Raw genomic sequence first — 57671 nt, 5'->3', positions numbered from 1 at the left:
GTCGGGGTTGTAATGAAATATGTTATATATTAAAATATCTATAAAATGAATGAAAGAACACGGCTGAAAGCACAGCCGGACATAAGGTGGTCAAGAAAATGGAGAAATATTATATAGTAAAATCGATAGACGGAGATTACGCAAATCTTGCTGATGAGAATGATCTTGGCGGTGAGACAAAGCTCGTTGCAAGGGCGCTGCTTCCGGAAAGTATAGCGGAAGGAACAAGGCTGCACTATGCATTTTTGCAGTATGAAATTGCGGATTAATTTCCTCTTTACAAAACCAGACACATATGTTATCCTACACAAGGTCAACTGACACTTAGTTTGAGGACACCTCTATGCCTTTTGCCCGGTGTCAGTCATGTATATTATTTTATAGGAGGATTGTTATTATGATAACAAAAGAGCAGAAGCAGGAAATCGTAGCTAAGTACGGCAAGGATGCAAACGACACAGGTTCAACAGAGGTTCAGATCGCACTTCTTACAGCAAGAATCAACGATCTCAACGGACATTTCAAGGCTAATCCAAAGGATCATCACTCAAACCGTGGTCTTCTTAAGATGGTTGGTCAGAGAAGAAACCTTCTTGCATACCTCAAGAGCAAGGATATCGAGGCATACAGAAAGCTCATCGAGAGCCTTGGACTTAGAAAGTAATTTCTATTCGAGCCTTAATACAATAACAATTATGGGAATCATGTGTACACGCATGATTCCTTTTTATTTGCCCGGACACATTTTTATGGTATCAAATAGTGTAAACAGAGGTGTTTGGATATTGTATTTTTTATATTCGTATGATAAAATTTAAAAGATTGTGGAATGACATATCGAGACTTCTATAAAGAATATCATGGCTCATCGCTGAAAGATGGCAAAAAGGTTATAAGACATGGTGTTTTTTATAGTTGTTTCGACGTCTTCCACAATACAAATAAATATTAAATCAAGGAGATTTTGAGATGAGTAAGGAATTCAAGAGATACCAGAAAGAGATCGCTGGCAGAATGCTCACTGTTGATATCAACAGAGTAGCTGCACAGGCAAATGGTGCTGCATTTATCAAGTACGGTGACACAACAGTGCTTTCAACATGTACAGCTTCAGAGAAGCCAAGAGACGGAATCGATTTCTTCCCACTTTCAGTAGAGTATGAGGAGAAGTTATATTCAGTAGGAAAGATACCTGGAGGATTCAATAAGAGAGAGGGTAAGGCATCAGAGAACGCTGTCCTCACATCACGAGTAATCGACAGACCTATGAGACCTCTTTTCCCTAAGGATTATAGAAATGACGTAACACTCAACAACCTTGTTATGTCAGTAGATCCAGAGTGCAGACCGGAGCTGGTTGCAATGCTCGGATCATCTATCGCAACATGTATATCAGACGTTCCATTTGACGGACCATGTGCCATGACACAGGTAGGTCTCATCGACGGAGAGTTCATCATCAACCCAACACAGAAGCAGTGGGATGAGGGTGATCTGAAGCTCACAGTTGCATCTACATCACAGAAGGTTATCATGATCGAGGCCGGTGCAAATATTGTACCTGAGGCTAAGATGATCGAAGCTATCTACATGGCTCATGATATCAACCAGGACATCATCGCATTTATCAATGAGATAGTAGCTGAGGTTGGAAAGCCAAAGCATTCATATGTAAGCTGTGCAGTTCCAGAGGAGCTCTTTGCAGCGATCAAGGAGATCGTTCCTCCAGAGGCTATGGAGGAGGCTGTATTCTCAGACGAGAAGCAGGTTCGTGAGGAGAACATCAGACAGATCACAGAGAAGCTTGAGGAGGCATTTGCAGACAACGAGGAGTGGCTTGCAGTCCTTCCAGACGCTATATACCAGTATCAGAAGAAGACAGTAAGAAAGATGATCCTCAAGGATCACAAGAGACCTGATGGACGAGCTATCAACCAGATCAGACCACTTGCTGCTGAGGTTGACATCATTCCTAGAGTCCACGGCTCAGCTATGTTTACAAGAGGACAGACACAGATCTGTAACGTATGTACACTTGCTCCACTTTCTGAGATCCAGAGAGTTGACGGACTTGACGAGAACGTTACATCCAAGAGATATATGCACCACTACAACTTCCCTTCATACTCAGTAGGAGAGACAAAGGTTTCAAGAGGACCTGGACGTAGAGAGATTGGACACGGTGCACTTGCTGAGAGAGCACTTCTTCCTGTACTTCCAAGTGAGGAAGAGTTCCCATATGCGATCAGAACCGTATCAGAGACATTTGAGTCAAATGGTTCAACATCAATGGCATCAACATGTTCATCATGTATGTCACTCATGGCTGCCGGTGTTCCTATCAAGGCTATGGTTGCCGGAATCTCATGCGGACTTGTAACAGGTGATACAGACGACGATTACATCGTACTCACAGATATCCAGGGACTTGAGGACTTCTTCGGAGATATGGACTTCAAGGTAACAGGTACAACAGAGGGTATCACAGCTATCCAGATGGATATCAAGATTCACGGACTTACAAGACCTATCGTTGAGGAGGCTATCGCAAGAACACGTGAGGCAAGACTCTTCATCATGGAGACATGTATGAAGCCGGCCATCGCAGCTCCAAGACCAACGGTCAATGAGTTCGCACCAAAGATCAAGCAGATCAAGATAGATCCAGAGAAGATCGGTGAGGTTATCGGACAGAGAGGTAAGACTATCAACACTATCATAGAGGAGACAGGTGTTAAGATTGATATCGATGATGAGGGAAGAATCTCTATCTGTGGCGTAGAGCAGGCAGGTATGGACAAGGCTATCGAGATGATCAACATGATCGTAGAGCCTCTTGAGGTTGGCAAGAACTACCATGGTAAGGTTGTAAAAGTTATCGACTGTGGAGCTATCGTATCGCTTGCACCTAACAAGGATGGACTCATCCACATCTCAAAGCTTTCAGACAAGAGAGTTGCAAAGGTTGAGGATGTTGTAAATGTAGGTGATGAGGTTGACGTTAAGGTCATCAAGATCGACGAGAGAGCAGGAAGAATAAGCCTGAGTCTCAAGGATGTACAGTAAATAACAGTTCTGAGCTAAACTATAATAAGGATATTTTTTATAAGGGTAAATTTGATGTCTCGAAGCCGGTCTGTCATATGGCCGGTTCCGGGGCATTGTAGTAAATAAAGGCATACATAAACAAACTAAAAAATAAATGCAGATTTAAGGGGGAACATATGAGATACGGTTATTTTGACGAACAGAACAAAGAGTATGTAATTGACAGACCAGACACCCCGGCACCTTGGGCAAACTACCTTGGTTCACCGGAATACGGAGCTATAATCTCCAACAACGCAGGAGGCTACAGCTTTGAGAAGTCAGGAGCAAACGGAAGAATACTGAGATACATATTTAACAGCTTTGATCAGCCTGGAAGATATGTATATCTTCGCGATGATGACACAAAGGATTACTGGTCAGCATCATGGCAGCCGGTAGGCAAGAGTCTTGATGTGTATAAGAGTGAATGTCACCATGGAACGGCATATACAAAGATGTATGCAGATTATTCTGATATCAAGTCAGAGGTGCTGTATTATGTTCCACTTAACAAGACACATGAAGTGTGGAAGGTGAGAGTTACCAACAACTCTGATAAGCCTCGTAACCTTTCAGCTATCGGATACTGTGAGTTTACCAATGACTGCAATTATGAGCAGGATCAGGTAAATCTCCAATATACACTGTTCATAACCAGAACATATTTCATGGATAACAACAAGATCCTTCAGGTCATCAATGAGAATGTTGAGAAGGCTGAGATCAATGGAAGTAAGGCAAACAGAAGATTCTTTGCACTTGCCGGAAGTGATGTTGCATCATACTGTGGTGACAAGGAGGAGTTCCTTGGAAGATATCACGGCTACGGCAATCCGATCGGAGTTATAAATGGAGATCTTGGCAACAAGCTCAACTACAACAGCAATGCCTGCGGTGGACTCCAGACAAAGTTCACACTTGCTCCGGGCGAGTCAAAGGATTTTGCATTCATAGTCGGAATGAAGGACAATGACGCTGCAAATGCTGTCATAGCCGGATACGCAGATCCTGCCGCAGCATGTCAGAAGGAGCTTGACGAGCTGATCGAGTATTGGCATTCAAAGCTCAACAACTTCCAGGTGCACACACCTAGTGATTCATTCAACAACATGGTAAATACATGGAATGCATACCAGTGTTTCATGACATTCATATGGTCAAGAGCTGCATCGTTCTCATACTGTGGTCTGAGAAACGGATATGGATACAGAGATACAGTTCAGGATATCCAGGGCGTTATCCACCTTGCACCTGAGATGGCTCTTGAGAAGATCAGATTCATGCTGTCAGCACAGGTTGACAACGGCGGTGGACTCCCACTTGTAAAGTTCACACATAACGCAGGTCATGAGGATACACCGGATGATCCATCATATGTACAGGAGACAGGACATCCTGCATACCGTGCAGACGACGCACTTTGGCTGTTCCCAACTGTATATAAGTATATTGCTGAGTCAGGCAACCTTGACTTCATAGACGAGGTTATTCCATTTGCCAACAAGGATGAGGGTACAGTTTATGAGCATCTTAAGAGAGCGATAGATTTCTCCATGAATAGACTTGGAGATAATGGTATGCCGGCAGGACTCTGGGCAGACTGGAATGACTGTCTGAGACTTGGAAAGAGAGGCGAGTCAACATTTGTTGCAATGCAGCTCTACTATGCGATGACAGTTATCAAGTATTTTGCTGAGATGAAGGATGATGCAGAGTACATAGATTACATCAACAGCATTCAGTACAAGATGGGTGAGACCATTCAGGAGAAGTGCTGGGAGGATGACAGATTCATCCGTGGATACAAGGAAGGCGGACAGGTCATCGGTTCAAAGAATGATCCTGAGGCAAGCATGTGGCTGAATCCTCAGTCATGGGCAGTTATAAGCGGACTTGCCACAAGAAAGCAGTCTGAGATCGCCCTTGAGTCTGTTCACAGGGAGCTTAACACAGAGTACGGTGTGAGACTTATGTTCCCACCATACAGAGAGCATGCATTTGACGGAGCGCTCATGCTTCTGTTCAATGCAGGAACAAAGGAGAATGCGGGTATATTCTCACAGCCACAGGGCTGGATAATACTTGCCGAGGCGCTCATGGGACATGGAAACAGAGCGTTTGAGTATTTCAACGAGAGCTCTCCTGCATCCATGAATGATAAGGCAGAGATCAGAAAGCTTGAGCCATACTGCCATGGACAGTTCACAGAGTCTGTTGGAAGTCCATTTGAGGGTCGCGCTCATGTACATTGGCTCACAGGTACAGCATCCACATGTATGGTTGGCTGCGTTGAGGGTATCATGGGTATGAGACCAGACTTTGGCGGAATCAAGATCGCGCCTTCAGTCCCATCAGACTGGAAGGAGTTCGAGATCGAGAAGATGTTCAGGGGTAAGAAGCTCTCAATCAAGGTTCAGAATCCTGATGGACATGAGAGCGGTTTCCAGAGCCTCACATTAAATGGTGAGAAACTTGAGACCAATTATATCCCTGCTGACAAGCTTGCTGATACAAACGATATCGTGCTTGTAATGTAATGAATATAAATACATTATTTATACCATATTAAGTTAAGAAGGGCTCAGCCCTTCTTAATTTTTGCCCTGATGCGGAATGAGTGGATCGGGGTTGGAAGGTGGTGCAGGCGAAGTGGAATCGGTATCGATCGCTGAGAGGTTAAAACTCACTGACAACATACATGTTATGGATGTTCCAGGTGGAGGTTATATCCTGTTATGTGGAATATATGGAGAGATTGAGGGGCATGACAAGCTTCCTGCCGGTATGAAGAGTACAAGCTACGAGAAGCTGCTTCCGGTGATAGCCCAGGCAGAAAACTGCGGAGATGTAAAGGGAGTCCTGACTCTGATAAATACGGTCGGAGGCGATGTTGAGTCCGGACTTGCCATATCTGAGATGTTGTCCAGCCTGTCAAAGCCGGTCGTCAATATCGTGCTTGGCGGCGGACATTCCATAGGAGTTCCTCTGGCGGTGTCGGGAAATGTGTCTTTTATAGTGCCGACCGCAACGATGATAGTTCATCCAATAAGGACAAATACGGCGGTGCTTGGAGTTAAGCAGAACTTTGAATATATAGAGAAGATGCAGGAGAGGATCATACAGTTCACAGTGGATCACTCATCTATAGACAGAAAAGAACTGGAGAAACTTATGTTTAACACGACAGAGCTGACCAAGGATGTGGGCTCGGTCCTGATAGGAAAACAGGCTGTCGAAAAAAGGGTTATAGACAGGATCGGTGGTATGTCGGCGGCTTTAAAAACGCTGTATGACTTGATTAATTAAGAAAATGATAGTAAAATTCCATAGGATATTGTATAAACATCGATCAAGGGAGGTCGGTCATGAGCTTATTACAGGCAATTTTGATGGGAATAATACAGGGAGCTACAGAATTTCTTCCAGTCAGCAGTTCGGGACATCTGGCTATTTTCAAGAATATTTTTGGCGTGAAGACCGATACGGGTATATTATTTGACATACTGCTCCATTTTGGCACGCTGGTTGCCATATTTATAGTCTACTGGGCAGATATAAAGAAGCTTGTTATAGAGGGACTCAAGATAGTTGGAGACTGCTGTGTCAATCTGGTAAATTTCATAAAGAACAAGACCTCGAAGGAGGGACAGATATATCCGTATAGGAAGATTGTGTGTACGGCATACAGAAAGTTTGTTATGCTCATACTCGTGTCAACTCTTACGACGACGGTGATCGCAGTCCCATTTGACAAAGCTATAGGACATGCGGGAGATACACTTTTGATACCGGGTATCTGTCTGTGTATAACATCTGTTATCCTGTATTTTGCGGACAGACTGCCGGCTGGTAAGAAAAGTGTGGCAAAGGCTACATACAGAAATGCCATATTTGTTGGACTGGCACAGGCTGTTGCCACGCTTCCCGGAATATCCAGATCCGGAAGTACGATAACTGCAGGTATGGCGTGCGGCTACACAAGAAAATTTACAGTAAAGTATTCGTTTATAATGTCCATACCGGCTGTTCTTGGCGCTGTCATACTGGAGATACCTGATCTGTTTAAGGCATCAATCTCAGGGGCGGATGTCGTTAATTACATAGTTGGTATGATCGTTGCCGGCATTGTCGGATACATATGTATAAAATTTATGCTTTATACGGTCAAGAAAAAGAATTTTAAGGGATTTTCCATATATTGTATGATCGCGGGAATCGTGTCTGTAATATGGTATTTTGTTGCTTAAGATTTAGAATAGAGGTAGAAAATGGCTGCTGGTAATAAAAAGTCATACAAGAACAATACATCAAGGAATGGCACGTCCAAAAACGCTGCGTCTAAAAAGACTGTGGCAAAGAACTCTTCAAAAGGCGGATCAAATAACAGGACATCTGCGAAGAAGAATACTGCATCGAAAAAAACATCTGCCAGATCAAAGGCTGCCATAGAACGCAAAGCCCGGGAAGAGGAACTGGCTAGGCAGAAGCAGATGAGAAGTGAGATCATACTCATAGTTCTCTTTGCATTTTCGGTATTTCTGCTACTTGCAAACTTCAGGATCTGCGGAATAGTGGGAGATACAGTATCGGGATTTTTCTTTGGAATAATCGGTTTCAGCGAGTACATATTCCCGGTATATCTGTTTGTGTCGGCTGCCTATCTTATATCAAATGATTTCAGGGGGAAGATCGTCAAAAAGGTTGTATATTTTGGCGTTGTGCTCATCCTGTTGTCCATGGTATTTCAGGCTATATATTCATCGACCTTTGAGTCGGTCAAGGTTCTGTACATGGATGGGTATAAGGACAGATCGGGCGGAGGAGTTATATGCGGAGGAATATTCTTTGCGATAAGGACACTGCTTGGAGTTCCGGGTGCGTGCATAGTAATATTTATAGCTGCGGTTATCATGTTCATTCTCATAACGGAGATATCAGTTATAGACGAGATCAAACTTTTCATAGCATCTATCCGTGAGCGCAGAGAAAGCGATGATGACGAACAGTATGAAGATGAGGAGTATCAAAGTGACAGATATGACGATGGCTATTACTCACATGATGTAAATGATACTCCGGTTCGCAGAGTGAGACCATCGATGGCAAATCTCAATGTGTACAGCAACGATAAGTCCAAGGATGACAGAGCTTCCGACAGGACTGCTGCAACGCAGGTCAAGCCAAGGAAGACTAAGACACAGAAGAATGTAGAGAGGGAGCCTGCCAGGGATTTCTTTGCCATGGAGGATGTCCACGAGCTCACTCCTGGAGATGGCGCTGTGGATATGTCCTATGATGAATTTAACAATGATATAGAGAAGATCGTCATGACCGACAGAGAGGAGATCGTCAATCCAGTTCAGATAGACAGAGAGGATCCTGTGCATAAACCGGTGCGGAAGCCTGCACCTGTGAAGAGAAGAAAGCCGATGGTCGTAACTCCTGAAGAACCAAAGCTGGCTGCTGTGGACACTGATATGGAGGATGCAGAGATACTTTCATTTACTGATGATGCGGAGGATGTCCTTGCGGGAGCGGTAAATGGCAATATGCATCCAGAGAGTGTGTCAGATTACAATCCGCTCTACGACTCTGCATTTGCGGAGGAGGAGAAGACGGATACCGCGGCTCAAAGCAAAAAGAAGCCGGCGGTACAGACTGAGAGCTCAAAGCAGTATCAGGAGGGAAGAAAGTATAAATTCCCAACGGCAGATCTGCTGTCCCAGCCTAAAAAGGCGAACAATTCCAACAGGGATGCCCATGTCAGGGAGACAGCCATCAAGCTTAAGAATACCCTCGAGACATTTGGCGTTAATGTAACCATAACAAACTATAGCTGCGGTCCTGCTGTAACGAGATTTGAGATGCAGCCGGAGCAGGGTGTCAAGGTCAGCAAGATACTGAACCTTGCGGACGACATAAAGCTCAACCTTGCGGCTGCGGATATACGTATAGAGGCACCGATACCTGGCAAGGCAGCCATAGGAATAGAGGTCCCTAACAAGGAGAACTCAATTGTGGCGTTCCGGGAGCTTATAGAATCAGATAATTTCAAGAACCTCAAGTCCAAAGTGGCATTTGCGGTTGGTAAGGATATAAGTGGACAGGTCATCGCAACGGATATTGCCAAGATGCCGCATCTTCTGATCGCCGGAGCCACAGGTTCGGGTAAATCAGTGTGTATCAATACACTTATAATGAGTATACTGTACAAAGCCACACCAGAGGAGGTAAAGCTCATAATGATAGATCCTAAGATGGTTGAGCTTGCATGCTACAATGGCATACCACACCTCCTGATACCGGTCGTAACAGATCCAAAGAAGGCGGCAGGGGCACTCAACTGGGCTGTCATGGAGATGACAAGAAGATACCAGCTTTTTGCTGAGCACAGTGTACGTAATATACAGGGATATAATGACAAGGTTGAAAATGCCGTTATAGCGGGAGCTGATGGAGAAAAGCTGACCAAGATGCCACAGATAGTGGTCATAGTGGATGAGCTTGCAGATCTTATGATGGTTGCCCACGGCGAAGTCGAGGATGCAATAGTCAGACTTTCACAGCTTGCCAGAGCAGCGGGTATACATCTTGTCATAGCAACACAGAGACCGTCGGTTGATGTCATAACAGGTCTCATAAAAGCAAATGTTCCATCGAGAATAGCATTTGCAGTTTCGTCGGGAGTTGATTCCAGAACCATACTTGATATGGTAGGAGCAGAGAAACTTCTTGGAAAGGGAGATATGCTGTTCTATCCGACAGGCTATCCTAAGCCGGTCAGAGTACAGGGCGCATTTGTGTCGGATGATGAGGTTACAGCGGTTGTTGATTTCCTCAAGAAGAACAATGGCGTGGGAACATATGATGATGAGATATCCAAATCAATATCCGGAAATGGTGGATCAGGCGCCACAGCGATAGGTGGGGCTTCAGCCAGTGATAAGGATGAATATTTCGTGGAAGCGGGAAGATTCATTATAGAGAAAGAAAAAGCTTCTATAGGTATGCTTCAGAGAACGTTCAAGATAGGCTTTAACAGAGCCGCAAGGATCATGGATCAGTTGATGGCCGCGGGAGTAGTTGGCCCGGAGGAGGGCACAAAGGCCAGAAAGATCCTGATGACTCAGGAACAGTTTGATGAATATATAGACACTAATTTATAAAAAGCGGAGGATAAGAGCTATGATGACAGACATTGAAATTGCACAGAAGGCTGAGATGAAGCACATAAGGGAGGTTGCTGCAAAGCTCGGAATATCAGAGGATGACCTCGATCTCTATGGAAAGTATAAGGCAAAGCTCTCAGATGAGCTTATAAAGAAGGTTGAGGGCAACGAGAACGGAAAGCTTATCCTCGTTACAGCCATCAATCCAACACCTGCAGGAGAGGGAAAGACGACAATCACTGTAGGACTTGGTGAGGCTATGGGACAGCTTGGAAAGAAGGCGGTTATCGCACTTCGTGAGCCATCACTTGGACCATGTTTTGGAATCAAGGGTGGTGCAGCCGGCGGCGGATATGCACAGGTAGTACCTATGGAGGATCTCAACCTCCACTTTACAGGAGATTTTCATGCTATAACATCTGCAAACAATCTCCTTGCAGCCATGATGGATAACCATATCCAGCAGGGAAATGCACTGAGAATAGATGTGAACAGAATAGTGTTCAAGAGATGTATGGATATGAACGACAGAGTTCTCAGACACACAGTTGTCGGACTTGGAAAGCGTGTCGACGGAGTGCCTAGAGAGGACGGATTTGTCATCACAGTTGCATCGGAGATCATGGCTATTCTCTGTCTTGCAAGTGACATGAAGGATCTTCAGGAGAGACTTGGCAGAATAATCGTTGCATACAACATGGACAATGAGCCTGTGACAGCGGCTGATCTCAAGGCTGTAGGAGCTATGGCAGCGCTCTTAAAGGATGCCATCAAGCCAAACCTTATCCAGACACTTGAGCATACACCGGCAATCGTACACGGCGGACCATTTGCAAATATAGCACATGGATGTAACAGTGTAATGGCTACAAAGACAGCATTAAAGCTTGCAGATTATGTAATAACAGAGGCAGGATTTGGCGCAGATCTCGGAGCTGAGAAGTTCTTCGATATCAAGTGCCGAATGAACAACCTTAAGCCGGATGCGGTGGTTCTGGTTGCTACAGTAAGAGCACTCAAGTACAATGGCGGAGTTGCAAAGGCAGATCTCGGCGAGGAGAATCTCGACGCGCTTAAGGCTGGTATAGTAAACCTTGAAAAGCATATTGAGAATCTTCAGAAGTATGGCGTTCCTGTTGTTGTTACACTGAACAGATTTGTCACAGACAGCCAGGCAGAGCTTGACTTTGTCAAGAAGTTCTGCGAGGACAGAGACTGTGATTTTGCTCTTGCAAATGTATGGGAGCAGGGCGGCAAGGGCGGTATAGACCTTGCAAATGCAGTGCTCAACACGCTGGAGAACAAGAAGAGCAACTTCAAGGTGCTCTACAATGACAGCCTTTCAATAAAGGATAAGATCAACTGTATCGCTACAGAGATATATGGCGCGGATGGTGTTACATACAGTGCAGAGGCCAGCAAGGCCATCGCCAAGATCGAGGAGATGGGCTTCGGCAATTTCCCTGTATGTATGGCAAAGAACCAGTATTCTCTGTCAGATGATCCAAAGAAGCTTGGAAGACCTACAGGATTCGATATAAATATCCGTGAGGTTTATGTCAGTGCAGGAGCGGGATTTGTGGTAGCGATTACCGGAACGATCATGACCATGCCTGGACTTCCAAAGGCTCCGGCTGCAGAGAGAATTTATGTGGATGATGACGGCAAGATCGTCGGATTATTCTAGGAGGACAGATAAATGTATAAGCTTATAGATGGTAAGGTTATATCAAAACAGATAAAGGATGAGCTCAAGGAGAAGGTTGCAGGGCTTAAGGCAGAGGGTGTAGAGATATGCCTTGCTGTTATTCAGGTCGGCAATGATCCTGCTTCATCAGTATATGTTGGCAACAAGAAGAAGGCATGTGAGTATATAGGAATAGGTTCACTGTCATACGAGCTCCCAGAGGAGACAACTGAGGAGGAGCTTCTTGCACTTATAGAGAAGCTCAATTCTGACGATAAGGTGAACGGAATACTTGTACAGCTCCCGCTTCCAAAGCATATAGATGAGGATAAGGTCATAAAGACCATATCTCCAAAGAAGGATGTGGACGGCTTCCATCCGATGAGTGTTGGTGCGCTCAGCATAGGACAGCCGGGCTTTGTGTCATGTACACCAGCCGGAGTTATCCAGCTCATCAAGAGATCAGGAATAGAGATAGAGGGTAAGGAGTGCGTGGTACTCGGCAGAAGCAATATAGTAGGCAAGCCTATGAGCATGCTGCTGCTCCGCGAGAACGGAACCGTAACCGTGTGCCATTCCAGAACAAAGAATCTCAAGGAAGTGTGCAGACGTGCTGATATACTCGTGGTGGCAATAGGAAAGCCAGAAATGATCGATGCATCTTACATCAAGGAAGGCGCAACAGTTATAGATGTGGGAATCCACAGGAATGAGAATAATAAGCTCTGCGGTGATGTGGATTTTGAATCAGCCAAGGAGGTTGCCGGAGCGATAACTCCTGTACCTGGCGGAGTCGGCCCTATGACCATAGCCATGCTCATGTCAAACTGCGTGGAATCAATAAATATAAACTAAGAACAAGTGCAAAATTATTGGAGAACAGATGAAAGTATTACTCATATCACTAGGCTGTGATAAAAATCTGGTGGACAGCGAGGTCATGCTCGGTTTGCTGAACAAAGCCGGCCACCAGCTTACAAATGATGAGACAGAGGCAGATGTAGTAGTTGTAAATACCTGTGCGTTCATCAGCGATGCGAAAGAGGAAAGCATCAACACCATCATCGAGATGGGAGAACTGAAGAAAACCGGAAAACTAAAAAAGCTTATCGTTGCGGGATGTCTGTCCCAGAGATACAAGGACGAGATAATGAAGGAGCTTCCGGAGATCGATGTCATTATTGGTGCGACCAATTACGATAAGATAGTTGAGGCAATAGGAACCGACGAGGAGTCGATCGTAGATGATATAAATTATACTCCAAGGCCGATTGCCGAGAGAATAGTAACGACAAATGCGTCGATGGCGTATTTTAAGATCGCAGAAGGTTGTAATAAACTGTGCACTTATTGTATAATACCTCACATACGAGGCAGATACAGAAGCATGCCGATGGACAGCCTGATCGCATCCGCTGAAAAGCTTGCGTCTGATGGTATAAAGGAGCTTGTCCTTGTGGCACAGGAGACTACGCTGTACGGAGTTGATCTGTATGGTGAGAAGAAGCTTCCAGAGCTTCTCACAAAACTCAGTGATATAGAAGGCATAGAGTGGATAAGACTTCTGTACTGTTATCCGGAGGAGATAACAGATAAACTAATAGAGGTTATGGCCACGAATCCGAAGATCTGCCATTATGTCGATATACCTATCCAGCATTCTGAGAATGCGATACTTAAGAGAATGGGCAGAAGAACCAGCAGGGAGGACATTGTGGAGCTTGTCGGCAGACTGAGGACAGCCATGCCGGATATAGCCATCAGAACCACGCTCATATCTGGTTTCCCAGGTGAGACACAGGAACTGCACGATGGTCTGGTCGACTTTGTTGACGAGTGCGAGTTTGACAGGCTTGGAGTATTCACTTATTCGCCTGAGGAGGGCACTCCGGCTGCGGAGTACGAGGATCAGGTGGATGGAGAGCTGGCTGTAAAGTGGCGCGATGAGATCATGGAGCTTCAGCAGGAGATTTCCTATGAGAAGAACCAGCAGATGATCGGAAGCACCCAGAAGGTTCTCATTGAGGGATATCTGGTCGACGATGATGTATATGTGGGAAGAACCTACAGAGATGCTCCGGGGGTTGACGGAATAGTGTTCGTCAGCGCACCATATGAATTGATATCCGGTTCATTTGTGGATGTGAAGATAACCGAGGCAAATGAATATGACTTGACAGGAGTGATAGTAGAATGAATTTACCAAACAAATTGACAATACTAAGAGCTATAATGATTCCATTCTTTCTCGTGTTTTTATATATGTCACCGGGATGGTCGAAGTGGGTGGCACTTGGAATATTCATAGCCGCATCACTTACAGATATGCTTGACGGAAAGATTGCAAGAAAATACAATCTGGTCACCAATTTTGGAAAATTCATGGATCCTCTGGCAGATAAGCTGCTGGTATGTTCGGCACTCATAGCACTGTCGGATCTGAACAGGATCCCGGCATGGATCGTTATAGTGATCATAGCGCGTGATTTCATAATAAGCGGATTCAGACTTATTGCGGCAGAAAAGGGAATTGTTATTGCTGCCGGATGGTGGGGAAAGATCAAGACAACGGTTCAGATGATCATGGTAGGATTTCTGATAGCTGATCTCAAGGTGTTCTACATCTTTGATCAGGTGCTCATCTACCTTGCACTTGCACTGACACTTATATCTCTTGGAGATTATCTGTATCACAACAGAGAAGTCCTCAAGGACTAAAACAGTAAAAAATAAAACAGATTTTATAATTCAACGGGGAATTTGGGGTATACTTTTGTTTGAGGGTATATTTTACACAGATTCCCTGTTTTATTTTGAAAAATAATCGCTTACAACGCCGATAAACCTTTGGTGGTTTTTTCGATTTTACTTGAAATATGACGACAAAGGCTTTACAATTATACTCGGCGAAAATTGGACTATATATAGTCCTAAAATAAATTAAACGGAGGGCTAAAAATGAGCAACACACCAAGCTTGTCAGCAAGTGACAGAATTTCAATGTTACTTGATGACTCAAGTTTTGTTGAAATCGGCGCATATGTAACTGCTAGAAATACAGATTTCAACATTCAGGACAAGGATACTCCAAAAGACGGTGTAATAACCGGTTATGGAGTGATCGATGGCAATTTAGTTTATGTTTACAGCCAGGATGCAAAGGTGCTCGGCGGTTCTATAGGCGAGATGCATGCCAAGAAGATCGCAAACCTTTACGACATGGCAATGAAGATGGGTGCACCTGTTATCGGGCTGATCGATTGTGCCGGACTCAGACTTCAGGAGGCTACAGATGCTCTTAATGCATTTGGAGAGGTATTCATGAAGCAGACTCTTGCATCAGGTGTAATACCACAGATCACAGCTATATTTGGTACATGCGGTGGTGGTGCAGCACTTATACCTAATCTCACAGACGTAACATTCATGACTAAGGAAGGAGCTAAGCTCTTTGTTAACAGTCCAAATGCACTGGATGAGAACCGTGCAGAGAAGCTTGACACTGCAGCAGCAGATTATGTTGCAGAGAACACAGCAAATGTTGACGCAGTATACGACACAGAGGCAGAGCTTCTCGGTGCAGTGAGAACTATGGTAGGTCTTCTTCCATCAAACAATGAGGATGATGGCGACTGCGCAGTATGTGAGGATGATGTGAACAGAATCATTCCAGATCTTGCTACAAAGGCAGGGGATGTGAAGGCTGTTATAGCAGATATCACTGATGATGAGTTTGTATTCGAGCTCAAGAAGGATTTTGCAGATGACGTTGTTACTGCATTTATCAGACTTAACGGTGAGACAGTCGGTGTTGTCGGAAACCAGAAGGATGTCATGACAACAGCCGGTGCATATAAGGCAGAGGATTTCGTAAAGCTTTGTGATTCATTCAACATCCCAGTTGTCACACTTGTAAACATCAAGGGATTTGCAGCAACTGTAAAGGAAGAGAAGACTATCTCAAAGGCTGTTGCAAAGCTTACTTACGCTTATGCCAACGCAACAGTGCCAAAGGTAACTGTTATGCTTGACAAGGCATATGGTACAGCCTACACAGTTATGTGTTCAAAGGCTATCGGAGCTGATGTTGTATTTGCTTGGCCTAAGTCAGTTATCGGAACAATGGATCCAGAGATGGCTGTAAAGATCATGTATGAAGATGAGATCGCAGCAGCCGGTGACAAGCTTGCTTATATCAATGATAAGAAGGCAGAGTACACAGAGGCGCTTTCAGGAGCTCTCTCGGCAGCAAGAAGAGGATATGTGGATGACATTATCGAGCCTGATGCAACAAGAAAGAGAGTTATAGCAGCACTCGATATGCTTTTTTCAAAGAGTGAGGACAGACCATTCAAGAAGCATGGAACAATATAAAGGAGTGACAACTTAATGGAAAAGATAATAAAGAAAAAGTTATTATTGATAGTTTCTATGTTAGCTGTTACATTTGCACTTGCCGGATGTTCGTCTTCAGACAAGAAAGTAGAATTTGACTATGACGGAAACACATTGGTTCAGATAGCAGAAACACAGGCTACGAATTACATGCAGATTGCGCAGGTTGAAGATGTATATAATTTCTATGTAGATGAAGAGGCAAATGGCGGTCAGGTAGATGAAACGACTGCTGATGCATTAAAGGTTTTTTCAACGATTGAGTCTGACTATGGTAAATTCCAGCAGTTTAAGCCGGTCAATCTCGAAGATGAAGATGATAAAACAATACAAGAAGTTGATGACAAGGTTGTTGTTACATTATATGCAGAATGTGCAGAAAAAGAAGCTATAGTAAAGGCAACATTTGTAGACAATTCGGTAACTTACAATTTTCAGAAGTATTCAGTGATGGCTCAGAATCAGTATTCAGAAGAAGAGGCTGATCAGATGCTTGCATCAAATGGTGTTTATCCATACAAGATTTCCGAATTTGAAGTTGCTGCTAATCAGACACTTAAGGACAAGATGAAGGATGCGGGAGCAAATACCCTCATAGGTATGGGTATCGTGTTTATAGCACTTATCTTCATATCATTCATAATTTCACTTCTCAAGTATGTTCCGGCTCTTTTGGACAAGGAGACAAGAGAGAAGAGAAAGGCTGAGAAGGCAAAGAAGGCTCTTGGAAGCGTTGCAACATTAAATGTTGACAAGGAGGATGAGACTCCTGCAGGAAGCGCACCTGCTCCAGCTGGAATAGTAGACATTGTCAACACAGCGACCGGTGAGAGCGTTATGAACGACTCAGAGCTTGTTGCGGTTATATCAGCAGCGGTTATGGCGGCACAGGGCGGAAAGACAAGAGTTCGTGTAAACTATCCAAGTAACGATAAGTTGGTTGTAAGACCAAGAAAAAAGAATAAGAGATAATTATAGGAGGATAATTGTTATGAAGAATTATAGAATCACAGTTAATGGCACATCATACGATGTATCAGTTGAAGAATTATCAGGTGGCGCAGCTCCAGTAGCAGCAGCTCCAGTGGCAGCACCTGCACCAGCAGCAGCTCCTGCAGCACCAGCACCAGCAGCAGGCGGCGCAGGAAGCGTTAAGGTTTCATCACCTATGCCTGGTAAGATCCTTGCAGTAAAGGCTAATGTTGGCGATTCAGTAAAGAAGGGTCAGGTAATCCTCATCCTTGAGGCTATGAAGATGGAAAACGAAGTTGTTGCTCCGGAAGATGGTACTATCGCAAGCATAGATGTTACAGTAGGCGCTAGTGTTGAGTCAGGCGACACACTTGCAACACTCAACTAATTGCTTGAATTAGAATAAATCTTATAGGAGGAAACAACTAAATGGGCAGCACAATAGTTGACGTTTTGACAAATTTAGCTAATCAGACCGGTTTTGCAAGTCTTGACTGGAAGAATTACGTTATGATCCTTATAGCGTTTGCTTTCATGTATCTTGCGATCGGAAAGGGTTTTGAGCCACTTCTTCTTGTCCCTATCTCATTTGGTATGTTTCTTGTAAACATGTTCCCAGATATTATGGCAGAGGGCGGCTTGTTACATTATTTTTACCTGCTTGATGAGTGGAGTATCTTACCTTCACTTATATTCATGGGCGTAGGTGCCATGACAGACTTTGGTCCGCTTATCGCGAACCCGAAGAGTTTCCTGCTCGGCGCTGCAGCTCAGTTCGGTATCTATACAGCTTACTTCCTTGCATTCCTTATGGGATTCAACGGCAAAGAGGCTGCGGCTATATCGATCATCGGTGGTGCAGATGGTCCTACATCTATCTACCTTGCCGGTAAGCTCGGCATGGGTGGAACACTTCTCGGACCTATAGCAGTTGCGGCATATTCATATATGTCACTTGTACCTGTTATACAGCCACCTATCATGAAGGCTCTCACAACAAAGAAGGAGAGACTTGTTAGAATGCCACAGCTCAGACCTGTAACCAAGATCGAGAAGATCCTTTTCCCTATCATCGTTACACTTGTGGTAGTTCTTATACTTCCAACAACAGCACCACTTGTAGGTATGCTGATGCTTGGTAACCTCTTCAGAGAGTGCGGCGTTGTTAAGCAGCTCACAGAGACAGCTTCAAACGCTCTTATGTATATCGTAGTTATCTTACTTGGTACTTCAGTAGGTGCTTCTACAAGTGCAGAGGCATTCCTTAAGATGAGTACACTTAAGATAGTATTCCTTGGTCTTGTCGCATTCGCAGTTGGTACAGCAGCCGGAGTTCTCTTCGGTAAGCTCATGTGCTGGGCGACAAAGGGCAAGGTTAATCCGCTTATCGGTTCTGCTGGTGTATCAGCCGTTCCAATGGCAGCCAGAGTATCACAGAAGGTTGGAGCACAGTATGATCCTACAAACTTCCTTCTGATGAATGCTATGGGACCAAATGTTGCAGGTGTTATCGGTACAGCCGTAGCAGCTGGTACATTCCTTGCAATATTTGGAATTTAATTAAGAATTTAGGCAATGAAATTATATAGGAGGACGATAAAATGGCAGATAAGAAACCGATAAAGATTACGGAAACTGTACTGCGTGATGCGCATCAGTCACTTATAGCTACTCGTATGACAACCGAGCAGATGCTTCCTATCATCGACAAGATGGATAAGGTTGGTTATCATTCAGTAGAGTGCTGGGGCGGTGCAACATTTGATGCATCACTCAGATTTCTTAAGGAGGATCCATGGGAGAGACTCAGAAAGCTCAGAGATGGATTCAAGAATACAAAGCTGCAGATGCTCTTCAGAGGACAGAATATCCTCGGATACCGTCATTATGCAGATGATGTTGTAGAGTATTTCGTACAGAAGTCAATCGCAAATGGTATTGATATCATCAGAATATTTGACTGTCTGAACGATCTTAGAAACCTTCAGACATCAGTTAAGGCTTGTAATAAAGAGGGTGGACATGCCCAGGTAGCTCTTTCATATACACTCGGTGATGCATATACTCTGGATTACTGGAAGGATATGGCAAAGAGAATCGAGGATATGGGAGCAGATTCAATCTGTATCAAGGATATGGCCGGACTTCTTGTTCCAAATAAGGCTACAGAGCTTGTACAGGCACTCAAGGATGGTTCAAGCCTTCCAATTCAGCTTCATACACATTACACATCAGGTGTAGCTTCAATGACATACCTCAAGGCTGTAGAGGCTGGATGTGATGTCATCGATACAGCAATCTCACCTCTTGCGCTTGGTACATCACAGCCTGCAACAGAGGTTATGGCCAAGACATTTGAGGGAACAGAGTTTGATCCAGGTCTGGATCAGAAGCTTCTGGCTGAGATAGCAGACTACTTCAGACCACTCAGAGAAGAGTGGATCGCAAGCGGTCTCTTAAATCCAAAGGTTCTTGGCGTTAACGTTAAGACACTTCTCTACCAGGTACCTGGTGGAATGCTTTCAAACCTCGTATCACAGCTCAAGGAGATGGGTGCTGAGGATAAGTTTGAGGCCGTTCTTGAGGAGGTTCCAAGAGTTCGTAAGGACTATGGTGAGCCACCACTTGTTACTCCTTCAAGCCAGATCGTTGGCACACAGGCAGTTCTCAACGTTGTAACAGGCGAGAGATACAAGATGTGTACAAAGGAGTCAAAGGCACTTGTACGTGGCGAGTATGGTCAGTCAGTAAAGCCTGTTGATCCAGAGGTTAAGAAGAAGGTTATCGGCGATGAGAAGCAGATCACATGTCGTCCAGCAGATCTTCTTGAGAACGAGCTCGACAAGATTGAGAAGGAGATGATCCAGTACAAGAAGCAGGATGAGGATGTACTCACATATGCACTGTTCCCACAGGTTGCAACTGACTTCTTCAAGTACAGAGAGGCACAGGATAAGAAGGTCGATGTCACACTTGCTGACAAGGACAGCACAGCTTATCCAGTTTAATAACTGAATTTATAAGGTCAGCTATATAAATGATCATAAAAAGGGACGGAGCTCCGCGAGCGGAGTCTCTGTCCTTTTGTTTAATATATGGAGATAATATGACAGGGAAAATAGTGGTTATAGGAGCAGGAGCTGCAGGGGTAATGGCTGCACTGACAGCGGCACAGAAGAATAAGGTCATTCTCATTGAAAAGAATGACAGGATCGGAAAAAAGTTATTTATAACAGGTAAGGGACGTTGTAATGTGACAAATGCATGTGACGCTGACGGATTTTTTAATTCAGTGGTCACGAACAGCAAGTTTATGTACAGCTCCTTTTATACATTTGACAACAATATGATAATGGACTATCTGGAGAAGACCGGATGTCCGCTCAAGATAGAACGCGGAGGAAGAGTGTTCCCGACAAGCGATCATTCTTCAGACGTTATAGGAGCATTCAAAACTCTTATAAACAGAAATAAAAATATAAGTCTGTATTTGAATACGAAGGTTACAGGAATCAATATAGAGGATGGCAGGATAAAGAGTGTTGACGTATCAGGAGATAACGGCGGGACAGGCAATGACAGGATATACTGTGATGCTGTTATAATTTGTACCGGCGGAAGATCGTATCCACTCACGGGATCTACCGGAGACGGATACAGACTGGCAGAACATATGGGTCATACGATAAAGCCGTTAAGTCCATCACTGGTTCCGTTTGAGATAGAAGAGAAATGCTGCTCCATGATGATGGGACTGTCGCTTAAAAACGTGGCACTTCACATAAGCAGTGGAAAGAAGAAAATATTTGACGAACAGGGGGAGATGCTGTTTACCCACTTTGGCATAAGTGGGCCGCTGGTGATCAAGGCCTCCGCATATATACACAGGTATATTGGAAAAGATATAGACATGTACATAGATCTGAAGCCGGCTATGGACAGAGATATGCTTGATTCCAGACTCCTCAAGGATTTCAAGAAATATGCAAACAAAGACTTCAAGAATTCTCTTGGAGATCTGCTTCCGATCAAGATGATAGATGTGGTTGTGGAGAGATCCGGTATCGATCCGTATAAGAAGGTCAACTCAGTGACCAGGGAAGAAAGACAGAGACTTATAGATGTGCTGAAGGAATTCAGACTTACATTTGTGGGGCTTCGGGGATATGATGAGGCTATAATCACAAGAGGCGGAGTGAGCGTAAAAGAGGTAAATCCTTCCACCATGGAGTCTAAGCTTGTGGGGGGCGTGTATTTTGCCGGAGAACTGCTGGATATCGATGCGCTGACAGGTGGATTTAACCTGCAGGTGGCGTGGTCGACTGGATATCTGGCTGGACTTTCTGCTTCCGAGAGTTTACAATAGGCGTGGACGACAGTCAATTTAATTACAGGGAGACGAAGATATGAATATAGCAATAGATGGACCTGCAGGTGCAGGCAAAAGCACGATAGCAAAAAAGGCGGCAGGCGAGCTTGGTTTTATATATGTGGATACAGGTGCCATGTACAGGGCGGTGGCTGTATATCTCACAGAAAGCGATATATCTGCCAGCGATGAAGACCTGGTGGAGAAAAGCATAGCGGACATTTCCGTGGAAATAAAATATGAGGATGGAGCACAGCAGGTCTACCTTAACGGCGAGAATGTAACAGGAAAGCTGAGAACTGAGGCTGCTGGTAATATGGCTTCAAAGGCATCTGCACTTCCATGCGTCAGGGAAAAGCTTCTGTCACTCCAGCGGGATCTCGCTGCTTCAAATGATGTTGTCATGGATGGAAGGGATATAGGAACAAATATACTTCCTTCAGCAGAGCTCAAGGTATACCTTACCGCCTCTTCGGCAGTGAGGGCCAAAAGAAGATATGACGAGCTTGTCGCAAAGGGCGCTGAGAATATTGATATAGAGAAGATAGAGCAGGATATAATCCAGAGGGATAAGCAGGATATGGAGAGAAAAACAGCTCCTTTAAAGAGGGCTGATGACGCGGTTCTTATCGACAGCTCAGATATGACGATAGAGCAGGTTACAGACACTATAGTCGGACTTGCAAGAGAGAGAATGTAATACAGGTGGTTTAGATATGGAGATATTACTTGCAAAGAGTGCCGGATTCTGCTTTGGCGTTCAGCGTGCGGTGGATACAGCATACGAACATGCTGACGAGGAAAATGTGTATACTTATGGTCAGATAATACACAATGAAGAGGTGGTTGGTGATCTTACAAAGCACGGAGTGCAGGTGATCGACAGTGATGACGAATTGCTTGAGATAAAAGACAGCAAGGTCATAATCAGATCCCATGGCGCTGAGAAAAGGATATATGACATTCTGGAGGCTGGTGGGAATACGGTGATAGATGCGACCTGTCCATTTGTCAAGAAGATACACAACATAGTGCGCGAGGAAGGACAGAAAGGAAATACAGTCGTCATCATAGGCGACTCAAGCCATCCCGAGGTGAAAGGAATCGTGGGCTGGTGTGTAGAGCCTCCGGTAGTCATAGGTTCCGAGGAGGAGGCTGAGGCTTTTGTAAGAAAATATATTGACGGAGAGGTCAAAACAGCGGATAATATATCGATAGTTAGTCAGACAACTTTTAATTACAGAAAATTTAATTATATTGTTGATATTATTCGAAATAAATTGTATAATGTTACTGCTTATAAGACGATCTGTAATGCTACGTCTGTGCGTCAAAGGGAGGCGCAGGAGATTGCATCAAAGGTAGATGCCATGATTGTTATAGGTGGTCGGAACAGCTCTAATACTCAGAAGTTATATGAGATTAGTAAAAAAGAATGTGAGAATACTTACTATATACAGACACTCGTTGATTTGGATTTGACTACTTTTGAATCCGTTAGTAGGGTAGGTATTACAGCTGGGGCATCTACCCCAAACAAAATTATTAAGGAGGTTCATGGTAGGATGGACGAGATGAATTTTGAAGAATTATTAAAGAATGATGAGAGCAGAGTCTCAATCAAGACAGGAGAGATAGTAGAAGGTAGAGTTATCGATGTTAAGCCTGATGAGATTCTGGTAGACATCAGCTACAAGTCAGATGGTATTATTCCTAGAAGCGAGTATACCAACACACCTAATGCAGATCTGACAGAGCTTGTACATGTTGATGATCCGATAACAGCCAAGGTTGTTAAGACAAACGATGGCGAGGGATCAGTTCTTCTCTCATACAAGAGAGTTGCTGCAGAGAAGGCTAATGAGAAGCTTGAGGCTGCTCTTGAGTCAGGAGAGATCCTTACAGGTAAGGTTGTTCAGGTTGTAAGCGGTGGACTTAACGTTATGTACGATGAGACAAGAGTATTTATCCCTGCTAGTCTTGTTTCAGATACATATGAGAAGAATCTTGACAAGTACCTTGATCAGGATATCGAGTTTGTACTCACAGAGTACCAGCCAAAGAAGAGAAGAATAATTGGTAACAGAAAGCAGATCGTTGCAGCAAGAAAGGCAGAGGCTGCAAAGGCTCTGTTTGATAGAATAGAAGTTGGAATGATAGTTGAGGGTGTTGTAAAGAACGTTACAAGCTTCGGTGCATTCATAGATCTCGGTGGAGCAGACGGACTTCTTCACATCTCAGAGATGTCATGGGGAAGAGTTGACGATCCTAAGTCAGTTCTCAAGGTTGGTGATACTGTTAAGGCATTCATCAAGAACATTGACGGCGAGAAGATTGCTCTCAGCCTTAAGTTTGATGATACAAACCCATGGCTTAACGCAGCAGAGAAGTATGCTCCTGGAACAGTAGTTACAGGTAAGGTAGCAAGAATGGCTGATTTCGGTGCATTTATCGAGCTTGAGCCAGGTGTTGACGCACTTCTCCATGTATCACAGATCTCATATGAGCATGTTAACAAGCCAGAGGATGTATACAAGGTAGGCGATGAGGTTGAGGCAGTTGTTGTTGAGTGCAATGCAGATGACAAGAAGATCAGTCTCAGCGTAAAGGAATTACTTCCAGCTCCAGAGTATACAGATGATGTAGCAGAGGACACAGAGGAGTAATCTGATATATAGACAGTTAAGAAAACCGTAGTCGATAATGACTACGGTTTTTTTATGCCAGAATATTTATATCAGAATAGTTTGTTCAGGACTGCAAGGATATAGGCGTGGGATTGCTCACATTTTTCGTGTAATTCGGTGCTGTCCGAAAGAAAACGGTTTCCTTTAAGATCTGTATCATAGAATATCTCTCCGTGAAATCCTGGTGGACAGGGTATGAAGCTGCCGGTCTTGGTGGTGAAAGCATTGTCCTTTGTCGCTTTTTCCTTGTGGGCATCGTCCACATAAGCCGCCATTGATTTGTGTATGGCCATGTGCTCCATAGGTAGATAGTAATAATTTTTGTAGTCCTTGAAGAAGTATTTCATTTCGGTGTCCCGGGTCTTTGGAACGACCACATGCATATGTGTGTCACATGCATTTACAAGAATTCCATTCAGGGATTCCGTTATGCGGCATGGAAGCTTTGGAATGGAACAGTTGTATGTTATTGAATCGATGGTATCGGATATATCATCTATCTGAAAGTCATCAGGAATATGAGGGATATTCACAAATTCAGATATAGATATAAGCCCTCTTATATCGTCATGGTTATGGGTGAGCATATCGTCAAGCAGAGATTCGTCGTGAGAACTCAGATAATGCTTGTAGGCGGATATAAGATCGCCTCCTGATATAAAAGTATTTCTCTGGAAGTCAATCAGATGCTCTATGTCAAACTGCTTAGCCGAGTCTAGACGCAGAAGCTTTTTGTATTTTCTGGTTGTTCTATATATATCCACGCTCTGTATATTGTCAAGCGTAGTGTCCACGTCGAATTGCTCCATCTTTTTCAGCAAGTAGGGGATGTCAAAGGTATCGCCGTTGTATGACACCAGTATTTTGTGATTCTTTAGGATCTGTTCAAAATGGGACAGCATTTCAGGCTCTGAAGTTCCGTTGTCATTGAATATCAACTGGGTGCGAAATGCACTGTCTGAGAAATATGAACATCCGATCAGATAGAGATCCGAACGTTTGGCGCTGAGGCCGGTTGTTTCTATATCAAAATAGAGTATATCCGACAGCTCGTCCGATATGTGAGCTGTATTTACATTTATGTCTTCAGTATATTTAAAAATTTTCATAATGGCTCCTTTTGGTTCCTTGCGTAAGGTACATTATAGAACATGCATTGTTCTGCAATATATATAGTAGCTGTCGTTTTTCAAAAAAGCAAACATATATTCACAATTGATAAATAATATGATATAATTACGAAGATTTAGTGTCGGTTTCTATGCGATTTTGAGATACCGTCATATATTACAGGACAGGAAAAGTTAACGGATGATTTCATATATTCGAGGAGCACTTGAAATAAAGGGTGACAATTATATAGTGATCGAGTGTGGTGGAATAGGGTATCAGCTCATGGTATCCGGAAAGTTTATGGAGAAGCTTCCACCGGTACATTCAGAGATAAAAGTAAGCACATACATGTATATACGCGAGGATGAGATAAGTCTGTTTGGCTTTGAGAACGCAGATGAACTCAATGTGTTCAAGATACTGCTGGGAGTGAGCGGTGTGGGGCCAAAGGTAGCCATGTCTCTTCTGTCAACACTCACCGTGAACGAGCTCAGGCTTGCGGTCATATCTGAGGATGTAAAGGTCATATCAAAGGCTAATGGAATCGGGGCAAAGGGCGCTTCGAGGATCATTCTGGAGCTCAAGGATAAGCTGAGCATGGAGGATATGATAGATGCAGCATACAATGATTCGGTTGTTGTGCAGACCGCTGCAGGCGATGTGAGAACAAATGTCATATCGGCTCTCACAGCACTTGGATATTCAGGTGTTGAGGCGGGACGTGCTGTTTCGCGTGTAGATGGTTCGGCGGATATGGATGAGGAGCAGCTCCTTAAGGCGGCACTCAGATTTATGATATAGAATATTGATCAGATAGGTAGAAAAAATGGGCAGAATTATTTCAACAGAAAGCTTGGACATAGAAGAACAGAAAAGTGAATATAATCTCAGACCTCAGTATCTGTCGGAGTATATTGGACAGAAAAAGGTCAAGGATAATCTGCACATATTCATAGAGGCGGCGAAGAAGAGAAATGAGCCACTGGATCATCTGCTTCTGTATGGACCGCCGGGACTTGGTAAGACGACGCTGTCGACCATTGTGGCAAATGAGATGGGGGTAAATATCAAGATCACCTCGGGACCTGCCATAGAAAAGCCCGGTGAGCTTGCCGCGATACTCAACAATCTGTCGGACAACGACATTTTGTTTATCGATGAGATACACAGACTCAGCACACAGGTTGAGGAGGTGCTCTATCCGGCTATGGAGGATTACGCAATAGATGTTGTGATAGGCAAGGGCGCAGGTGCAAGGTCGATCAGACTTGATCTGCCAAGATTTACCCTGATAGGTGCAACGACGAGGGTCGGAATGTTGTCGGCTCCCCTAAGGGACAGATTTGGAATGGTGGACAAGCTGGAATTTTATACCCATGACGATCTGAGAGAGATAGTGATGAGGTCAGCGGAGGTTCTTGGAGTTGACATAGACGAGGAGGGTGCACTTGAGATCGCAAGAAGATCAAGAGGTACACCGAGACTTGCGAACAGGCTTCTCAAGCGCTGCAGGGATTATGCTGAGGTGTGTCATGACGGCCATATAGATCACGATGTTGCTAAGGCCGCTCTGGACAAGCTTCAGGTCGATTCCATGGGACTGGACGTGAATGATAGAAATATATTAATGACAATGATAGAGAAATTTGCAGGAGGGCCTGTCGGTCTGGATACACTGGCGGCTGCCGTTGGTGAGGATCCGGGCACGATAGAGGATGTGTATGAGCCGTATTTCATAATGAATGGATTCATAAACAGAACTCCCCGGGGAAGAGTTGTCACTGATCTATGTTACAGACATTTTGGACTGGATGCATTTATAAAGGATAAGTAAAGGAGAATGGGATATGGCACAGAAGAATGATATCAAGGTGGTAATCAACAATAAAGTATATACATTGAGCGGCCAGGAGAGCGAGGACTATCTCCAGAATGTGGCGACATATATCAATGGCAAGATAGCAGAATGTCAGTCATCTGAGGCGTACAGAAGATTTAACGCAGAGTATCAGAATGTTCTGCTTGCACTGAATATAGCCGATGACTACTTTAAGGCAAAGGATCAGGTCAATCAGATGCTCACCGAGGATGACGACAAGGATAAGCAGATATATGATCTGAGACATGAGGTTATCGAGGTGCAGATAAAGTATGAGTCTGCACAGAAGATGATAGAGGAATACAAAGAGAAGATAAGTGAACTTCAGAGACAGATCATAAAACTTGAAGCGGAGAAAAATGTTAAATAAGACTGAAATTTTGGCACCGGCGGGCAACACGGAGGCGGTGAAAGCTGCAGTCAATGCATATGCAGACGCGGTATATCTTGGAGGCAGTATGTTCAGTGCCCGGGCATTTGCCGGTAATTTTGATGAAAAAGAATTGCTTGATACCATAGACTATTGTCACAGATTCGGAGTGAAGGTCTATATGGCGATCAACACACTGCTTAAGAATGAAGAGATACAAAGGCTCCCATCATATGTGGAGCCTTATTACAGGCAGGGCGTGGATGGGATAATTGTACAGGATATGGGAGTTGTCTCCGTTCTGGGCAAGTCGTTTCCAGACCTTCCACTGCACGGAAGTACACAGCTCAGCGTGTCCAGTTCACAGGGCGCTGCGTTTCTGAAAAGCATAGGCATGACCAGATTTGTGCCATCGAGAGAATTGTCATTGTCAGAAATCACAGAGATCAAGAAAAATGTTGATATAGAGGTGGAGACATTTGTCCACGGAGCGATGTGTTACAGCTATTCCGGAAGGTGCCTGATGAGCAGCTTTGCCGGAGGAAGAAGCGGTAACAGGGGAAGGTGTGCCCAGCCGTGCAGAAAGCAGTATACCTCAAATGATGTAAATGAGTATATGCTCAGCCTGAAGGATATGTGCATGTTGAAGAGTCTGAGCAGGCTCATAGATGCGGGAATTGATTCTTTCAAGATAGAGGGAAGAATGAAAAAGCCAGAGTATGTGGCTGCAACCGTGACTGCGTACCGTGAGGTCAGAGATGCTTATCTGGCGGGCGAATCAGTGGAGAAACTGGCAGAGGAGCAGGAGAAGAAGCTTTTCGACATATATAACAGGGGCGGATTCTGCTCAGGTTATTATTACACATCCAATGGCAAAAAGATGCTTGCGAACAGCAGACCGAACCACACAGGAATTAAGGTTGGGCGTGTGAATGCAGTAGAAAAGCCATATGTGGATATAAAACTTGACGAGAATGTATCCGCAGGCGATGTCCTTGAGATAAGAGGCAGAAATGGTGATGTGGAGCTCACATGCAATGTGGCGGCAAAAGCGGGAAAGAATGTCAGACTTAAGGCGAAGTCATTCAGGAGCATTGCAAAGTTCAATGATGTATACCGTACAAGAAACGGTAAGCTTCTGGAAGATATACAGAATAATATAATAAATGCCGACAGGAAGATAGAGCTCGCTGCACATGTCAGTGCGTATGCGGATCAGCCATTAGAGCTTAAGCTTTCAACTGTAGAAGGAAAGTGTTCTGTCTCAGTCGAGGGGCCTGTGTGTACACAGGCACTTAACAAGCCTGTCACAGAGTCACAGATAGTTGACAAGATCAAAAAGACAGGCGGTACAGATTATGTGCTCGGGGATATAACTGCTGATGTATCTGACAACCTGTTTGTACAGATAAGCGCAGTGAACAACCTGAGGCGGGAGGCACTTGAACAGCTTGGACTGCAGATCTCACAGAGTTACAGGCGGGATGGCGGTGCAGTAAGAACTGGCCTGCCTGGCGCTGAAAGACCTCTTGAAAATGTGAAAAACAACACTGTTCACGGTGTTACAGTTGGAGTGTCGGACGCTGACCATGTAAATATTGTTAAGAATTATAAATGGGTCAGCAATGTAATAGTAGATTATAATGTCAGAAAATATGCAGATGAATTGAAGCAGGCCGGATTCAGAGTGATCCTTGCTCTGCCTGAGGTATTGCGGCAGAAAGAGCTTGACAGATATTCAGGTCTTTCCGGTGAACTTGGTTCATTTGACGGTGTGATGATCAGAAATTATGACGAGCTGGGAATTCTAAAGAAGTTGGACTATAAGGGACTCGTGATCGCAGATGCCAGTCTCTATGCGTATAATGATAATGCGTTTGATTTCTATAGAGAGATTATGGGTGATGTGTGCTTTATGTGCTCAAACGAGCTCACACTTGATGAGATACATGGTCTTTCATATGATACACTCATAAAGCTCTATGGTCATCAGAAGGTTATGATCACTGCAAACTGTATAGCAGGCAATTACATGAACGGCTGTGCCTCAAGGAAGATGTCCCGGAATGTCCTGACGGATGACAGGGGAAACAGATTCTATGTCAGAAATGACTGTGCGCACTGCTATAACATTATATATAATGGTGTTCCTACAAATATGATAGACAGACTGGCTGAAACCGGTATTTCAGATAAAGACTGTTATATTGAATTTACTATTGAGGATACTAATAAAGTAAAGGATATAATGGACAGTCTGGAGCTTGCCATGTCAGGGAAAAAAGCAGTATCCATGTCTGTAGATCAGTATACCAGGGGACATTATTACAAAGGAATCGATTAAGACTTTTTGATAAAGGTGGAAACATGATAACAATAGTAACGGAGATAGCGAAGTATTTGATCATATTTTTTATGGTTTTATACACCGTAAAATGCTTTACGGTTTTAAAGCCTGTGCCTGCCGATAAGAAACGGCGGGCGCTTAATGTGCAGATATTTTATGTGTTCATGATACATTTTCTTTGCTATCTGACATTATATCTGCATTATGAGAAGAAGAGCATACTTATATTTTATCTGCTACAGATGATAGTATCCATAACATATATGGTTTCATATCATGCCATTTATAAGGGCTCATCGAGACTTATAACGAACAATATGTCATTCCTTCTTCTCATAGGTTATGTCATGCTGACAAGACTTGATTTTGATCTGGCGAAGAAGCAGTTTATATTTGCCACGATCATGTTGGTGGTGACGGCATTTGTGCCGTTGTTCGTGGTAAAGTTCCCGCAGATAAAGAAATGGAATATATTCTATGCGGTGTTTGGTATAGGCTTCCTGTGCACGGTGTTCATCCCGCATGTGGGAGTTGATAAATATGGTTCAAACAACTGGATAAGCATAGGCGGAATATCGATGCAGCCTATGGAGATCGTCAAGATCATATTCGTATTCTTCCTTGCCAGCTCATTTGAAAAGGCAAAGAACTTTAAGGATATGATGAAAACGATCTGTGTAGCAGGACTTTTCATGCTGGTTCTGGTGGCTGAGACGGATCTCGGTGGTGCGGTGATCTTCTTCATGGTATTTGTCATGATGCTGTACCTTGCCACTGGTAAGCACAGCATACTTATAGGCGGAGGCCTCGGAGGTTCGGTTCTTGCTGTGGTTGGATATATGCTTTTGAAGAATCATTTCAGCCATGTCACCATGAGAATCGATGCATGGCTTAACCCGATCGAATATATAGATGGAAGTGGATATCAGGTTGCACAGAGTCTGTTTGCGATAGGCTCGGGCGGATTCGAGGGAACGGGTCTGTGCCAGGGACTTCCGACATCGATACCGGTCGTGTCCAGTGATTTTATATTTGCTGCGATATGTGAGGAGCTTGGAGTTATATTTGGACTCTGCCTGCTTCTTATGTATCTGAGCTGCTTCATATATTTCATCAATATATCGATGAAGATAAGAGATGCTTTTTATAAGAATGTAGCCTTTGGTTTTACAATATGCTTCATATTCCAGATATTCCTGAACGTTGGCGGTGTTGTGAAGTTCATACCATCTACGGGTGTGACGCTGCCGCTTGTGAGCTATGGAGTGAGTTCGGTTGTCAGCACACTCATTATATTTGGAATAATTCAGGGTATATGTGTATTAGAGAACAGTGGAGTTGATAAAAATGTCAGACAGGAAAGTATCAGCAGGGAAGAGTGGACAGAGACCCCAGTTGCGGTCAGGGGTCAGTCAAACAGCGGTGAAAAACAACGCAAACAGAAAAAGCCAGTCCAGCGCAAAGCAAAGACAGGATACGACAGGAAAGAGACGAACTCAGATGAATTCTGGGGAGAATAGTGACATTCTGGACAAGAAGACAAATGACAAAAAGAATGTGCCTGTTCTGGTTATAACATATTTTGTTGTCATAATCTTTATCTGTATGTTTGCATATATTATCGTGTTTATGGTGAGGGATTCAAGAACATTCATCGCCAATTCATACAATGGGAGACAGTCTCTCTATGCGGAGAAGATAAAGAAGGGAAGCATCATATCCAGCGATGGAAATGTCCTTGCGGAGACATTGACGGATGATGATGGAAACGAGTACAGAAATTATCCATATTCCAATGTGTTCGCACATGTTGTCGGATATGACAGCAACGGACAGGCGGGACTTGAGATGAGCTCCGCGTACTATCTCCTGACATCAAACCAGAACATAATCACGCAGACATACAACAAGCTCAGGAATGAGAAGAGTCTGGGAAACAATGTCATAAGTACACTGAATACCACGCTGCAGAGCACGGCTTACGATGCACTGGGATATAATGACGGCGCTGTTGTGGTTATGGAACCGGATACTGGAAAGATCCTTGCCATGGTCTCAAAGCCTGATTTTGATCCGAACTATATAGACAGTGTGATAGAGGATTCACAGGATTCTGACAGCTCTTATCTGTTGAATCGTGCAACACAGGGTCTGTATCCACCTGGTTCAACCTTCAAGGTACTCACGGCTCTGGAGTATATTCATGAGAACAGCAATTATCAGAAATATTCGTATGAGTGCGAGGGCGAGGATATATTTGACGGAGTACAGATACACTGCTCAGATTATGCGGTTCATGGAACTGTGGATCTGGCGGACTCACTGGCGAAATCTTGTAACACTTCATTTGCCAATATAGGAATGAAGCTCAACAAGCAGTCGTACAAGGATCTGTGTGAGAAGTTCCTGTTTAACAAGGATCTTCCTTATGACGGATATTACAGAAAATCAGTATTCGAGTTAAATGCAACCTCAGATGATTCGGAGATACCGCAGACAGCCATAGGACAGGGCGACACACTTATAACACCTCTGCACAGTGCCATGATCATGAGCACCATAGCAAACGGAGGAGTCATGATGTCCCCATATCTCATCGACAGGATAGAGACATGCGATGGCAATCTTGTAAAGACATTCAAGCCGAACACCTACGGTAAGATCATATCTGCATCTGACGCAAGACTTCTGAAGGATCTGATGCTTGGCGTAACATCATATGGTACGGCATCGGATGCATTTGCAGATTGCTCATATACCATAGCCGGAAAGACAGGTACTGCGGAGTTCAACGACAACATGGATTCACATTCGTGGTTTGTTGGATTCTCAAATGTTGATGATCCGGATATTGTCGTATGTGTCATAGTTGAGAATGCAAGCTCAACTGGAGCTTCAGCAAAGTATATTGCCAGACAGCTCTTTGACGCATACTATAATTATGTGAAATAATTGCACAAAATGATGCGTATGCCCTTAATACGTGATCATATTTACTTTAAAAATAATTTGACATATGATATACTGACTTCAAGTTTTAATTACACACCCGGAAGAAACAGGAGGAATTGCAGTGATAGAAGCAACAAGCTGTGGAGGGGTGGTAATCTTCAGAGGAAAAGTATTGTTGTTGTATAAGAATTACAAGAACAAATACGAAGGATGGGTTCTCCCCAAGGGAACTGTTGAAAAGGGCGAGGAGCACGATGAGACCGCCTTGCGAGAAGTGAAAGAGGAGACAGGTGTAAGCGCATCTATAATCAAATACGTGGGAAAGAGCAATTACACTTTTAACACGGCATTTGATGTGGTAAATAAGGATGTTCATTGGTATCTCATGATGTCTGACAGCTATTACAGCAAGCCACAGAGAGAAGAGTATTTCGTGGATTCCGGTTACTACAAATACCATGAAGCCTACCACCTTCTGAAATTTCCTAACGAGAAGCAGATACTTGAACAGGCATATTCAGAGTATGTTGATCTTAAGAAAAAGAATCTGTGGGGAAACAAGAAGTATTATTAATCAACAAAAGGACTTCTGTATGCAGGTACAGAAGCCTTTTTAGTTTTCTTTTGAGGGTAAGACATGAACAGAAATAATGCAGACAGATCAAAACAAAAGAAAAAGAGAACAGCAAAGGATATAGTTTTGGACATACTGCTGGTCGTTTTTTTACTTATAGCAGTTGGGAGCGGTGCGTATCTTGGAAGGTATTATTATATTGCGAAGAATGCGCAGAATAACTTCAATGATCTTAAAGGAATGCTCGATACCGATGGGGATGATACCGAAAAGGTTACGGTGGAGGTCTCGGATAAAAGTAAGGACAATGGCGAGAAGAAGATACTCAAGAAATTCGAGAAGTTATACGAGAAGAACAGTGATATTGCAGGATGGCTCACGATCGATGGCACGACCATAGATTATCCGGTCATGTACACTCCCGATGACAACGATTATTATCTGCATCTGGACTTTGATAAGAACTGGAGTGATCCGGGTACACCGTTCATAGATACGAACTGCAGACCGTTTGATGACAGAACGGACAATGTTCTCATATACGGACATAACATGAAGTCGGGAATAATGTTCAGAGAGCTGCTTCAGTATGAGGACGAGAGCTTTTATAAGAAGCATAAGAATATCAAGTTTGACACGTTGTATGGGACCGGAACATACGAGGTCATCGGTGCATTCCGATCGGAGATATATCCTGACGATGACACGGAGCACTATCATTATTATGAGTTCTTTAACGCTGCGGATAAGGCGGAATTTGATGAATATATTGATTTTGTCAAGTCAAACACATCATATGACAGCGGTGTTACGGCTGAGTACGGTGATGAACTCATCACACTTTCAACATGCGCTTCACACACTGAGGATGGCAGATTTGTCGTGGTTGCGCGAAGGATAACAGGGGATGATAAGTAGTTGACACTAAATGGGGCATGTGTTAATATAACAAATGTCGCAAGCGCCGGCTTGTCGGAATTGGCAGACGAGGCAGACTCAAAATCTGTTGGTGGCAACATCGTGCGGGTTCAAGTCCCGCAGCCGGCATTATATTGAGCCTGAAACCTGAGTAGAATCAAGGGTTTCAGGCTCTTTTGGTATACGTGGGAATAAGATCTTGAAATGAATGGGCGGTGATATATTATGATGAGTAGAAAGGTAAAACAGCAGGTGAATTCGGCTGTGAATGAGTTGGATATGAATCTGGCGAACAATTACAAGGATCTGGCGCATAAAGCCTTGAAGGAACTTGATGAGCTGGTTACGAAGCTTAATGAGGAGGGGCAGCTCAAGGAAAAGGACTACACCAAACTGAGGGATAAAGTGGATGATTACAAGAGACGTATGGTGGGATATCATCACTGACAGTATGTCAGTATGTCATAATGACATAATTTCGTCACTGAAAGATTATGACCGGGAGACTGCAGAACAACGGATGTATGCAGCTTCCCGGTCATATTTGTCTGTGTGTATCAGTATTGCTTCATTATCTCTCTGCGAAGCTTCTTGATTATTCTTTTTTCCAGCCTGGATATGTAGGACTGGGATATTCCCAGGAGATCAGCCACCTCCTTCTGAGTCTTTTCTACCCCACCTATGGTGTTTATTCCATACCGCAGTTCTATGATGGTGCGTTCCTTTTCACAGAGCTTTGATATGGCATTGTCGAGGAGATTGTAGTCTACCTCTGTCTCCAGATCACGGTAGACTACGTCCTCATCCGTTCCCAGAATGTCGGACAGAAGCAGTTCGTTGCCGTCCCAGTCAACATTCAGCGGTTCATCGATGGACACCTCTGTTCTGAGCTTGCTGTTGCGACGGAGAAACATGAGTATCTCATTTTCAATACATCTTGATGCGTAGGTAGCAAGCTTTATGTTTTTGTCATTTTTGAAGGTGTTTATGGCCTTGATGAGGCCGATCGTGCCTATGGATATCAGATCCTCAATTCCGACACCCGTGTTGTCAAATTTTTTAGCAATGTATACGACAAGTCGCAGATTTCGCTCTATCAGCATTTTCTTTGCGGAATCCGACTGGTTGTTTGTGAGTTCGTTTATGACCACGGCCTCCTCGTGGGGCTCCAGCGGGGCGGGAAGTACCTCGGTTCCTCCAATATAATATATATCTTTGCCGCTTTTCAGGGAGCGCAGTGAAATATTGCTGGCAACAGTAAATTTGAAGTCGTTACCCCTTATTGTGTTTAACATGTCTTTTGCCTCTTTTCATATAATATTTGCTTAAAAGAATACATTTGTCTGTGTGAAGTATATTAAATGTATTTGGGCTGATACCGATCAGTGGTCTGTGTTCCATGTATGAGCTATCGATGAACATGTAGTCAATGTCCATGGCGAGCATAAGCTGATTTCCGGAGCATATCGTATTGTAGGGAATTATGTGTATTCCGGCCGGAATGTCATCACGGTAATCATATTCATATATGGAAGACGGTTTTTTGATGTAGTCATCGAGCAGTGGAGTCAGTTCCGGTGGAGCCAGTTCGATGGCTACGGCGTATGTAGTCACGGCGACGTTGCGTCCTGTGAGATTGCATCTTAGCGTGTTACCTGTGTCCAGGTAACCGATAGCATTGGTGATCCTTGAATGTCTGCCTAGTAATACATTTGTCAGAAAGTTCAAATAATTCACTTCTTTTCATGTAGTGCAATTGGAATTATATATGTGGGCCGGTAAGAAAATGGTCGTATTACAATAAATGAAGCATCGATATTTCGATTGAATTTTTAATTTGTTGATGGAAATGTGGTTAAGTTTTTCAATATACGACTATATATTTGAAAAATGTGTATAAATCTGTGGATAATGTGGAAAAGTGCTAAAACACCCTAAAAAGTGCGAAATAAGCAAACAATTTGCGACATAGAGCGATATTTTGTGCAATATAATGATAAAAAATGAGAAATGTATATGTATGGATGACAAAATAAGTCCTGAACTTAAACTTGCCATGGATGCGGATGGTTACATGCCGTACAGCAGTCTTTATCTTGGATATAACGCATCCGATGATTCGTGGATGCTGATAATCAGACATTCCGGTGACATAGATGATCTTGAGGGAGATATTCTGAATAGCTGCGTTTATCTGCTCGGGGGATATGCCATAGTGAACGTGTATTCCTACAATATAAAAAGGCTTCAGGAGGAGCCGAGGGTACTTTATATCGATAAAGCTCAATATTACAGTTATGGTGCGGGTGTCGCCTATGACAGATACGTATCCTGCATAACGGAAAATTTCATGTCGAAGTATGGGCTCACAGGCGAAGGCGTATGTATCGGAATTATAGATAGCGGCGTGAATATCCTCAACCGGGAATTTGCAGATGACGCCGGCTCCAGGATAGTCATGTATTGGAACCAGAATACAGATTATGAAAGGACTTACCCAAACCGCTATGGTCTTGGACGGATATATGATCAAAGTGAGATCGGGCAAATGTATGAGGACAGGCGGCTGCCCGGTGTCATGGGAGAGCAGCACGGCACGGAGGTTGCATCTGTGGCCGCCGGGAGCAATATAGGAGTGGCGGGAAAAGCCCGGATCATTGTCGTTGAACAGTCGCTTGAACGCGTGCTGCCGGACACGATAGGTATAATGATGGGGATAGATCTGCTTGTGAGATACAGCATGGAGACTGGAACTCCGGTAGTGATAAATCTTTCATATGGAAATAACTTTGGAGCCCATGATGGCACGTCGACACTTGAGCTGTTTGTTAATTCTGTGGCCCAGATGGCTAAGGTGTGTGTTGTCACGGGTTCAGGAAATGACGGTGGAAGACAACTGCATACCAGCGGTATGCTTGGAAATGTAAGCTATGCGAGTATTGACATTGCGGTGGCGGCCGGTGTGAAAAACTTTGGCCTGCAGATATGGAAAAACTATATCGACAGCTTCGATGTGCTCGTCTATTCGCCGTCCTACGACCTTGTGGCGTATCTCACGGAGGGACAGATAGTATCCGGGGCGTATTATGGGAGCACGGAGGTGCTTGGGATATTCCAGGGGCCTTCACCTTACAATGTCAAGCAGCTCATATATGTATTTTTCCAGTCTGAGCCCGGGGATATAGAGCAGGGAATATGGCATGTGAGGATTGCACCGAAGAGCATTGCAAATGGGATATTCAATGCGTATCTACCCGGTGACAGTTATGTGACGGGGCAGGTTGCATTTGAGAATCCTTCGGTGTATGGAACCCTCACGATCCCGGGTACGGCATCAAATATAATAACGGTGGCTGCCTATGATCAGGTAAATGCATCCATAACGGGATTTTCTGGCAGGGGTTTTACGTCGGATAATGCCATAAAACCGGATATTGCAGCTCCGGGTGTCGGAGTGACTGTCAGCTATGGTGAGTATGGATACGGAAATGCCGATGGCACATCGCTGGCGGCGGCATTTGTGTCTGGCTGTGCGGCACTTATCATGGAATGGGGGATAGTCCTGGGGAACGATCCATATATGTACGGAGAGAGGGTTAAGGCTCAGCTTATAAGGGGAGCAAAGCCTCTCGGTTCACTGGGCAGTTACCCGAACAGATATACAGGCTGGGGGACCGTGTGTATGGAAAACAGCTTCAAAGGATTAATTGTATGAAAGATTTGCAAAAAGATGTGGTTTTATGTCAAGTAATTGTGTATAATTTAATTCGTACGTGTTTTTTGCAAGTATAAAAGAAAAAAACGGGGTATTTCACACATGGTAGGATTTTATAATTATACAGTTATTTTGACATATATGAGCCTGGTGTCATCTATCACAGGCATGTTCTTTACATTTACCGGACACCTTAGCATAGGAATATTGTGTCTTGCACTTTCCGGTCTGTTTGATGCATTTGACGGAAAAGTCGCAAGGAGCAAGAAGGATAGGACTATGGATGAGAAGAGATTTGGTATCCAGATAGATTCTCTCTGTGACCTGGTGAGTTTTGGAGTTTTTCCTGTTGTATTGTGCTGGTATTCAGGAATGAACACGCCGTTTGGAATGGTTATTCTTGCACTGTACTGTCTGGCTGGAATGATAAGACTTGCATACTATAACGTGCTCGAGGAGAAGAAGAACAATGACGATGATGATGCTGAGGTCATAGAGCAGCCGGATGGAAGAAAGTATTTCCATGGAATGCCGATCACCGCAATATCGGTGGGGCTTCCTATAATATATGTTACGTCACCTTTGCTTGGGTCCTCTTTCCCAATTCTGCTTCATGGAATCATGATACTTGCAATGATACTTTTCATAACAGATTTCAGATTCCCTAAGCCAACCACAAAGGAACTTATGGTGATAATTGTCATTGTGGCAGTTGCCGTAGTTTGGCTTATGATAAGATACATGGTCAGACGTCATATCATAACTATTCCTTATTTTATATCCCTTCTATTATAAGTGTATAGGAGCTATGGAAAATAAAAGATATAGAAGTAATTTGGCTATACCGGATATACAGAAGCGATGAAGGATGATGTATAAGATATGATAAAGAACAAATATGCAATATACAAAAGATCAAAACATAATGAGTGTGTATCGACACAGGACAGAGTCTTGCGCCTGTTATATGGCAACAGAGCGGGACGTATGGTGCTGGGATGGCTGATCAGACCAGAGGTGTCAAAGCTTGTGGGAAGATTCATGGACACTGGATTATCCAGAATCATGATCAATCCATTCATTAAGAAAAATGATATTGATATATCTGTGTGTCAGAAGAATGAGTTTGACTCATATAACGATTTCTTCAAGAGAAAGCTGGTGCCGGGAGCAAGGACCATAGATATGACCGATGAAGGTTTTGTGAGTCCATGTGACAGCAGGCTTACGGTATATGATATAGAAGACACAGAACGACAGACTTTCAATATAAAGGATTCAGAGTACACGGTGGCATCCCTCCTCAGGGACAAAAAGCTTGCGAGGCACTACAGAGGTGGAAAATTGTGGCTGTTCAGACTGTGTGTCGATGATTATCACAGATACATATATAACGTGTCTGGAAAGCAGTCTGATGTCAGACGTATAGAAGGCTTATATCACACAGTTAACCCTATAGCCAGTGAATATTACGACATTTACAAAGAAAATACCAGAGAGTATTGTCTTATAAGGACGCAGGATGCGGGAACCATCATTGATATGGAGGTTGGAGCACTTCTGGTTGGTCGTATAGTTAACAGGTATGTGGATTCCACGGATGTCAGAAGAGGAGAGGAAAAGGGCTATTTTGAGTTTGGTGGCTCAACAATCATTCTTCTCATCCAGAAGGACAAAGTCGCTCCTTTAGACAGAATAGTTGAGAATTCTAGAAAAGATATTGAGACCAGAGTCAGACAGGGCGAGCTGGTTGGATATGTACGTTAAGAGCAATATTATATATTCCATATAAAACAGGAACAGCGTATAGCTTGCTATGGAGCTATACGCTGTTCCTGTTTTGTTGTTTATCCTGTCTGTGTCAGAACTTATATTCTATATTATTTATTTGTAGAATTCACATGCCTCTTGATGGCCTCAAAAGTCTCCTGGCTTATAACGTGTTCGATCTTGCAGGCATCCTCGGCTGCGGTCTCTTTTGCAACGCCGAGACTTGTGAACCATGAAGACAGAAGCTGGTGCCTCTCATATATCATCTCTGCAATTTTTTTACCGGCTGTTGTGAGAGTTATGTATCCTGAGTCGCTTACTTCTATATAACACATCTCCCTGAGATTTTTCATAGCAACGCTTACACTTGATTTCTTATAGCCAGTCTCGTTGGCAACATCAACGCTTCGGACGACCGGAAGCTTCTGGCTGAGAACGAGAATAGTTTCCAGATAATTCTCTACTGATTCATTCGTGGTCAACATTATTATATATCCCCCTTATATTTAACATTATAAATGTATCTGTATTTATGTAGCAATTATAAATAATATATCATAAATGAATTTTTTATTCAATTTGATAATTGAAATACGAAATTCGACAAATAGGCACTTTTTATCAATAAAAGAGCCTGGTTTTGTTCAATTAGTCCAAAATGATTAATATTATTGACATCTAATTAATGTTAGTATATACTAACCACGATATGAAAATCAGTGGTTTAAGCTGCTAGTTAAGGAGGTGCAATTATGCCATTAACATTTGCAAAACCGGGAGAAGCCAACGTGATCAAAAAGGTTGGTGGAAGAGAGAAAACAAGACTGTTTCTTGAGAAACTGGGCTTTGTTGAAGGTAGTGTTGTAACTGTCGTGGCAGAGAATGCAGGAAATCTTATAGTTAATATCAAAGATTCCCGTGTTGCCATTGATAAAGATATGGCCAGCAAGATACTTGTATAGGTACGATTACATGTATCTGACTGACGACAAAAGTATGTAAAAGGAGTAAGATCATGAGCACATTAAAAGATGTCAAGGTTGGCAGTACTGTCACTGTCAAGAAGATTGCAGGCGAGGGTCCTGTAAAGAGACGTATCATGGACATGGGCATCACAAAGGGTGTACAGGTTTATGTTCGTAAGGTTGCCCCTCTCGGTGATCCTGTAGAGGTTACTGTAAGAGGCTATGAGTTATCAATACGTAAAGCTGATGCTGAGATCATAGAGGTAGAGTAACAGCTTATTTTTTTGTTCATACGTTAGTATATGCTAACATATGATAGAAAAGGCTAATATGAAGTACGCAGACACCGTGCGCGAGCATCTTTAAATGTGTCTGCACAATACAATAGGAAAGAGGGTAAACAATGTCAGTAAAGATTGCACTTGCAGGAAATCCTAACTGCGGTAAAACAACATTATTCAATGCTTTAACTGGCGCTAACCAGTACGTAGGTAACTGGCCAGGTGTTACAGTTGAGAAGAAAGAGGGTAAGCTTAAGGGTAACAAGGATGTTATCATAACTGACCTTCCTGGTATCTATTCACTTTCTCCATACACTCTTGAGGAAGTTGTTGCCAGAAATTATCTTATTCAGGAATATCCTGATGCCATCATCAACATTATCGATGGTACTAACATAGAGAGAAACCTTTATCTCTCAACACAGCTTATTGAGCTCGGAATCCCTGTTGTCATGGCTGTCAACATGATGGATCTTGTAAAGAAGAACGGTGATTCCATCAACATCAAGAACCTGAAGGAAGCTCTTGGATGTGAGGTTGTTGAGATCTCAGCTCTCAAGGGTACAGGTATCGATGAGGTTAAAGAGAAAGCTATCGCTGCAGCAAAGTCAAAGTCAGCAAATGCAAGAGTCCACAGCTTTGATGAGGCTGTTGAGACTGCAATCGAGAGCGTAAGCACTAAGCTTGACATGGAGGAGAACAGAAAGAGATTCTTCGCGATCAAGCTCATCGAGAAGGATAGCAAGATCATAGAGCAGATGAAGAATGCTCCAGACTGCTCAGCAGAGATCAAGAAGCTTGAGGATGACTTCGATGATGACACAGAGAGTATCATCACAAGTGAGAGATATTCATATATTTCATCGATCATTGACAAGTGTGTAAAGAAGGCTGCTAAGGGGCAGAAGCTTACAGTATCAGATAAGATCGACCGTGTTGTAACAAACCGTATCCTTGCACTTCCTATATTCGTGCTCATCATGTGGCTCGTGTATTATATAGCAATGTCAACAGTAGGTGCATGGTGCACAGACTGGACAAATGATAACCTGTTCGGCGATGGTTTCCATCTCTTCGGAATTGGAAGCTCAGCTTATGAAGATGCATCAGGTGACTATGATGCAGCAACAACAGCACTCGATGCATATGGCGTACTCGTAACAGATGACGAGGATGCAGTTGATGTAGATGCCACAAAGGCAGCCATCGAGGCAAATACAAACACAGAGGCAAGCGTTAAGTATGAGATGGAAGATGAGGAGACACTCGATACATACGATATCGATGTTTACTACTCAGAGGTTCCTGCAAATGCTAATGAAGAGACAACAAATGCAATGTCATATCTTGATGCAGTTGATTACTTCAACGAGACACAGATGGCAGAGATCGATCCTGCTGATTACGGCGTATTTGTTCCTTCAATTCCAGACCTCATCTCTGCAGGACTTGACAAGATCGGATGTGCAGACTGGTTACATGGACTTATCATCGATGGTATTGTAGCCGGTGTTGGTGCGGTACTTGGTTTCGTACCTCAGATGCTCGTACTGTTCATATTACTTGCAATCCTTGAGTACTGTGGATATATGGCACGTATCGCCTTCATCATGGACCGTATCTTCAGAAAGTTCGGTCTCTCAGGAAAGTCATTCATACCTATCCTTGTAGGTACAGGTTGTGGTGTTCCGGGTATCATGGCTTCACGTACAATTGAGAATGAGAAAGACCGTCGTATGACAGTCATGACAACAACATTTATACCATGTGGTGCTAAGGTTCCATTTATCGCCATGATCGCCGGTGCTATATTCGGTGGTTCATCAATAGTTGCAACAAGTGCTTACTTTATTGGTATTGCAGCAATTATATGTTCTGGTATAATACTTAAAAAGACAAAGATGTTCGCCGGAGATCCATCACCATTCGTTATGGAGCTTCCACCATACCATATCCCAACAGTTGGTTCTGTACTCAGAAGTATGTGGGAGCGTGGCTGGTCATTCATCAAGAAGGCTGGTACAATAATCACACTTTCAACAATTGCTGTATGGTTCACAACATACTTTGGATTTGTTGATGGTTCATTCCAGATGCTTGATGAGAGCCAGATCGATTACAGTATCCTTGCAAAGATCGGTAATGCGATCGCTTGGATCTTTGTTCCACAGGGATGGGGTAACTGGCAGGCAACTGTAGCATCTATCACAGGTCTTGTTGCAAAGGAGAACATCGTTGGTACAATGGGTATCCTCTACGGTGGTGGAGATGGTACAGTTTACCAGGCACTTGCAGGCGCATTCACAACAGCAAGCGGATTCTCATTCCTTGTATTCAACCTTCTCTGCGCACCATGTTTCGCAGCTATGGGTGCTATCAAGAGAGAGATGAACAGTGCTAAGTGGTTCTGGTTCGCAATCGGATATCAGTGTGGATTTGCTTACCTTGTAGCACTTGTTGTATACAGAATCGCAGGTCTCTTCACAGGAGCTTGTACATTCGGTGTATGGTCAGTAGTAGCAATTGCACTTGTTGTTCTGTTCTTCTTCATGCTGTTCCGTCCGGATCCAAACAATAAGGTAAAGACAAGCAAGGAGTTCCTCAACGCTTAATATAATATATAGAGGAAAATATATAAAAGGAGTGGTGACTTATGTCAGAGTATCTTGGTACAATCATTGTGGCAGCCATAATCGTTCTGATGGTGTTCTTCATTGTCAGAGGTATGGTAAAGGATAGAAAAAAGGGCAAACACATATGTGGTGGCGACTGTTCGAACTGTCATGGCGGATGTAGTCACAAGCTCTAAATAAAATAATAGTTGTAGTTTTAAATAGAATGTGCGTCGTAAGAATTTTACGGCGCACATTTATTTACAATGTGCTTGCAATAAGGAAGGATTTACTATATTATAAAAACATGTTGGTACACGACTGGCGGAGACAGCTGATGGCTGGTAGGAATTACCTACAGGGAGTGTACTGTTAAGACAAGCCGACCGCCTGGGCAAGCAAATATATCAAGACATGTATTTGTGTGCGCAGGTGGCCGGCTTTCTTTTTTAGGATGCTTTGCAGCATAACATCAGCTCACAGGTACGAGAAAACACATGGAGGTACAACAGAAAATGGAAATGTTATCACTTGAGAAGGAACTTAGCGAAAATGCATATCCAGGACGCGGAATCGTTATCGGTGTGTCCGAGGATGGTAAGAAGGCAGTGACAGCTTATTTCATCATGGGAAGAAGCTCAAACAGCCGTAACAGAGTATTTGTGACAGAGGGCGAAGGAATCAGAACAGAGGCGTTTGATCCATCAAAGCTTGAGGATCCAAGCCTTATCATCTATGCACCTGTAAGAGTTCTTGGCAACAAGACTATAGTTACAAATGGCGATCAGACAGACACTATATATGACGGACTTGACGATGAGCTCACATTTGAGCAGTCACTCAGAAGCAGACAGTTTGAGCCTGACGGCCCTAACTACACACCTAGAATCTCAGGTGTTATGCACATAAAGAATGGTGTGTTCGACTATTCAATGTCCATACTTAAGAGCAACAACGGCAACCCTGCTGCAAATAACAGATACACATTCTCATACGAGAACCCTGTAGCCGGTGAGGGACATTTCATTCACACATATATGCACGATGGCAATCCGCTCCCAAGCTTTGAGGGTGAGCCAAAGTGGGTTAAGATATCCGGTGATATCGATGAGTTCACAGACAAGGTATGGAACAGCCTCAATGAGGACAACAAGGTGTCACTGTTCGTCAGATATATTGACATCGCAACAGGTGAGTATGAGACAAAGATCGTGAACAAGAATAAGTAATTAAAGAATAAAGGAGATATTTGATCATGAACGAGATTCAGTTAAAGTACGGTTGTAATCCAAATCAGAAGCCATCAAGAATATATATGGAGGATGGCAGTGATCTTCCTGTTAAGGTTTTAAACGGCAAGCCTGGATACATCAACTTCCTTGATGCATTTAACGGATGGCAGCTCGTAAAGGAACTCAAGGCGGCAACAGGACTTCCAGCAGCAACATCATTCAAGCATGTTTCACCAGCAGGCGCTGCAGTTGGACTTCCACTTACAGATACACTTGCAAAGATCTACTGGGTAGATGATCTCGGAGAGCTCTCACCACTTGCATGCGCATATGCAAGAGCAAGAGGTGCTGACAGAATGTCATCATTCGGCGATTTCATCGCACTTTCAGATGTATGTGACGCAGACACAGCACGCCTTATCAAGAGAGAGGTATCAGATGGTGTTATCGCTCCTGGATACACAGATGAGGCTATGGAACTTCTTCTTGCAAAGAAGAAGGGAAATTACAACATCATCCAGATAGATGAGAACTATGTTCCTGCTGAGATCGAGAGAAAGCAGGTATACGGTGTTACATTTGAGCAGGGAAGAAATGAGCTCAAGATCGACAAGGATCTTCTGTCAAACTTTGTTACAAAGAACAAGGATCTTCCAGAGCAGGCTGAGATCGATATGAAGATCGCGCTCATCACACTCAAGTATACACAGTCTAACTCTGTATGTTATGTAAAGGGTGGACAGGCTATAGGTATCGGAGCCGGACAGCAGTCAAGAATCCACTGTACAAGACTTGCAGGACAGAAGGCAGACAACTGGTTCCTTCGTCAGTCACCACAGGTTATGGGACTTCAGTTTGTTGACGGACTTGGAAGAGCCGACAGAGACAATGCCATCGACGTATACATGGGTGATGAGTATGAGGACGTTCTTAAGGAAGGCGAGTGGCAGAAGAGATTCAAGGTTAAGCCTGAGGTGTTCACAGCAGAGCAGAAGAAGGCATGGCTTGCGCAGAACACAGATGTTGTCCTTGGATCAGATGCATTCTTCCCATTCTCAGACAATATAGAGAGAGCTCACAAGAGCGGTGTCAAGTACATTGCACAGCCTGGCGGATCAGTTCGTGACGATCTTGTTATCGAGTGTGCTGACAAGTACGATATGGTCATGGTATTTACAGGAATCAGATTATTCCATCACTAATCTGCCAGACCTGTCGGCGTCAGATATTGTATTTATAGAAGAATTGAGGGCGGTTTTGCTGATGAAAATCAGCAAAGCCGCTTTTTTACTTTATATTATTGTTGGATTGTGCTAATATAAAATGATGTATAAACTGCGGTAGCTATGCCGTGTAATAAAAATACTGTGATTCAAAGGAGATAACATATGTCTAGACGTAAACGCAGCATATTTAAAGAGAGAAGAAAGATCAACTATAAACTTATTTTTGCATTGGTGATACTTGCGTGTGTGGCTGTATTGCTGATCTCTTACGCCATATCGGCAATAGTGTCACAGAAGGATGAACTTTACGATCAGGGCGTAAAATATTACAAGTCAGGTTCGTATCAGGAGGCAATAGATTCATTTGACAATGCCCTGACAGAGAATCAATTGTTCTCAAAGAAAAAGGATCAGAATATAAAGCTGTATCTGGCTGATGCGTATCTCAAGAGCGCGCAGTACACAGAGGCCGCAAATACATACAACGAATTGATACAGGATTCATTTACCGGATCAAATGTAAAAGATCTGAAGGAACTGGCAACTGCACTCAGTGATTTCTCACAGGGAAATTATGGTGGTGCTCTCGATGTGCTTCTGAAGCAGGCGGAGACATATCCGGAGCTTTATATGTACATAGGAACATGCTACGCAGTTACTGATGAGTCCGATAAGATGTTTGAGAGCTATGAAAAATATGTCCAGACATTTGGATTCAACTCGTATGTATATGCCATGTACGGTTCATATTATCTGAATAACGGTGATATGGAGTCTGCGATCGCATATATTACAAATGGACTTGACAGTGGAGACAAGATATACAGAAAAGAGCTCCTGATGCTTGAGATAACATATTATGAGAAGAACGAGGATTACGATAAGGCTTATGAGATAGCGGGACAGCTTGTGTCTGAGTATCCGGATTATGAGAAAGGACAGAAGGAGTTTACATTCCTGAGCACAAGAGTGTCACAGTAGTATTTGTATTGGGAGGAGTTATTTTATATGGAGATTCAGCTTTGGAAGGAGATACTGTCTCCTTACGAGCAGGCGGTTGATGAGCTTCTCGTGAAGTTCAACCACATAATAATGCAGTACAAGAGTATGGGAAAGTACTCACCTATAGAGAGTGTGACCGGAAGGGTGAAAACGGTCTCCAGTATTATCGATAAGCTTCAGAAGAAGAATATTCCTATGGACCGGATCGTTGAGGAGATGGATGACATAGCCGGAATCAGGATCATGTGCCAGTTCACCGAGGATATCAGCAAGGTGGTTGAGATTATACGTGGCAGACAGGACATGAGGATACGTGAGGAGAAGGATTATATAGCAAATGCCAAGGCCAGCGGCTATCAGAGCTATCACATCATACTTGATTACGATGTATATACGGTAAATGGATGCACCACCATACAGGCGGAGATCCAGATAAGGACAATGGCGATGAACTTCTGGGCAACCATAGAACATTCATTGCAGTACAAGTACAGGAAGGGAATTCCAGAGGACATAAGGGCGAAGCTCAAGAACGCTGCGGATGCCACCGTTGCACTTGACAGGGAGATGTCATATGTCCGCGGAGAGATCATGGATGCACAGAATTCGTTCAATATCAAGGCGAATATAGTTTCGGAGATCATTGTGAATATCCAGAATCTGTACAAGGTGGGAAATCCAAGAGAGATCCAGAAGATTCAGGATGAGTTTTATTCTATATATAAGAAGGATGATATGGAGCTGCTTGAGAATTTTGCAAAGCAGCTTGACATAATAGCTGAGGGTTACAAGGCCCAGAGCGTAAGATAAAGGAGTTTGTTATGACTTTACCAAAGGCGTTTGACGAGAGGATCAGAATACAGCTTGGCGATGAATACGAGGATTATATAAAGTGTTTTGACAGTGATATGTATCATGGAATCAGGGTGAATACATCCAAGATATCCGTGGAGGACTTTCTGAAGATAAGTCCTTTCGAGCTGGAGCCTGTGCCATGGACTAAGAATGGTTTTTACTATGATCACAGGAAGTATACGCCGTCCAAGCATCCATACTATTATGCGGGGCTCTATTATATACAGGAGCCAAGTGCCATGACACCTGCCAGCGTTCTGGATATAGAGGATGGAGATGTGGTACTAGATATATGCGCGGCACCGGGAGGCAAATCCACCGAGCTTGCGGCGAAGCTTAATGGCACAGGAATACTTATATCCAATGATATAAGCAATTCAAGAGCCAAGGCGCTTCTGAAGAACCTGGAACTTTTCGGAATAGGAAACATGTGTGTGGTAAGTGAACCTCCAAATAATCTGTCAAAGGCATTTGAGGGTACATTCGATAAGATACTTATAGATGCACCGTGTTCCGGAGAGGGCATGTTCAGAAAATCCTCATCGATGATGACTGCATGGGAGAACAACGGAACTGAACTTTTTGCCGGACTGCAGAGAGGAATATTAAATGAAGCGTGCAAGATGCTGAAACCGGGCGGAAAGCTGCTTTATTCCACATGTACATTTTCCCCCGAGGAGGATGAGAGGTCGGTGGAGTATCTGCTGTCGATAGATGACAGTATGCATCTTGTGGATTTTCCTAAATATGAGAAATTTGATGACGGCAATCCGGCCTGGGGAGAGACCGGCAATCCTGAGCTTGTGAAATGTTCAAGACTGTGGCCTCATCACGTGAAGGGCGAAGGTCATTTCATAGCTCTGTTTGAAAAGGATCAGGATGACTCATATAGAGGAAACTTAACATACTCGTTCAAGTCGTACAGGCCGGATGAGGATTTCATCGCATTTATAAAGCATGTATCTGAGTCTGCGGGTATAAAGACAGACAGGATAGAGGAAAATAAGGGAAGACTTTATTATATATCAGAGGGAATGCCTGATGTTAAGGGACTCAGGCTTTTGAGGCATGGACTGTTCCTCGGTGAGGTCAAGAAGAACAGATTTGAACCGAGTCAGTCACTTGCGATGTATCTCAAGTCAGATCAGTTTGACAATGTTGTGAGTTTTTCGGCGGATGACATAAGGGTCATAAAGTATTTAAAGGGAGAGACCGTCGAGCTGGAAGATGATCAGGATATAGAGAATGGGTATGTGCTTGTCTGCGTGGATGGATATCCGCTCGGGTGGGCCAAGAACAACAGAGGAGTATTAAAAAACAAATATTTATCGGGATGGAGGATGATGTCATGAGAAAGGTAGCTATAATCACAGGAGCATCTTCAGGGATTGGAAGAGAATTTGCAATTCAGATAGCACAGAAATACAGAACTGTCGACGAGATATGGCTTATCGCCAGAAGAAAGGACAGGCTTGCAGAGGTAAAGGCTGAGATAAATGCGGTCAGCGGAAAGCTTGTCAGGATACTTGCGCTTGACCTCACAAAGGAAGCAGATATCAAATTCTACAGAAATCTTCTCGAGAGACAGGATCCGTCAATAAGAGTCCTGGTCAATGCGGCCGGATATGGAATAGCGGGACATTTTGAGAATATGACAGTGGACGATGTCACGGGAATGCTTGACCTCAACTGCAAGGCGCTGGCAGCCATAACTCATATTTCATTGCCATATATGGCAGGCCCATCAAATATAATCAATCTTGCTTCGTCAGCGGCGTTCCTGCCTCAGCCATCATTTGCAATATATGCGGCATCAAAGTCGATGGTTTTAAGCTTTTCAAGGGCACTTAACAGAGAGCTTGCAGGCAGGGGAATCACAGTTACGGCTGTATGTCCGGGACCTGTCAAGACAGAGTTCTTTGACGTTGCCCAGAAGTATACCAAGTCAAAGCCTTACAAGATGGTGCTCAGAGCAAATCCTGTCAAGGTCGTAAAAAGAGCATTATTTGACGCATATTACATGAGTGATATATCAGTTTATTCACCGCTCATGAAGGCGTTCAGACTTGTGAGCAAATACCTGCCTCACAATTTGCTGATCAGATTTATGAAGTAGATATATGGGCTGCAGGCGGACATAGCTCTACAGCCAGACCAGAGATAAATGGAGGATGATATGGAAAAAGGACAACACGGATACATGAACAGGCATAAGAGAAATGTTCTTATAAGTATCATTGTACTTGGATTGTTTGTTATAGCCGGAGTATTCTTTACTGTGGCTATGTTTGACACAAGAAAGACTGTATTTATAGTCATACCGATACTCGTCGCCCTGCCGCTCGCAAAACAGCTTGTGGCATACATAATGTGTGCGGGGTTCAAGGAACTCACGAAGAATGAGTACGCTAAAATTGAGAAGTTATCATACTTTGGGGATCCGTCACTTGTATATGATGTGTCGATAAGCAGGTACGAGGGAATATTGTATTTCCCTGCTGCGGTCATAAGAGATGGCAGAATGTTGTTTTACTACAATGGTGGATATGGAAAAAAGATACCTGATGAGGCAGCGCTCAAGAAGATCATTACAGAGGCTCTGGCAGACCAGAAAAAATATGTTGTGATCATAGCCACAGACATTGATGGTTTTGTGGCAAAGGCCGAGAAGATCAAAGCACCTTCAGATGAATTTGTCGGTGCCGATGAGAAGATCAGAAACAGATTATATGAGCTGGGAATATAGAAAAAAATGAGAGAGATAGTTATTTCAAAGAACGAAGCCGGCCAGAGGCTTAACAAGCTGGTCATGAAGTACCTTAACAAGGCTCCTTCAAGCTTCGTCTACAGGATGATAAGAAAGAAAAACATAAAACTTAATAATGGCAAGGCGGTTGGAAATGAGATCGTGTATGTGGGGGATGTGATACAGCTCTACCTGTCGGATGAGACCATAGATTCATTCAGGGATGACAGCGTGAGAGCCGGTGCTTCCACAGGTGGAAACAGGTTCAAGCCGGAGATCATCTATCACGATCACAACATACTTATAGTCAATAAACCGGCGGGTGTATTGTCACAGAAGGCATCGAAGGACGATTACTCGATCAATGAGAGTGTCATCGATTATCTGCTTGACAATGAGTATATAACTGAGACTCAGCTCAGAACCTTCAAGCCATCTATATGCAACAGGCTGGACAGGAATACCTCCGGCCTTGTTCTGTGTGGTGTGTCACTTATGGGAAGCCAGGAGCTGTCGAGGATCATAAGGGAGAGACGCATAGACAAATATTACTACACCATAGTCAAGGGAAATATGACAGAGACGCAGGATATTACGGCATATCTCGTGAAGGATGATAAGAAGAACACTGTGACAATACGTGACAGCGTGGAGGAGATACGCAGGGCTGCCGGGGACTTGGGCTATGATAAGATCCATACTATATTCCAGCCGGTCAGAACAAATGGAAAATATACAGAGCTTAAGGTAAAGCTCATAACGGGTAAGACCCACCAGATAAGGGCACAGCTCCAGCACATGGGGTATCCGGTGATCGGTGACCAGAAGTATGGTGACAGGGAGACAAACATACATTTCAGACAGACATACAAGCTTAGAAACCAGATTCTGCACTGCGGCGAGGTGGAGTTTACCGATGTTGTCGGTGGACTGGACTATCTGACGGGCAAGAGCTTCTCAGCATTCAAGCCTGATATGTATAAAAGAATAGAAAAGGATTTGTTTGAATAGATGGCTACATGGAATTCGCGAGGACTTCGTGGCTCCACACTGGAGGATATGATAAACCACACAAATGAATATTACAGACAGAAGAACCTTGCGCTGGTCCAGAAGATCCCGACACCTATCACGCCGATAAAGATTGACAAGGACAGCAGCCAGATCACTCTGGCGTATTTCGAGAAGGATTCAACCGTCGACTATATAGGTGTTGTCCAGGGAGTTCCGGTATGTTTCGATGCGAAGGAATGTGCCACTGACACATTTACAATGCGCAACATTCATGAGCATCAGATAAGGTTCATGGAGGATTTCGAGAGACAGAACGGTGTAAGCTTCCTTATCATAATGTTCTCGGGACGAAATGAACTGTATTATATGAGATTCGAGGAGCTTAAGGGGTATCTTGAGAGAGTCCAGAATGGGCATGCCAACAACTTCAAGTACAATGAACTTGATCCCAATTTCTTTATAAGAGCCAAGGGTGGTGCATTGGTACATTATCTTGAACCTCTAAGCAGGGATCTTGATGATAGAGGTTGACAAATACAATGCGCTTTAATATAATGTGCACGTTGACATGCTACCAAAGTAGCAAATTATCACTTTAATGTGATGAAGTAAAATGAAGAACGTGAAGCATGGCAAAGTTTAATTGACAAGGAGATATGATTATGCAGGACAAACTGTTACAGACCCCGGATGGAGTGAGGGACACCTACGATGTAGAATGTAAGAAGAAGAGAAAGGTTATGCATGAACTCCACCATATTCTGGAGTTATACAGCTATCATGATATAGAGACACCTACATTCGAGTTTTTTGATATATTTAACAGAGACAAGGGCTCAGCACCTTCCAATGAGATGTACAAGTTCTTTGACAGGGACAACAATACTCTGGTGCTCAGACCTGATATAACACCTTCGATAGCAAGATGTGTTGCAAAGTATTATGCCGATGAGGAGCTTCCGGTCAGACTCTGCTATACGGGTAACACATATACTAATACACTTAAGCTTCAGGGTAAGCTTAAGGAAGTTACACAGATCGGTGCCGAGCTTGTAAATGATGATTCATCCGCTGCTGACGCTGAGATAATCGCAACTGTGATAGACTGCTTCAACGAGATCGGGATCAGTGATTTCCAGATCGAGATAGGCCAGATCGACTACTTCAAGGGGCTTGTGGCTGAGTCGGGAATCAGTGAGGACGAGGAGAATCAGATAAAGGAGTATATCCACATCAAGAACTTCTTCGGACTTGAGGAATATGTGGATGCGCTTGATATAAGTGAATCTCTTAAGAAAGCATTTGTTGCATTTGACTCTCTGTTCGGCGGAATATCCATGCTTGACAAGGCAGAGGGATATGTGTCAAATGAGACATCACTTGAAGCTGTGAAGAGACTCAGAAGAGTATATGCAGCTCTTGAGTGCTATGGATATCAGGATCACATAAGCTTTGATCTCGGTATGCTTGACGGATACAACTACTATACAGGAATCATATTCCGCGGATATACTTACGGAACCGGTGACGCTGTTGTCAAGGGCGGCCGTTACAATAACCTCCTTAAACAGTTTGGAAAGGATGCACCGTCTATCGGTTTTGCCTTCACTGTTGAGGAGCTCATAATGGCCATGAACAGACAGAATATAGACATAGATGTGGATTATTCCAATACGATCATCCTCTATGATATAGAGAATCAGGGCAAGGCGATCAAGGCCGGCATGAAGCTCAGAAGTGAGGGACGGAAGATAGAACTCATAAGAAAGTCACAGAAGAAATCTGTTGACGACTATATTGAGTATGCGGGAAGAGAACATTTCTCAGGCCTTATATATTTTGAACAGTCAGGCGATGCGGTGGCATACGATCTGATAAGCCGATCACACTCCAAGTGGGATGGCAATTTATAGAAGAAACTTTTACGGCTTGATTGAGAATAGATTGAATTAGATGAAAGGTTATGGAGAGATGAGATATTTAACATTTGCCCTTGCTAAGGGGCGACTTGCAAAAAAGACACTTGCGCTGCTTGAACAGATAGGTATAACATGTGAGGAGATGAAGGATCCCGACACAAGAAAGCTTATATTTGTGAACGAGGAGCTTAAGATGAAGTTCTTCCTGTCAAAGGCCACAGATGTTCCTACTTATGTAGAATATGGTGCGGCCGATATAGGCGTTGTAGGTAAGGACACAATACTTGAGGAGGGAAGAAACCTGTATGAGGTCATGGATCTCGGTTTCGGAAAGTGCCGCATGTGTGTATGCGGACCGGCATCTGCCAGAGAGCTTCTCAAGAAGAATGAGATAATAAGAGTTGCAAGTAAGTATCCGGTGATCGCAAAGGATTACTTCAACAACCGTAAGCACCAGACAGTTGAGATAATCAAGCTCAATGGTTCAGTGGAGCTCGCTCCTATAGTTGGACTTTCAGAGGTGATCGTAGATATAGTTGAGACAGGAAGCACACTCAGGGAGAATGGACTTGAGGTGCTTGAGGAAGTTTGTCCACTCTCAGCCCGCATGGTTGTGAACCAGGTAAGTCTCAAGATGGAGAATGAGAGGATACACAAGCTGTTGGAAGATCTCAACAGACTTATAAAGGAAGAGAACAAGTAACATATATAGATAATATAACAAATTGATAATCACACGGAGGCATAACAGAGATGAGAATCGTAAAGCTTAATGCAGAGACAAAGAAGGATCTTCTGAAGAATCTTCTAAAGAGAAGTCCAAGTAATTTCGGTAATTATGCAGAGACTGTACAGGGAATAGTTGACGATGTGAGGGATAACGGTGATGCCGCACTCTTCTCATACACAAAGAAGTTCGACAAGGCAGAAATAACAGCAGATAACGTGAAGGTTACACAGGAGGAGATAGACTACGCATATACACAGGTCAGCCCTGAGCTCCTGGACGTTATCAGAAAAGCCAAGAAGAACATTTGGGAGTACCATGAGAAGCAGAAGCAGTATAGCTGGTTTGACTCCAAGCCAAATGGAACTCTTCTCGGACAGAAGGTTACAGCACTTGCATCTGTAGGTGTCTATGTTCCGGGTGGAAAGGCTGTTTACCCTTCATCAGTTCTGATGAATGTTATGCCGGCAAAGGTTGCAGGCGTTGAGAAGATAGTCATGACAACTCCATGTAATGCTGAGGGTGAGGTGTACGCCACAACACTCGTTGCAGCAAAGGAAGCAGGAGTGGATGAGATATACAAGGCAGGCGGCGCGCAGGCCATAGCTGCCCTTGCATACGGAACAGAGTCAGTACCTAAGGTTGACAAGATAGTTGGTCCTGGAAACATATTTGTCGCTCTTGCAAAGCGTGCCGTATACGGACATGTCAGCATAGATTCCATAGCCGGCCCATCAGAGGTAATGGTACTTGCCGATGAGACTGCCAATTCTAGATACGTGGCTGCAGATCTGCTGTCACAGGCAGAGCATGACGAGATGGCATCAGCCATACTTGTGACCACATCAGAGGAGCTTGCCGAGAAGGTATCAGTTCAGGTTGACAAGTTCATCGATGAGCTTTCAAGAAAAGAGATAATGAGAAAGTCTATAGACAATTACGGATATATTCTTCTTGCAGACAACATGAGCGATGCCATAGATGCTGTCAACGACATTGCATCAGAGCATCTCGAGATCGTCACAGCCAATCCGTTTGACGTGATGACAAGAGTGAAGAATGCTGGAGCTATATTTATCGGAGAATACTCATCAGAGCCTCTTGGAGATTACTTTGCAGGACCTAACCATGTACTTCCAACAAACGGTACAGCAAAGTTCTTCTCACCGCTTTCAGTAGACGATTTCATCAAGAAATCCAGCATAATCTACTACTCAAGAGAGGCACTTGAGGCAGTTCACACTGACATTGAAGCATTTGCCAAGGCTGAGCAGCTCACAGCACATGCCAATTCAATAGCAGTAAGATTTGAAAAATAAGACATTATGATATAGAATATGGGAAGGAGACAGGGATATGGCAGAGAAAGCAGCTAGAATCGCCAAATGTACAAGAACGACAAACGAGACAGACATAACCCTCGAGTTTAATATAGATGGAAAAGGACAGTCAAAGATCGACACGGGAATCGGTTTCTTTGACCACATGCTCACAAGCTTCGCGAAGCATGGTTTCTTTGATCTGAATGTTACAGTCAAGGGGGATCTGTATGTTGATTGTCATCACACCATTGAGGATGTGGGAATTGTGCTTGGCAAGGCCATAAAGGAGGCGCTTGGAGACAAGAAGGCCATCAAGAGGTTTGGAAATTTCTTTCTGCCTATGGACGAGACCCTTGTGATGTGTGCCATAGATCTGTCGGGAAGACCATATCTTGTCTATGATCTGAACCTCCGCACAGAGAGGGTTGGATACTTCGACACACAGATGGTCAAGGAATTCTTCTATGCAGTATCATACGCTGCTGAGATGAATCTCAATATTAAGCAGTTCTCAGGGGAGAACGATCACCACATCATAGAGGCCGCATTCAAGGCATTTGCGAAGGCTCTTGATGAGGCGACAACTTATGACAGAAGATTAAACGGAAAGGTGCTTTCTACCAAGGGCACACTTTAAGGAGGTGCTGGTTCACTATGGATAATGATATGATCTGCAAAAAGATAATTCCATGTCTGGATCTGAACAATGCGGTCGAGATGGCAAAATATTACAATGATGCCGGAGCTGATGAGATAGCTTATTTTGACAGCAAGGCAACAAAAGATGGCAGAGAACCCAATGTTGCCATTATAAGACAGATATGTGACAGTGTTGATATTCCACTTATTGCCTGTGGCGGTGTGAGGGAGCTTGAAGATGTCAAGAAGCTTCTGTATGCAGGTGCATCCAAGGTATGTATGAAATCTGCGGCACTGAACACGCCGGAGCTTGTCACTGAGGCTTCTGACAGATTTGGTTCAGAGCGAATAATCTGTACTATAGATCTTAGTGAGTGTGATGATCCTGTCGGATATGCCAGAAAACTGAAGGCGCTTGGAGCGGGAGAACTTCTGCTGCTTCACAACAACATGGTGCCGGAATATCTGGATATAGTAAAATCCATAAGAGAAAATGTTGCACTTCCTGTTATAGTTTCTACATATTCCACTAACGGGGAAGCTGTGGCAGAGATGCTCAATGAGACAAATGCTGAATCAATTTCTCTGTACAATCTCCAGAAGATGGATATAATGGAGATTAAACAGCGTTGCCGTGAGGCAAATATAGATGTGGATCTGTTTGAATCGTCCATGCCTTTTGAGGCGTTCAAACTCAATTCGGATGGACTTATTCCATGTGTTACACAGCACTATAAGACCGGTGAAGTGCTCATGGTCGCTTATATGAACAAGGAGTCGTATGAGAAGACCATCAGAACAGGACGCATGACATACTGGAGCCGCAGCCGCAATGAGCTGTGGACCAAGGGTGATACATCCGGTCATTATCAGTTTGTCAAATCTCTTACGATAGACTGTGACAAGGACACCATACTTGCCAAGGTGTCACAGATAGGAGCTGCGTGTCATACAGGCAGCCGTACTTGTTTCTTTACAGATCTGGTGAGAAAGGAGTACAATGATACCAATCCTATGAAGGTATTCGAGGAGGTATACAATACCATACGCGACAGAAAGGATCAGCCAGGAGATGATTCTTATACCAATTATCTGTTCGGCAAGGGTATTGACAAGATCCTGAA

General features: G+C 43.6%; 53 protein-coding genes, 1 tRNA gene and 1 riboswitch (1 of these 55 only partly in view). Of the genes, 50 read left to right on the top strand and 4 right to left on the bottom strand.

The features are described 5' to 3' along the window. Nucleotides 1-98: 98 nt before the first annotated feature. The 19 genes from DW025_RS09380 (at nucleotide 99) to DW025_RS09290 (ending at nucleotide 24348) form a co-directional block, all read left to right on the top strand. Nucleotides 99-269 (top strand): chorismate--pyruvate lyase, encoded by a 171-nt coding sequence (locus DW025_RS09380; protein ID WP_117549008.1) that lies wholly within the window; start codon nucleotides 99-101, stop codon nucleotides 267-269. Nucleotides 270-397: 128 nt separating this feature from the next. Continuing rightward, nucleotides 398-664, top strand: a complete 267-nt coding sequence (gene rpsO / locus DW025_RS09375; protein ID WP_004851136.1) for a 30S ribosomal protein S15 — start codon at nucleotides 398-400, stop codon at nucleotides 662-664. Nucleotides 665-969: 305 nt separating this feature from the next. Next, entirely contained in the window at nucleotides 970-3066 is a 2097-nt protein-coding gene (locus DW025_RS09370; protein ID WP_022216529.1) for a polyribonucleotide nucleotidyltransferase, read from the top strand. 158 nt (nucleotides 3067-3224) lie between these two features. Further along, entirely contained in the window at nucleotides 3225-5627 is a 2403-nt protein-coding gene (locus tag DW025_RS09365) for a GH36-type glycosyl hydrolase domain-containing protein (protein ID WP_117874240.1), read from the top strand. A gap of 112 nt (nucleotides 5628-5739) precedes the next feature. Continuing rightward, a complete protein-coding gene (locus DW025_RS09360) occupies nucleotides 5740-6396 on the top strand; it encodes a ClpP family protease (RefSeq protein WP_022216527.1) in 657 nt (218 codons plus the stop codon). A gap of 59 nt (nucleotides 6397-6455) precedes the next feature. After that, the gene (locus tag DW025_RS09355; protein WP_117549004.1) at nucleotides 6456-7337 is read left to right on the top strand and encodes an undecaprenyl-diphosphate phosphatase; all 882 of its coding nucleotides are present in this window, start codon (nucleotides 6456-6458) and stop codon (nucleotides 7335-7337) included. A 21-nt stretch (nucleotides 7338-7358) separates the two neighbouring features. Beyond that, nucleotides 7359-10256 carry an FtsK/SpoIIIE family DNA translocase gene (locus tag DW025_RS09350; RefSeq protein WP_119999656.1) on the top strand — a complete coding sequence of 966 codons (2898 nt, stop codon included), beginning with the start codon at nucleotides 7359-7361 and terminating at the stop codon, nucleotides 10254-10256. Nucleotides 10257-10275: 19 nt separating this feature from the next. Next, nucleotides 10276-11946: a formate--tetrahydrofolate ligase gene (locus DW025_RS09345; RefSeq protein WP_119999654.1), complete on the top strand. Its 1671-nt coding sequence runs from the start codon at nucleotides 10276-10278 to the stop codon at nucleotides 11944-11946. Between the two features lie 12 nt (nucleotides 11947-11958). Further along, nucleotides 11959-12801: a bifunctional methylenetetrahydrofolate dehydrogenase/methenyltetrahydrofolate cyclohydrolase FolD gene (folD, locus tag DW025_RS09340; protein ID WP_117549001.1), complete on the top strand. Its 843-nt coding sequence runs from the start codon at nucleotides 11959-11961 to the stop codon at nucleotides 12799-12801. Between the two features lie 28 nt (nucleotides 12802-12829). After that, nucleotides 12830-14143: a 30S ribosomal protein S12 methylthiotransferase RimO gene (gene rimO, locus DW025_RS09335; RefSeq protein ID WP_119999652.1), complete on the top strand. Its 1314-nt coding sequence runs from the start codon at nucleotides 12830-12832 to the stop codon at nucleotides 14141-14143. Further along, the gene (gene pgsA / locus DW025_RS09330) at nucleotides 14140-14664 is read left to right on the top strand and encodes a CDP-diacylglycerol--glycerol-3-phosphate 3-phosphatidyltransferase (RefSeq protein ID WP_015534884.1); all 525 of its coding nucleotides are present in this window, start codon (nucleotides 14140-14142) and stop codon (nucleotides 14662-14664) included. Before rimO ends, pgsA begins: the two co-directional genes overlap by 4 nt. A gap of 240 nt (nucleotides 14665-14904) precedes the next feature. Continuing rightward, nucleotides 14905-16320, top strand: a complete 1416-nt coding sequence (locus tag DW025_RS09325; protein ID WP_055273023.1) for an acyl-CoA carboxylase subunit beta — start codon at nucleotides 14905-14907, stop codon at nucleotides 16318-16320. Between the two features lie 15 nt (nucleotides 16321-16335). Continuing rightward, nucleotides 16336-17313, top strand: a complete 978-nt coding sequence (locus DW025_RS09320) for an OadG family protein (RefSeq protein ID WP_117548998.1) — start codon at nucleotides 16336-16338, stop codon at nucleotides 17311-17313. Between the two features lie 19 nt (nucleotides 17314-17332). Next, the gene (locus DW025_RS09315; RefSeq protein ID WP_117548997.1) at nucleotides 17333-17701 is read left to right on the top strand and encodes a biotin/lipoyl-containing protein; all 369 of its coding nucleotides are present in this window, start codon (nucleotides 17333-17335) and stop codon (nucleotides 17699-17701) included. 41 nt (nucleotides 17702-17742) lie between these two features. Beyond that, complete coding sequence (locus DW025_RS09310) at nucleotides 17743-18873, top strand: sodium ion-translocating decarboxylase subunit beta (protein WP_055222592.1); 1131 nt, start codon at nucleotides 17743-17745, stop codon at nucleotides 18871-18873. A 41-nt stretch (nucleotides 18874-18914) separates the two neighbouring features. Next, a complete protein-coding gene (locus DW025_RS09305; protein ID WP_015534888.1) occupies nucleotides 18915-20321 on the top strand; it encodes an oxaloacetate decarboxylase subunit alpha in 1407 nt (468 codons plus the stop codon). A 98-nt stretch (nucleotides 20322-20419) separates the two neighbouring features. After that, nucleotides 20420-21679, top strand: coding sequence for an NAD(P)/FAD-dependent oxidoreductase (locus DW025_RS09300; protein ID WP_119999650.1), 1260 nt, complete (start codon nucleotides 20420-20422; stop codon nucleotides 21677-21679). 40 nt (nucleotides 21680-21719) lie between these two features. Further along, on the top strand, nucleotides 21720-22382 hold the full coding sequence (cmk, locus tag DW025_RS09295; protein WP_022216517.1) for a (d)CMP kinase: 663 nt from the start codon (nucleotides 21720-21722) through the stop codon (nucleotides 22380-22382). Between the two features lie 16 nt (nucleotides 22383-22398). Next, nucleotides 22399-24348 carry a bifunctional 4-hydroxy-3-methylbut-2-enyl diphosphate reductase/30S ribosomal protein S1 gene (locus DW025_RS09290; protein ID WP_055222594.1) on the top strand — a complete coding sequence of 650 codons (1950 nt, stop codon included), beginning with the start codon at nucleotides 22399-22401 and terminating at the stop codon, nucleotides 24346-24348. Nucleotides 24349-24419: 71 nt separating this feature from the next. Here the strand turns inward: DW025_RS09290 and DW025_RS09285 are convergent, their stop codons facing one another. Next, the gene (locus tag DW025_RS09285; RefSeq protein ID WP_119999648.1) at nucleotides 24420-25478 is read right to left on the bottom strand and encodes a ribonuclease H-like domain-containing protein; all 1059 of its coding nucleotides are present in this window, start codon (nucleotides 25476-25478) and stop codon (nucleotides 24420-24422) included. Nucleotides 25479-25680: 202 nt separating this feature from the next. Between DW025_RS09285 and ruvA the strand changes: the two genes are divergently transcribed. The 10 genes from ruvA to DW025_RS09235 all read left to right on the top strand — a co-directional run bounded on the left by ruvA (nucleotide 25681) and on the right by DW025_RS09235 (nucleotide 34969). Continuing rightward, nucleotides 25681-26283, top strand: a complete 603-nt coding sequence (gene ruvA / locus DW025_RS09280) for a Holliday junction branch migration protein RuvA (protein ID WP_119999646.1) — start codon at nucleotides 25681-25683, stop codon at nucleotides 26281-26283. Nucleotides 26284-26308: 25 nt separating this feature from the next. Next, nucleotides 26309-27316, top strand: a complete 1008-nt coding sequence (gene ruvB, locus DW025_RS09275; protein WP_022216513.1) for a Holliday junction branch migration DNA helicase RuvB — start codon at nucleotides 26309-26311, stop codon at nucleotides 27314-27316. Nucleotides 27317-27329: 13 nt separating this feature from the next. After that, nucleotides 27330-27731 carry a cell division protein ZapA gene (locus tag DW025_RS09270; RefSeq protein WP_015534892.1) on the top strand — a complete coding sequence of 134 codons (402 nt, stop codon included), beginning with the start codon at nucleotides 27330-27332 and terminating at the stop codon, nucleotides 27729-27731. Next, a complete protein-coding gene (locus DW025_RS09265; protein ID WP_119999644.1) occupies nucleotides 27721-30075 on the top strand; it encodes a peptidase U32 family protein in 2355 nt (784 codons plus the stop codon). Before DW025_RS09270 ends, DW025_RS09265 begins: the two co-directional genes overlap by 11 nt. A 23-nt stretch (nucleotides 30076-30098) precedes the next feature. Further along, entirely contained in the window at nucleotides 30099-31598 is a 1500-nt protein-coding gene (locus DW025_RS09260; RefSeq protein ID WP_055144515.1) for an FtsW/RodA/SpoVE family cell cycle protein, read from the top strand. Beyond that, entirely contained in the window at nucleotides 31579-33030 is a 1452-nt protein-coding gene (locus tag DW025_RS09255; RefSeq protein WP_071849453.1) for a peptidoglycan D,D-transpeptidase FtsI family protein, read from the top strand. The genes DW025_RS09260 and DW025_RS09255 overlap by 20 nt, the downstream gene beginning before the upstream one ends. 121 nt (nucleotides 33031-33151) lie before the next feature. Then, a complete protein-coding gene (locus DW025_RS09250) occupies nucleotides 33152-33604 on the top strand; it encodes an NUDIX hydrolase (protein ID WP_022216509.1) in 453 nt (150 codons plus the stop codon). Nucleotides 33605-33667: 63 nt separating this feature from the next. Beyond that, on the top strand, nucleotides 33668-34522 hold the full coding sequence (locus tag DW025_RS09245; RefSeq protein WP_118017575.1) for a class B sortase: 855 nt from the start codon (nucleotides 33668-33670) through the stop codon (nucleotides 34520-34522). Between the two features lie 45 nt (nucleotides 34523-34567). After that, nucleotides 34568-34651, top strand: a tRNA-Leu gene (locus tag DW025_RS09240). Nucleotides 34652-34747: 96 nt separating this feature from the next. Beyond that, nucleotides 34748-34969, top strand: a complete 222-nt coding sequence (locus DW025_RS09235) for a hypothetical protein (RefSeq protein WP_118649130.1) — start codon at nucleotides 34748-34750, stop codon at nucleotides 34967-34969. Nucleotides 34970-35079: 110 nt separating this feature from the next. Here the strand turns inward: DW025_RS09235 and sigE are convergent, their stop codons facing one another. Beyond that, a complete protein-coding gene (gene sigE / locus DW025_RS09230; RefSeq protein WP_015534897.1) occupies nucleotides 35080-35817 on the bottom strand; it encodes an RNA polymerase sporulation sigma factor SigE in 738 nt (245 codons plus the stop codon). Then, complete coding sequence (locus tag DW025_RS09225; protein ID WP_022216507.1) at nucleotides 35795-36250, bottom strand: sigma-E processing peptidase SpoIIGA; 456 nt, start codon at nucleotides 36248-36250, stop codon at nucleotides 35795-35797. The genes sigE and DW025_RS09225 overlap by 23 nt, the downstream gene beginning before the upstream one ends. A 292-nt stretch (nucleotides 36251-36542) precedes the next feature. Between DW025_RS09225 and DW025_RS09220 the strand changes: the two genes are divergently transcribed. The 3 genes from DW025_RS09220 (at nucleotide 36543) to DW025_RS09210 (ending at nucleotide 40004) form a co-directional block, all read left to right on the top strand. Continuing rightward, nucleotides 36543-38237 (top strand): S8 family peptidase, encoded by a 1695-nt coding sequence (locus tag DW025_RS09220; protein ID WP_165854775.1) that lies wholly within the window; start codon nucleotides 36543-36545, stop codon nucleotides 38235-38237. A gap of 102 nt (nucleotides 38238-38339) precedes the next feature. Beyond that, nucleotides 38340-39032 carry a CDP-alcohol phosphatidyltransferase family protein gene (locus tag DW025_RS09215; RefSeq protein ID WP_055144505.1) on the top strand — a complete coding sequence of 231 codons (693 nt, stop codon included), beginning with the start codon at nucleotides 38340-38342 and terminating at the stop codon, nucleotides 39030-39032. 87 nt (nucleotides 39033-39119) lie between these two features. Continuing rightward, nucleotides 39120-40004, top strand: coding sequence for a phosphatidylserine decarboxylase (locus DW025_RS09210; RefSeq protein WP_055144502.1), 885 nt, complete (start codon nucleotides 39120-39122; stop codon nucleotides 40002-40004). Between the two features lie 113 nt (nucleotides 40005-40117). On the opposite strand, the gene DW025_RS09205 is transcribed toward DW025_RS09210, so the two are convergent. After that, nucleotides 40118-40492 (bottom strand): metal-dependent transcriptional regulator, encoded by a 375-nt coding sequence (locus DW025_RS09205; protein ID WP_207666809.1) that lies wholly within the window; start codon nucleotides 40490-40492, stop codon nucleotides 40118-40120. A gap of 267 nt (nucleotides 40493-40759) precedes the next feature. Here DW025_RS09205 and DW025_RS09200 point away from each other — a divergent pair, with 267 nt between their 5' ends. The 18 genes from DW025_RS09200 to hisIE form a co-directional block, all read left to right on the top strand. Then, on the top strand, nucleotides 40760-40969 hold the full coding sequence (locus tag DW025_RS09200) for a FeoA family protein (protein WP_004851067.1): 210 nt from the start codon (nucleotides 40760-40762) through the stop codon (nucleotides 40967-40969). Between the two features lie 53 nt (nucleotides 40970-41022). Beyond that, complete coding sequence (locus DW025_RS09195) at nucleotides 41023-41244, top strand: FeoA family protein (protein ID WP_022216503.1); 222 nt, start codon at nucleotides 41023-41025, stop codon at nucleotides 41242-41244. Between the two features lie 131 nt (nucleotides 41245-41375). Further along, the gene (feoB, locus tag DW025_RS09190) at nucleotides 41376-43865 is read left to right on the top strand and encodes a ferrous iron transporter B (protein WP_119999641.1); all 2490 of its coding nucleotides are present in this window, start codon (nucleotides 41376-41378) and stop codon (nucleotides 43863-43865) included. Nucleotides 43866-43906: 41 nt separating this feature from the next. Further along, nucleotides 43907-44062 (top strand): FeoB-associated Cys-rich membrane protein, encoded by a 156-nt coding sequence (locus tag DW025_RS09185; RefSeq protein ID WP_022216501.1) that lies wholly within the window; start codon nucleotides 43907-43909, stop codon nucleotides 44060-44062. Nucleotides 44063-44172: 110 nt separating this feature from the next. Further along, nucleotides 44173-44268: riboswitch (ZMP/ZTP riboswitch) on the top strand. A gap of 112 nt (nucleotides 44269-44380) precedes the next feature. Further along, nucleotides 44381-45094 carry an IMP cyclohydrolase gene (locus DW025_RS09180; RefSeq protein ID WP_022216500.1) on the top strand — a complete coding sequence of 238 codons (714 nt, stop codon included), beginning with the start codon at nucleotides 44381-44383 and terminating at the stop codon, nucleotides 45092-45094. A 26-nt stretch (nucleotides 45095-45120) separates the two neighbouring features. Then, nucleotides 45121-46299, top strand: coding sequence for a phosphoribosylaminoimidazolecarboxamide formyltransferase (locus DW025_RS09175; RefSeq protein WP_015534899.1), 1179 nt, complete (start codon nucleotides 45121-45123; stop codon nucleotides 46297-46299). Between the two features lie 186 nt (nucleotides 46300-46485). After that, a complete protein-coding gene (locus DW025_RS09170) occupies nucleotides 46486-47304 on the top strand; it encodes a tetratricopeptide repeat protein (protein WP_119999639.1) in 819 nt (272 codons plus the stop codon). A gap of 27 nt (nucleotides 47305-47331) precedes the next feature. After that, nucleotides 47332-48135 (top strand): GTP pyrophosphokinase, encoded by an 804-nt coding sequence (locus tag DW025_RS09165; RefSeq protein ID WP_022216499.1) that lies wholly within the window; start codon nucleotides 47332-47334, stop codon nucleotides 48133-48135. 11 nt (nucleotides 48136-48146) lie between these two features. Next, complete coding sequence (locus DW025_RS09160; RefSeq protein WP_119999637.1) at nucleotides 48147-49532, top strand: RsmF rRNA methyltransferase first C-terminal domain-containing protein; 1386 nt, start codon at nucleotides 48147-48149, stop codon at nucleotides 49530-49532. Continuing rightward, nucleotides 49529-50296, top strand: a complete 768-nt coding sequence (locus DW025_RS09155) for an SDR family NAD(P)-dependent oxidoreductase (RefSeq protein ID WP_243003551.1) — start codon at nucleotides 49529-49531, stop codon at nucleotides 50294-50296. Before DW025_RS09160 ends, DW025_RS09155 begins: the two co-directional genes overlap by 4 nt. A gap of 60 nt (nucleotides 50297-50356) precedes the next feature. Then, on the top strand, nucleotides 50357-50926 hold the full coding sequence (locus DW025_RS09150) for a hypothetical protein (RefSeq protein ID WP_117548984.1): 570 nt from the start codon (nucleotides 50357-50359) through the stop codon (nucleotides 50924-50926). Nucleotides 50927-50932: 6 nt separating this feature from the next. Beyond that, nucleotides 50933-51937 (top strand): RluA family pseudouridine synthase, encoded by a 1005-nt coding sequence (locus DW025_RS09145; protein WP_119999635.1) that lies wholly within the window; start codon nucleotides 50933-50935, stop codon nucleotides 51935-51937. Beyond that, the gene (locus tag DW025_RS09140; protein ID WP_118757765.1) at nucleotides 51938-52471 is read left to right on the top strand and encodes a Holliday junction resolvase RecU; all 534 of its coding nucleotides are present in this window, start codon (nucleotides 51938-51940) and stop codon (nucleotides 52469-52471) included. A gap of 131 nt (nucleotides 52472-52602) precedes the next feature. After that, nucleotides 52603-53853, top strand: coding sequence for an ATP phosphoribosyltransferase regulatory subunit (hisZ, locus tag DW025_RS09135; RefSeq protein ID WP_117548981.1), 1251 nt, complete (start codon nucleotides 52603-52605; stop codon nucleotides 53851-53853). A gap of 58 nt (nucleotides 53854-53911) precedes the next feature. Then, on the top strand, nucleotides 53912-54562 hold the full coding sequence (gene hisG, locus DW025_RS09130) for an ATP phosphoribosyltransferase (protein ID WP_055144488.1): 651 nt from the start codon (nucleotides 53912-53914) through the stop codon (nucleotides 54560-54562). Nucleotides 54563-54612: 50 nt separating this feature from the next. Continuing rightward, complete coding sequence (gene hisD / locus DW025_RS09125) at nucleotides 54613-55905, top strand: histidinol dehydrogenase (protein WP_117548980.1); 1293 nt, start codon at nucleotides 54613-54615, stop codon at nucleotides 55903-55905. Between the two features lie 37 nt (nucleotides 55906-55942). After that, nucleotides 55943-56545 carry an imidazoleglycerol-phosphate dehydratase HisB gene (gene hisB, locus DW025_RS09120; RefSeq protein WP_015534907.1) on the top strand — a complete coding sequence of 201 codons (603 nt, stop codon included), beginning with the start codon at nucleotides 55943-55945 and terminating at the stop codon, nucleotides 56543-56545. 17 nt (nucleotides 56546-56562) lie between these two features. After that, nucleotides 56563-57671, top strand: the 5' portion of a protein-coding gene (gene hisIE / locus DW025_RS09115) for a bifunctional phosphoribosyl-AMP cyclohydrolase/phosphoribosyl-ATP diphosphatase HisIE (RefSeq protein WP_117548979.1). The gene runs 166 nt beyond the window's last position; only the first 1109 of its 1275 coding nucleotides appear in the window; the start codon lies at nucleotides 56563-56565; its stop codon lies beyond the right edge, outside the window.

The organism is Coprococcus sp. AF38-1, from assembly GCF_003603945.1.
Taxonomy (GTDB): domain Bacteria; phylum Bacillota; class Clostridia; order Lachnospirales; family Lachnospiraceae; genus Coprococcus; species Coprococcus aceti.
This window is presented reverse-complemented; position numbering and strand designations above follow the sequence as displayed.

What these genes read in the sequence shown, in the direction of transcription:
- DW025_RS09150 (WP_117548984.1), top strand. Translation starts at nt 50,357, where the DNA reads ATGGAAAAAGGACAACACGGATACATGAACAGGCATAAGAGAAATGTT.
- DW025_RS09310 (WP_055222592.1), top strand. Translation starts at nt 17,743, where the DNA reads ATGGGCAGCACAATAGTTGACGTTTTGACAAATTTAGCTAATCAGACC.
- DW025_RS09160 (WP_119999637.1), top strand. Translation starts at nt 48,147, where the DNA reads ATGACTTTACCAAAGGCGTTTGACGAGAGGATCAGAATACAGCTTGGC.
- DW025_RS09350 (WP_119999656.1), top strand. Translation starts at nt 7,359, where the DNA reads ATGGCTGCTGGTAATAAAAAGTCATACAAGAACAATACATCAAGGAAT.
- DW025_RS09265 (WP_119999644.1), top strand. Translation starts at nt 27,721, where the DNA reads ATGTTAAATAAGACTGAAATTTTGGCACCGGCGGGCAACACGGAGGCG.
- DW025_RS09255 (WP_071849453.1), top strand. Translation starts at nt 31,579, where the DNA reads ATGAATTCTGGGGAGAATAGTGACATTCTGGACAAGAAGACAAATGAC.
- DW025_RS09325 (WP_055273023.1), top strand. Translation starts at nt 14,905, where the DNA reads ATGAGCAACACACCAAGCTTGTCAGCAAGTGACAGAATTTCAATGTTA.
- DW025_RS09200 (WP_004851067.1), top strand. Translation starts at nt 40,760, where the DNA reads ATGCCATTAACATTTGCAAAACCGGGAGAAGCCAACGTGATCAAAAAG.
- hisG (WP_055144488.1), top strand. Translation starts at nt 53,912, where the DNA reads ATGAGATATTTAACATTTGCCCTTGCTAAGGGGCGACTTGCAAAAAAG.
- DW025_RS09145 (WP_119999635.1), top strand. Translation starts at nt 50,933, where the DNA reads ATGAGAGAGATAGTTATTTCAAAGAACGAAGCCGGCCAGAGGCTTAAC.
- DW025_RS09220 (WP_165854775.1), top strand. Translation starts at nt 36,543, where the DNA reads ATGGATGACAAAATAAGTCCTGAACTTAAACTTGCCATGGATGCGGAT.
- DW025_RS09165 (WP_022216499.1), top strand. Translation starts at nt 47,332, where the DNA reads ATGGAGATTCAGCTTTGGAAGGAGATACTGTCTCCTTACGAGCAGGCG.
- DW025_RS09285 (WP_119999648.1), bottom strand. Translation starts at nt 25,478, where the DNA reads ATGAAAATTTTTAAATATACTGAAGACATAAATGTAAATACAGCTCAC.
- hisD (WP_117548980.1), top strand. Translation starts at nt 54,613, where the DNA reads ATGAGAATCGTAAAGCTTAATGCAGAGACAAAGAAGGATCTTCTGAAG.
- DW025_RS09300 (WP_119999650.1), top strand. Translation starts at nt 20,420, where the DNA reads ATGACAGGGAAAATAGTGGTTATAGGAGCAGGAGCTGCAGGGGTAATG.
- DW025_RS09215 (WP_055144505.1), top strand. Translation starts at nt 38,340, where the DNA reads ATGGTAGGATTTTATAATTATACAGTTATTTTGACATATATGAGCCTG.
- DW025_RS09180 (WP_022216500.1), top strand. Translation starts at nt 44,381, where the DNA reads ATGGAAATGTTATCACTTGAGAAGGAACTTAGCGAAAATGCATATCCA.
- folD (WP_117549001.1), top strand. Translation starts at nt 11,959, where the DNA reads ATGTATAAGCTTATAGATGGTAAGGTTATATCAAAACAGATAAAGGAT.
- rpsO (WP_004851136.1), top strand. Translation starts at nt 398, where the DNA reads ATGATAACAAAAGAGCAGAAGCAGGAAATCGTAGCTAAGTACGGCAAG.
- DW025_RS09320 (WP_117548998.1), top strand. Translation starts at nt 16,336, where the DNA reads ATGGAAAAGATAATAAAGAAAAAGTTATTATTGATAGTTTCTATGTTA.
- feoB (WP_119999641.1), top strand. Translation starts at nt 41,376, where the DNA reads ATGTCAGTAAAGATTGCACTTGCAGGAAATCCTAACTGCGGTAAAACA.
- pgsA (WP_015534884.1), top strand. Translation starts at nt 14,140, where the DNA reads ATGAATTTACCAAACAAATTGACAATACTAAGAGCTATAATGATTCCA.
- DW025_RS09315 (WP_117548997.1), top strand. Translation starts at nt 17,333, where the DNA reads ATGAAGAATTATAGAATCACAGTTAATGGCACATCATACGATGTATCA.
- DW025_RS09155 (WP_243003551.1), top strand. Translation starts at nt 49,529, where the DNA reads ATGAGAAAGGTAGCTATAATCACAGGAGCATCTTCAGGGATTGGAAGA.
- cmk (WP_022216517.1), top strand. Translation starts at nt 21,720, where the DNA reads ATGAATATAGCAATAGATGGACCTGCAGGTGCAGGCAAAAGCACGATA.
- DW025_RS09210 (WP_055144502.1), top strand. Translation starts at nt 39,120, where the DNA reads ATGATAAAGAACAAATATGCAATATACAAAAGATCAAAACATAATGAG.
- DW025_RS09290 (WP_055222594.1), top strand. Translation starts at nt 22,399, where the DNA reads ATGGAGATATTACTTGCAAAGAGTGCCGGATTCTGCTTTGGCGTTCAG.
- ruvB (WP_022216513.1), top strand. Translation starts at nt 26,309, where the DNA reads ATGGGCAGAATTATTTCAACAGAAAGCTTGGACATAGAAGAACAGAAA.
- DW025_RS09170 (WP_119999639.1), top strand. Translation starts at nt 46,486, where the DNA reads ATGTCTAGACGTAAACGCAGCATATTTAAAGAGAGAAGAAAGATCAAC.
- DW025_RS09185 (WP_022216501.1), top strand. Translation starts at nt 43,907, where the DNA reads ATGTCAGAGTATCTTGGTACAATCATTGTGGCAGCCATAATCGTTCTG.
- hisZ (WP_117548981.1), top strand. Translation starts at nt 52,603, where the DNA reads ATGCAGGACAAACTGTTACAGACCCCGGATGGAGTGAGGGACACCTAC.
- rimO (WP_119999652.1), top strand. Translation starts at nt 12,830, where the DNA reads ATGAAAGTATTACTCATATCACTAGGCTGTGATAAAAATCTGGTGGAC.
- DW025_RS09175 (WP_015534899.1), top strand. Translation starts at nt 45,121, where the DNA reads ATGAACGAGATTCAGTTAAAGTACGGTTGTAATCCAAATCAGAAGCCA.
- ruvA (WP_119999646.1), top strand. Translation starts at nt 25,681, where the DNA reads ATGATTTCATATATTCGAGGAGCACTTGAAATAAAGGGTGACAATTAT.
- DW025_RS09380 (WP_117549008.1), top strand. Translation starts at nt 99, where the DNA reads ATGGAGAAATATTATATAGTAAAATCGATAGACGGAGATTACGCAAAT.
- DW025_RS09365 (WP_117874240.1), top strand. Translation starts at nt 3,225, where the DNA reads ATGAGATACGGTTATTTTGACGAACAGAACAAAGAGTATGTAATTGAC.
- DW025_RS09195 (WP_022216503.1), top strand. Translation starts at nt 41,023, where the DNA reads ATGAGCACATTAAAAGATGTCAAGGTTGGCAGTACTGTCACTGTCAAG.
- hisB (WP_015534907.1), top strand. Translation starts at nt 55,943, where the DNA reads ATGGCAGAGAAAGCAGCTAGAATCGCCAAATGTACAAGAACGACAAAC.
- DW025_RS09355 (WP_117549004.1), top strand. Translation starts at nt 6,456, where the DNA reads ATGAGCTTATTACAGGCAATTTTGATGGGAATAATACAGGGAGCTACA.
- DW025_RS09245 (WP_118017575.1), top strand. Translation starts at nt 33,668, where the DNA reads ATGAACAGAAATAATGCAGACAGATCAAAACAAAAGAAAAAGAGAACA.
- DW025_RS09140 (WP_118757765.1), top strand. Translation starts at nt 51,938, where the DNA reads ATGGCTACATGGAATTCGCGAGGACTTCGTGGCTCCACACTGGAGGAT.
- DW025_RS09270 (WP_015534892.1), top strand. Translation starts at nt 27,330, where the DNA reads ATGGCACAGAAGAATGATATCAAGGTGGTAATCAACAATAAAGTATAT.
- DW025_RS09345 (WP_119999654.1), top strand. Translation starts at nt 10,276, where the DNA reads ATGATGACAGACATTGAAATTGCACAGAAGGCTGAGATGAAGCACATA.
- DW025_RS09260 (WP_055144515.1), top strand. Translation starts at nt 30,099, where the DNA reads ATGATAACAATAGTAACGGAGATAGCGAAGTATTTGATCATATTTTTT.
- DW025_RS09305 (WP_015534888.1), top strand. Translation starts at nt 18,915, where the DNA reads ATGGCAGATAAGAAACCGATAAAGATTACGGAAACTGTACTGCGTGAT.
- DW025_RS09205 (WP_207666809.1), bottom strand. Translation starts at nt 40,492, where the DNA reads ATGTTGACCACGAATGAATCAGTAGAGAATTATCTGGAAACTATTCTC.
- sigE (WP_015534897.1), bottom strand. Translation starts at nt 35,817, where the DNA reads ATGTTAAACACAATAAGGGGTAACGACTTCAAATTTACTGTTGCCAGC.
- DW025_RS09370 (WP_022216529.1), top strand. Translation starts at nt 970, where the DNA reads ATGAGTAAGGAATTCAAGAGATACCAGAAAGAGATCGCTGGCAGAATG.
- DW025_RS09235 (WP_118649130.1), top strand. Translation starts at nt 34,748, where the DNA reads ATGATGAGTAGAAAGGTAAAACAGCAGGTGAATTCGGCTGTGAATGAG.